Genomic DNA, 57,671 nt, shown 5'->3' on the forward strand with positions numbered 1-57,671 from the left:
AAAGTTAACGATTCCAATTATAGACTATACATTGGTTGTATTAGGATTGTTTTTTATCGCTTATGAATACCAATTGCTTGAAGGAATTAAGATTCCAACAGATCTTCTAAATGTAGGTTTACCGCTATACGCACTCGTTTGGTTTTTGTCTCAACTTTTTGCAGGTGGATATGACAAGCCTGTCAAATTGTGGAAAAATAGTTGGGGAGGCGTTATAGGAACAGGCGTTATTTTGATGCTCTACGCTTTATTATCAAAGGAATATCAATTTTCGAGGTTAATAATTTTAATTGGCGGGTTGTGGGTTATTAGTTATTATTTAATTTCTCGTGTCTTATTGCATTTAGTCTTAGGAGACGCCCATAGAATTGGAGGAACGAAAAATAAGCGATTTGTAATTGTTGGAGATTTGCACGAAACGGAAAGGGTTAGCCAATTATTAAGACAGACCAACAGTAAAATTCAATCAATCGTTTATTTATCGCATAATGATGAAAAGTTAAATGATGATTATGTCGGGACAATAAATCAGTTAGATCAGGTGGTAGAAATCCAAAAAATTGATGAGGTAATATTTTGCGCTAAAAATATTTCTGCAGCCGAAATAATTTCAAAAATGTTGGAGATCGAAGGCGCTAAAACTGATTTTAAAATTGCTCAGCCGGAGACTTCGTTTTTAATTGGCAGTAATTCTATCGACTCACAAGGCGATTTATATGTGATGGATATCAATCGTATCAATAAACCTGCAAACCGAAGGAATAAGCGAATAATTGATTTTTTAGTTGCATTTTTCTCTTTGTTGTTTAGTCCGATAACAATTTGGCTTTTCAAAGATAAAAAGCAGTATTTAAACAATATAATTGGAGTTTTAATTGGTCGACTTTCTCTAGTGGGGTACGCTTCAATTCAGCATGTTTCTAACCTAAAATTACCAAAAATTAAGAAAGGGGTGTTGTCAGCACTTTATATGGTTAATGAAAAAGATCTCGACAACGACGCGATTTCACGGTTGAATTTGATTTATGCTAAAAATCATAGTTTAATGATGGATATTAAAATCATTTTCAAGAATTACTTAAAACTGGATAATTAGTACAGGTAAAAGAGATGTAAACCCATAAAAAATCCCAGTATTACCGAAGTAATACCAGGATTTTTTTCTTTGCACGATTTTTTAAAACCAGTACTGGTTTTATAATAATTCAGTAATAATTGTATCAGTATCTTCTCCTCGTACAATTAATGCTAGGATGCTCTCGACATCAACATCGTCAATATCCTTGAATCCAATTCCTACCGCAACTCGCTCAAGAACTTTCATTTCAGTGTCATCAATATTACCATCAATTTGCATCATTTGTATAAGCTCAATAATTTGCTCATAACGCTCATCCCTGCTTGAAGGAGGAACAATAGATAGTTCGTTTGGTTTTTTTATAATTTCTTCAATTTGAGCATCGCTCAAACTAATGTTATGACCGATTTTGTAAAGCAATTTTTGTTCTTGCTCAGTGATCACACCGTCAGCTTTTGCAATTAAAACCATATTTCTGAAATGGCTTCTATCTTGCTTTCTTTCTCCTGTTTCAAATAATTGTTCGATTGACATTCGCGTATTTTTTTGGCAAAAATAAGATTAAACCTTAAATATTCAACTATTCTAATTTGTTAATTAATCTACTTTTTTGAACCTTAGGATAGGTATTCCAACTTGATTCTTAAAGACTAAGTCGTTTTTATCAAATTCAAATTTATGTACGTCATCTAACGCGGCTAAATAATCACTTTCTAAATCTGAATCTTGGCAAGCCATTTTTGTACTCATTACAGGACCAAATTTGATTTTGTCATCAGAATAACTGATTATCGATCCTCTAAACGAATTGCAGCCTCCATTTCCAATGATGGTTAAAGTGTTGAGATTAACTTCTAAATTTGCCGATACAGTTTCTCGGTTTATTTTCTCACCATTCAATGCTACCAATGACCAAATATCATGCATTCTATGATAATTTGGATCCCTAGTTTTTTCTAAAGTTTCAAGGTATTTGTATTGTGGAATTCCTTCAACGATATGAACGGCCACTTTAATTTTTGATATATAACCTCGTTCAAATTCAAATCCTTCAATTTTATGATGTCGACATTCCCAAGCATATTTGTCAATAGAATCAGTTTCTTGAGTCACCAAATAAACTTCTTTTAATTCCATTTCGCTACAATTTCCTAAAAAACTGTTTATCCAAATTGTTTTTTCAATGGGCTCAATAGTTTTGTTTTTCCTTAAACCACAACTCAATACTACAAAAACTAACATACTGCTTATCACATATTTCATACACCTCTAATTATTGGTTTCACCTTAATTATGAAAAAATCATACCGAAATCTAAAACATATTTCGCTTCGATTCGGTAAACGGATTGTTTTTTATCAACATATATTCTTGTATTATTGCATTTTTAAGGTAATTAGCATACGTGTAATTCAAAACATATCTTCCTTTTTTTCGTAGTAATTTGGGAGCTGAATCATGGAAAAAAAATTTCTATCAAATCTTTTGTTAATAGTGGTTTTAAACCTTCTGGTAAAGCCATTTTATATTTTAGGGATAGATGCTGAAGTTCAGAATAGAGTGGGAGAGGTGGCCTACGGAAACTACTTTTCATTACTCAACTTTTCATTTTTATTAAACATCCTTCTCGATTTTGGGATTACGAATTTTAATGCCCGAAATATTGCTCAACATCCAAAATTAGTTTCAAAACATTTTGGTAAAATTTTAAGTGTACGCTTTTTATTATTTTTCCTTTACGTTATTGTCACGGTTTTACTTGGACTTATTATTGGTTATGATGGGTATGAATTTTACCTTTTAAGTATTTTAATGGTGAATCAATTCCTGGTGGCCATACTCCAATTTGTTCGGTCTAATTTCGCTGGTTTACATTTGTTTAAAAAGGATGCTTTTATTTCGATTTTAGATCGCTCTTTACTCATCTTAATTTGTAGTATATTGTTGTGGACCAATTGGTTTGGTGGAACGATAAGAATTGAGTGGTTTATTTATGCCCAAACTTTTGCTTATGGTTGTTCGGCTTTAATAGCAATTGGTTTGTTGTGGAAAGAAATTGGACGGTTAAAAATTCACTTACACTGGCCATTCTCAAAGATGGTGTTGAAAAATAGTTTACCTTATGCTGTTTTGATTTTGCTCATGATGATGTATACGCGGATTGATGCCGTTATGCTTGAGCGTCTCGTTCCAAACGGGGATCATGCAGCAGGAGTTTACGCACAGGGCTTTCGATTATTGGATGCAGTAAACATGTTCGCGCTATTATTTGCTGGGATGTTATTACCAATATTCGCTCGTCTAATTCGAAATAAAGAAGACATTCATCCCATGACAGGTCTTGCTTTTCGGCTATTGTTTGGCATTAGTTGGATTGTAGGAATAACCTGTTTCGTTTATCAGAATGAACTCATTAATTTACGCTATCCAGGTAGCGATAGTTCAGCAAGCGTTACTTTCGGATGGTTAATCTTAAGTTTCATTCCTATTGCAACAAATTTTGTTTTCAGTACATTATTAACGGCGAATGGTAGTTTGAAAAAATTAAATATTTTGGCTTTTTTAGGATTCATTTTAAATGTGTGCCTAAACTTCTTTTTCATTAAGTACAATGGTGTAGAAGGGGCTGCATTGGCTACATTAATCACGCAAGTTGTAATGGCTCTAGCCCAAATGTTGGTCGCTTTTAAGACTCTTAAAATTAAGTTTCCAGGACGGTTTTATTTAGGCTTGTTTGGTTTGGTTGCTGGACTTATAATTGCAGGGGTAATCGTCACAAACAAAGTCAATCTTAACGCATACCAAATCATTCCGTTTTTTATGTCAGGAATAGCTTTAGGGTTCTTACTCGGTGTATTTAAATGGAATGACTTTAAAGCTATTATTCAACGTTAGTATTAAAGAACAGTTATTGCTACCAAAATAATTCCCAGTACTAGCGTAATTCCTACAAGACCCTTGGTCAATTGCAACATGTTCCATCTAAAGTTACTTAAATAGAAGAAGAACATATTTGGTATTAACGAAAATATCATGATATTTTGACTGTAAGGCCCGTTTTTGGCATGTTTTATAAAAATTTCGAAAGGCATTGATTGTTCACGTGTAAAAACGGGGTACGCCAAAAGAAATCCGAATACGGGTAAAATCAATCCAATAATAATTCCCCATTGCACTTTATCCAATTTTTGTAGTTTATCTCTCATTTTTTTACTTTAAATCCCATTCATTTAAACCTGCAATTAAATGGTGTGCAGTCATATCAAATTGTGTTGGTACTATTGAAACATAATTGTGATCCAAGGCCCACAGATCTGTATCTTCTCCCTTGTCAGTTCTTGTAAATGCACCTGTCAACCAAAAATAATCCTTCCCAAATGGGTCTTGTCTCTTGTCAAAAGAGTCTTCCCAAAATGCTTTACCTTGTCGGCATATTTTTGTTCCATTTAGAGATTTAATATCCCCTTTAGGAATGTTAACATTCAAACAAACTCCAGGTTGTAACCCATTTTTTAATACCTGCTCTGTGATTTCTTTAGCGAAATATCCTGCGGCATTAAAATCTGCATTTGGAGAATGATCCAGTAACGAAAACCCTATTGAGGGAATGCCCTCTATGGCTCCCTCTACCGCGGCTGACATTGTACCCGAATACAACACATTGGTTGCTGCATTCGATCCGTGATTAATTCCTGATACCAATAGGGTTGGACGTGATTTAATGATCTCGTAAATGGCAAGTTTTACACAATCAACGGGTGTACCCGAACAAGTGTAAGCTTGAATTCCAGGAAATACATTTGATGGGGTTAACCTTAAAGGGTGATTAATTGTAATAGCGTGACCCATACCGCTTTGCGGTTTGTCAGGTGCAACTACTAAAATTTCACCTAAATCTTGCATTGAATCTACCAATTGCGCAATCCCTTTTGCGGTTATACCATCGTCATTGGTTACTAAAATCAGCGGTTTTTCTGCCATGCTTTATTAAACTTTAATTTGAATCTAAATATACAGATAGCTAACAAAAAAAAGCCCGAAATTGTCGAGCTTTTAATTTTTTTATTGTACTTGTCTGAGGTACAGGATCAAGCCATTATAGGGTATAATTACAGTGCCATCTGGTAATACTCCAATTCCATAACAATCAAGGTTGTTGGTTTTGTGTACTGCAAATTCCTCGGGCCATTCTTGAGGAACATCTTCCGGGGTTTCACCAAATACGCGGTATAAATAATCCGCTCCTTCTAATATTTCAGAATGACTTATTTTAAAAATAATCGGCTCAATCGCAGTTCCACTTATTAAACTGTCTGTTATTTCTAGATACGTTCCAACAGCTTTAATGGCTTTTTTTGTCTTTGATGAATTATGATGTACATCATATCTTTCAATATAATACCGTCCTTTTATATCTATGTTTAATGTGTTTTCAGTTGCTGCAAGCCTAAAAGGTAGTTTCTCCGCTGTTTTTAATTGCTTCGATTCAACCTTGTTTGTAATGGGTTTATGAGATCCATTTTGACCTTGGCTCCAAGATATTGTTCCAAATACCAAGGTAAGGGGGATGATAAAAAATTTTGTCATATTCAATTATTATGTCACAAATATAAAAGCATAAATTCAATATTCATGCCATTTTTAAAGCGGAATTACCAACTGCTACCAGCACCACCTCCTCTTGAACTTCCTCCTCCAAAGGAACCACCGCCAAAGGATCCACCACCACCTCCAAAAGAACCTCCACCACTGTAATATCCTCCACCAGAAGATGAGCGCTGTTTACGAGGAATGGTGTATCGTTTAATTCGTGTATTACCACAATTTTTACAAGTGTATTTTTTTTCGCCAATGCCCGAACTAGAGTAAGTTGCGGACGCTACAACCTTATCGTAAATTTTTTTATAGGTTTTATAGTGGCATTTCGAGCATTTATTATAACCTGAAAACCAGGCTTTGTAAGGGAGTATTACAATTTCTGATCCAGATTCGTTAATCCATACATCATAATCAATAGATTTAACAATTTCTTCAGCAATTTGCCCTTTACTTAAATATTCATCTTCTTCTTCTTCACTTAACTTGTGCAAAAGATCGCCAGACTCTTTTCCAATTCGTTCCATATTTCTCCATTTGTTGCACGATTTTCGGGTGTAGTAGACTAAAAAAATAAAGGGTAGCGGAGCAATGAAAGCAAAAATAAGTAAAGTCCATGCTTTCATCGTGCGATAGCGCTTATGCAAATCTTTAGTTGATAAAGTAGCAAATAAGAAAAAGAAGTAAATAATGGTTAGTAATCCGCAAAAACCAAAATAACCGATGAACAATGGGTGTTTGTAAAATGGAGGCTCTTCATAAAAATAATTAGCGTCTGACTCATTATAAACATCATCAGGATTAGAGTCATACAAAGCACCTTGATTATTTAATTCAACTTCAATTTCTTCCATTCCAACTAGCATCCCTAATCCATAATTGCCCTGTTTGAAATGAGGTACCATGTACATCTGTTGAATGTCATAACATTCAGCATCAGTTAAAACGGATTCCATACCTCTACCAGTGATAAACTCAATTCTTCGTTGGTCTTTTACGAGTAACACTAACAACCCATTTTCAGTCTCTTTATCGCCAATTCCCCATAAGTTGAATAATTCTGTTCCCCATTCGCGCGGATTTTGTTCGCCAATCGAATTTAAACAAAGAACCATTAGTTCATAATCATGTGCTTCATAAACGCGGTCAATGATGGTTTGAATTTCTTTTTTAGTGTCATTCGTTAAAATTCCATCAGGATTTGCAACGTTAGAATTGTGTTTTACTTTGACATTTTCTATGGATTCAATAGCGATGTTTTCTCCAGTTTCGTTTGTCAGTGTATTTCTAAACGATTCAATATCGAGCCCCTTGAGCTCTCTGTTTTGTCCATTAACATGAAATGCAAATACAATGCATGCAATTAGAATCCAAAAATTTGTTTTATTCGGCATTGAAATAAGGTTGAATTTCATAATTTGGGTATTCTCCTTTACTTTTTTTAACCAGGATGTTATACTCTTTTACCGCATCATTGTACGCTTTTTTCTCAAATGCGATTCTATTTTCCGCTCCCTCAATTTGAACAAGCAAGGTGGCCACGTCTTTACCGTCGCTATACGTTTTTACTAATTGCTTAGCATCGGCCACTTTTTTATCAATTTTACCTTCTAATTCAAACCGTTTTTCTCCAGTTAATTGATTCGCCTTTTTTCGAAGCGATGCTATTTCATTATTGAGTTCTGATAAATCTTGGTGTTGACCTCCAGCAGCAGCAAATAAATCGGGTAGCATATTATTACGCTGATTGATTGCCGTTTGAACTAAGTCAAATTTCGAAAACATATTTTCTTCTGCAACAATCAAGTCATTTTCAAGTTGACTGGATGATTGTCCCGAAGCTTTTGTCGACATTGCAAAATACCCAATCAGCATTAATCCAATAATTGCTGAAGCAATCATTATTATTTTTTTACGACTTGTCGATGCAGCCCCTGCGTTCTTTTTTGACTTATTAATCGCACTTAAAACATTAATCGCGACTTGGTCATTTGGATCGGTTAGTAATTCCTTTCTAGCATAATATTCTGCCTTCTGAAGGGCTTGTGTATCTTTATCTTCCAGAGAAAGCATTTGATACGATTTAGCTAAAATTGAATTGCTGTTTTTTAGATATGGATTGATTGAAGTTGCCAATTCAGCTGCTGCGATTGCATCTTCAAAATTTCTTGCTTTTAAATGTTTCTCTGCAGTTGCTAGATGAACTATTGCTTTCTTTTGTAATTCATCCCATTCCCCTTCTGACATGCCCATGCTTATAGCAAGCTCTTTCAATTCGGAGAGGGTCAATGGTCGTTCATCCATCGAATTTCCTTCGGCTTTTTGAACAACAGTTCGAATGTGTTGTTTGAATTTTTCTTCGCTATAATGTTCTTCCATTTCTGATTATTTTGAAATCTAAATTAACTAAACTATTTTTATTTTAGCTTCCTCATATTCAACCACATCTCCTTTTCTCAATTTTTTTCGTTTTCTAAACTCTTGTTGGTCATTTACTAGTACACAGCCTTCCTCAATGATTAGTTTAGCATGCCCGCCAGTTTGAGCTAATTGCATAATTTTGAGGAGTTTTATTAATTCAATATATTCCTCAGTTTCCCTTAATTTAAATTCGTTCATTTTTGCTTTTTGTAATATTTTATAATCAATTCGGCTGCCTGGTAAGAAGTTAATTTACCAACATTTAAATCATTTGTAATTTCCTTTATTTTGTCTTGTATGCCTTTGGTTTGATAAAATTCTTCCAAAATTTGACTTTGAATGGATTCTTTCATCCAATACTCTTGTTGAGCTTTTCTGTTTGAATCTTTCCAACCATTACTATGTGTCATTTGGTCGTAAGTTTTAATGATTTTCCAGATTTTATCTAAACCTCTGTTTTCCATTGCGCTGACTGTTTCAACTTTTGGAATCCAATTATTTTCTTTTGCAGGGAAAAGGTGCAGTGCATTTTTATATTCAGTGCGAGCTAAATTTGCTGGTTTTACATTTTTGCCATCTGCTTTTGTTATTAAAATAGTGTCAGCCATTTCCATTATTCCACGTTTAATGCCTTGCAATTCATCACCAGCACCGGCGAGCATCAAAAGTAAAAAGAAATCAGTCATCGAGTGGACTTCCGTTTCAGATTGTCCAACACCAACAGTTTCGACTAGGATGGTGTCAAAACCGGCTGCTTCGCACAATAATATGGTTTCTCGTGTTTTATGAGCAACTCCCCCTAATGAACCGCTAGTTGCTGTCGGGCGAATGAAAGCGTTTGGATTTGCTGATAATTCTATCATACGAGTTTTATCTCCTAAAATACTTCCTTTGGAAATTTCGCTGCTCGGATCAATTGCTAATACAGCAACCTTACATCCTTGCTCAGTTAAATGTGTCCCAAACGCTTCTATAAAACTACTTTTACCTACTCCAGGAACACCCGTAATACCTATTCTAATTGATTTGCCAGAATGAGGTAAACAATTGCTGAGAATTGTTTGACCAATTGTTCTTTTAGCTTCTATCTTGTTTTCAATAAGGGTAATTGCATCACTTAATGCTGTTTTATCACCACGTAATATTTTTTCTGTTATTAACTCTGGGTTGAGTTGAGACTCGTGTTGCTTACGGCGTGCTAATAATCGTTCAATTTGGGCTTTGTTCGGCGTTTTTTTATTGGTCATAAGCTAAGGTCCTTGAACAATTGGGTCACTTGCTAAAGCAGAATAGGCATTAACCCAACTTTCATTTCGTATATCCCTTAAAAATTTAAAGAGACTATCGCCGTAAATATAATCAGTTAAAATGTTTTGTACACCGTATTCTTTGGCTAAAAATTCACGTTGAGCGGCAGACGGACGGTATTGTCCATGACTCCAACCAAATTCCTCATAACTGTAGGGGTGTTCTTTATAACGCACTTTCCATGCATCGTCAAAAACAGGACAAAAATAACCCACAACCTTTTCATACTCATCTTGTAACAAAAAGCAACTGTCAAGTTGATGCTTAGCCAACAAATTTTCTCGTTTAAGATTAACTATGCTGGGCCAATGGCCGAGGGCAGAAAACATAAAGCGATCTTTTCGAACAACTTCGGTTCCTATTATTTCACCATTTCTAGTTGAAACAAAGGCATAAGTAATCACATTTGAATGGGCACCAACAAAAAGTCCAATGGCTAAATGGTTTTCTTTACCACTTTGAATTGATGAAGTACTTCCACTGGTCAGTCCAAAAATGAGCGCTATGTAAATTAACTTTTTAATGTTAATCACTTTTTAAATTAAACTTAAACAATTTGCAAAGAGTTCGCAAATTTGCAGGTCTACTGAAAAAAAATTACGACCATGAAATACCTTAAAACTCTCCTACTCGGGTTGTTTACGTTATTGACGCATTTATGTTTTAATCAAGTTAATGCTCCTAAGCCTCAAAATCAAGAGAATATGGGACAATTACGTGTCTATTTGGACTGTAATTATTGCGATCACGGTTTTATCAAGCAAAACATGAAGAATGTAACCTTTGTCCGGGATGCTAAGCAAGCAGATGTACACATACTATTTATTTCACAAAATACCGGAGGCGGAGGAACAGCAGAAAAAATCCAATTTATTGGGTTGGGTATTTACAAAAAACTTTCTGATATTTTACCTTATACGACTAATGCAAATATGGCGGATATTGAAAAGAGAGATTTACGCATGAAGATTCTAGAACTAGGGTTAATGCGTTTCCGTTTAGAAGCTGGACAAATGAATGAAATCAATCTTTCTATCAATGCTAAAGAAACTGAAGGTCCTATTGAAATTATTGACCCTTGGAATTCATGGGTTTTTTCAATGAATGCAAATGGATGGTTTAGCGGGGAAGAAACATCGAAAACCTTCAATTACAGTGGAGGAGCAGCAGCAAGAAGAATTACAGAGGAAAGTAAGTCGATGGTAAGCGGTGGATTTAAAAGGGATCAAACAAATTATGATTATGATGGTGTTAAAACCCAATCAAAAAAGAAAAGTTCTTGGGCAAGTGCACAACAGGTTTTTAGTATGAATGATCATTGGTCATACGGCTTTTTTGGGAGTGCTGGAAATTCTCTCTTTAGTAATTATAACTTATACCTTTCTGGGAAAACAGGAATTGAATTTGATTTTTTCAAATATTCTGAATCATTTAACAAACAGGCAATTATAGCCTATAATATTGGTGCAAGGTATAACGATTATTATGATACAACCGTATTTAATCAGCTTTCAGAAAATCTGGCTTTTCATGAAGTGACAATTGGTGGTAAAGTCAAACAAAACTGGGGTAACTTATCTTCTACAATTACCTACCAAAACTATTTACATGACTTTAATTTGAACAGTGTTTCGCTTTGGATGAATGTAAAAGTTAGACTTTTTAAAGGATTCTCTTGGCGTTTGAATGGGAGCTTTAATATTCGTCAAAATCAAGTGAATATAGCACGTCAAAATGCGAGTATTGAAGATGTTTTATTGCAACAACAAGAGCTAGGGTCAAACTACTCTTATTGGATGAATACAGGGATAAACTATTCGTTTGGCTCAATGTATAATTCGGTTGTTAACCCACGATTTAACATTTAGGCCGTCAAAATTTCTATTTGTTCCTAAGAAAATGCTGATATGACAGTGTGAAAAAGGGAAGCTCGGACAAACTGGCAGAATTGTTCCGTTGGCATGAGTATTGAGTTGGTGTTGTCAAACACTAAAATAAGATTTTAAAAAATGGCAACAAAAGGAACGGTAAATGTACAAACGGAAAATATTTTTCCATTGATCAAAAAGTTCTTATACAGTGATCACGAAATATTTTTACGAGAATTAGTATCGAATGCGATTGATGCTACTAGCAAACTAAAAGTGTTAAGCACCTCAGGTGAAGCTAAAGGGAATTTAGGCGATTTAAAAGTTGAAGTATTACTGGATAAAGAAGCAGGAACTTTAACTGTTAAGGATAGAGGAATAGGAATGACTGAGGAAGAGATTGAGAAATACATCAATCAAATTGCTTTTTCTGGAGCAGAAGAGTTTGTTCAAAAATATGAAGGTAAAGAGGGGGCTGAACAAATTATTGGACACTTTGGATTAGGGTTTTATTCGGCATTTATGGTGGCGAAAAAAGTTCAAATCAAAACTTTATCATTTAAAGAAGGTGCTCAGGCTGTTCAATGGGAAAGTGATGGAACACCTGAATATGAGATTACCGAAATTGAAAAAGAGGATAGAGGTACGGAGATTGTTTTACACATTGCAGATGATTCAACTGAGTTTCTAGAGGATGCACGTGTAAAAGGTATTTTAGATAAGTATTGTAAGTTTTTACCGATTGAAATCAAATTTGGAACGCAAACAATTAAACAAGATGATCCAAGCGGTGAAAAGGATGAAGAAGGGAATGTAAAAAAGGTTGATGTCGTTGTAGACAATATCATCAATAATCCGAATCCTATTTGGACCAAAGCTCCTGCTGATTTAAGTGATGAAGAGTACATGGCTTTTTACCGGGAACTTTACCCAATGTCTATGGAAAGCCCAATGTTTCATATTCATTTAAATGTTGATTATCCATTCAATTTAACGGGGGTATTGTATTTTCCTAAATTGAAGGAGAATATTGAAATTCAAAAGAATAAAATTCAACTTTATTCAAACCAAGTTTTTATTACAGACTCTGTTGAAGAAATTGTACCAGAATTCTTGACTTTATTGCATGGTGTTATCGATTCACCTGATATTCCATTAAATGTTTCGCGTTCTTACTTACAGGCAGATGGAAATGTGAAGAAAATAGCTTCTCATATCACTAAAAAAGTAGCTGATAAATTGAAAGGTATGTTTAATAACGACCGAAAAGATTTTGAGAGCAAATGGGATAATTTGAAGGTGTTTGTAGAATATGGTATGCTCACTGATGAGAAATTTTATGATAAAGCTTCGAAATTTGCATTGGTTAAGAACAGTAAAGACGAGTATTTTACTTTGGAGGAATACCAAGAGAAAATTAAACCAATTCAAACGGATAAGGATGATAAGTTGGTAATTCTTTACGCAAATAGCAAAGATGCACACGATCAATTTATTACTGCTGCCGAAGAAAGAGGTTATGATGTTTTAATTTTGGACAGTCCGTTGACACCTCATTATGTTTCTCAACTTGAGAGTAAACTAGAAAATGTGAGTTTTGCGCGGGTGGATGCTGATACTTTGGATAATTTAATTAAAAAGGATGTTGAAATTCCTTCGAAATTATCAGAGGAAGAAAAAGAGGAGTTGAAGCCAATTTTTGAAGAGGTAGTAAATAAAGAAAAATTTACAGTTCAGTTCGAGAATATGAGCGAGACAGATTCACCAATTGTAATTACTCAGCCTGAGTTTATGCGAAGAATGCAAGAACAACAACGAATGGGTGGAGGCGGAATGAATATGTTTGGTTCATTTCCAGAAATGTTTAATCTAACGGTGAACGCCAATCACCCTACTGTTGAAAGTATTTTGAAAAAGGAAGGTGATGATCGTAAAAAAGTTGCAAAACAGCTGACCGATTTGGCTATGCTTTCTCAAGGGATGCTAAAAGGTTCTGAATTAACCACTTTTATTAAAAGAAGCATAGAGTTGATTTAATTTGTTTCTTATTTTTAGATTTAAAAGATCCCCGTGTCAGTTTGATACGGGGATTTTTGCGTTAAGGATGGTAGCATTTGTTGAAGCCCCCGCAACCTTTTTTGGTGAGGAGGCGACTGCGAACAGCCTGACCCCTTTTTCTTCTAGGAGAAAGGGGGAACGCCCAATTCATTCAACTGGTTCGACAATAACCACACCGTATCCATCTGGATCGAGTAATGTAATTCCATGTTTCTTCCAGTAAGGGTTTTGTGGGCGAACAGGTTTTATATTTGCTGACTGCATTTTTTTTACGATTAATGCATATTCAGCTTGACTTTTAGGATAAAAAACGAGCAAATCGTCAGGATCAGGATAGTGGTGTGGTTGTATCCAAGATACTGTAAATTCGAGCTGCCAATTGTTTTGAGCATTCTGTTGATTGGGTAACCCTAAAAACACGCCATCATAGCCTTGGTGATTTTCAAATTTTCCCGTAATACTCAATCCAATTATTTTAGTATAAAAATCGATAATTGGTTGAAGTTGTTGGGTGTGCCTCGCAATTCGAAGTTTCATTTAAATACGATTAAATAGGTTAGCAGTGTCGCCATACTTTTGTTCAAGTTGTAATAGAAAACGTTTTTTCTCAATTCCTCCAGCATATCCGGTTAATTTTCCATTACTTCCTATGATTCTGTGACAGGGTATTAGAATGACAATTTTATTTTTACCATTGGCATTGGCCACAGCACGAATGGCTTTAGGTTGATTTAATATTTGACTTTGTTGTAGATATGTACGTGTTTCCCCGTATGGAATTTGATTTAGACTTTCCCAAACGTTTTGCTGAAAAGCTGTTCCTTGAGGGTTCAAGGGAATCGAAAATGATTTTAGGTTGCCCTGAAAATAATGCGTTAACTCTATTTTTAGCTGAGTGAATAAAGGGTGATTGTCGTTCGTTAAATCAGTCTTATCCGTAAATTCTAATCCGATTAACTTATCCATTAAAACAGTGCCCAATAAATAGCCTACTGGGCTGGAGAAAAGATGGTATTGTATTTGCATATCCACTGGAACGAAGGTACGATAAAAAAAATCGAAAATGTTACTGAGGCTAAGCAACATTTTCTTAATTTGAGCGTCTAAAAAAGAAAACATTAGCTATGAAGAAAAAATTATTATTCACAATTGGATTGTTAGTTGGAAGTTTATCTGTAAGTGCGCAGACAATGGAAGAACGTTCTGAATTGCCAGAATCATGTGTGTCTGCTCCAGAAGTACTTAATGATGAAACCAGTGAGTTGATTTTAGATTTTGATTGTCAAATTTTCAACTATGAATTCAAAGTAGCAAATGCGGCTGGTGAAGTAGTTTTTGAAACTAAGGATGCTTCGGCTAAGTGGAACGCTGCGGATGTACCTGCAGGGACTTATACTTGGACATTATTAGGAACAATCGGAAATACAATTGATTATACGCATGTTAAACATATTGCTTCAGTCGTTGTAGAATAAGATCGTTAGAACCATGAAATATATCGTTGTATTTTTTATCTTTTTAATTCTTGGAGCTTCAACTTATGCTCAAGAAATTAAAGAAGTAAAACCATTTCCGGAAACTTGCTACTCGGTAGATAAAAAGGTGAGTAAGTCGAAAGAAAACGCGCGGTTTTTACCGTTGATGTTATGTTTTATGCAGGATTATCAGTTTGTAGTTTACAACGAAGATGGTAAAATCATATTTGAAACCACAGATGTAAACGTTGGATGGATGCTAAAAGATGTAGAGCCAGGTCATTATAAATGGATGATAAAAGGAGAGACCGAGGGCGTTAAATTTAGCATGCTCACCCGGAGTTCTGTTGAAATTACTGAGTAATTTAACCTTATTTTCGGTGTATCATATAACTGTTGGCTTGGGCTAGTGAAGTTACCACAAGATCGTTGATGCATAAATGGTTCGGCAGTGTAGTAGAATAGTATATTAATTCTGCAATATCTTCAGCCAACATTGGTTGATATCCTTCATAAGCTTGATCAGCTTTCTTTTTATCACCATGGAATCGAACAGTTGAGAACTCTGTATCTGCAGCGCCAGGAGCAATTTGCGTAACTTTGATTCCTAAGGGTAGTAAATCGATTCGCATACCTTTTGTAATAGCATCTACAGCATGTTTCGTAGCACAATAAACATTTCCATTGGGATAAACTTCTTTACCCGCGGTTGAGCCAATATTGATAATATGTCCTGCGGCATTTTCTTTCATGAGTGGAATAATTGCGTTGGACACATAAAGTAAACCTTTGATATTTGTATCAATCATTTTATTCCAGTCATTTGTATCACCATCCTGAATTGGATCAAGGCCACTTGCCAATCCTGCATTATTTACCAAGACATCAATCTTTTTCCATTTTTCAGGCAGCGCATTAATGTGCGTATTGACTTCACTTTCGTTGCGCACATCAAAATTCAAAGATATAACCTCAGTAGAAAACTCTTTTTTAAGATTAGCAGATAGTTCTAATAAACGATCATTTCGTCGTCCGGTAATTATAAGATTATTCCCTTCTTTTGCGAAACGATAGGCAGCTGCTTTTCCGAACCCTGAAGTGGCTCCCGTAATAAAAATGATTTTCTTCATTTAGCAAAAATACACATTATTCGTTTGAATATTATTTGAAAAGTACGCATATATTCTGGCAGATTTTCAGGGAATAATTAATTTTAAGTCCTCGACATGGTGTTGAGTTATAATCATGAAAAAAGAATTATGAGTTTAATTATTTCAGAAATAAAAGACGGTGTAGCAATACTTCGTTTAAATCGTCCAAAAGTATTTAATAGTTTTAACAAGGAAATGGCTTTAGCATTACAAAACGAGCTAGATGCTGCAGAAGAAAACGATAATATCCGTGCTATTTATATAATAGGGGAGGGCAAAGCTTTTTGTGCCGGCCAAGACCTTCAAGAGGTTACTGATCCAAATGGACCAGAGTTAACTTCAATCGTGAAAGAACATTATAATCCAATCATTGAAAGAATAAGAAATATTGAGAAACCTATTATTGGAGCGGTGAATGGTGTGGCTGCAGGAGCTGGTGCAAATATAGCCTTGGCATGTGATATTTGTGTTGCTACGGAAAGTGCAAGCTTTATTCAAGCTTTTAGTAAAATTGGGTTGATTCCAGATTCAGGCGGAACATTCTTTTTACCCCGTTTAGTTGGATTTCAAAAAGCGAGTGCTTTGATGATGTTAGGGGACAAGGTTACAGCTAAGGAAGCGGAAGAGTTAAATATGATTTATAAAGTTTATTCTGATGAGACTTTTGAAGAGGAATCTCTAAAAATAGCATTGAAACTAGCGAAGATGCCTACTCGAGGTATTGGACTAACAAAGCGTGCATTAAATGTTTCTTTGATAAGTGATTTAACAACACAATTACAAACGGAAGAAGAACTACAAACTATTGCAGGAAAAACACATGACTATAATGAAGGAGTGGCGGCATTTCTAGATAAACGTAAACCAGAATTTAAAGGGAATTAAATTATGATTAAAATAGGAGTTTTGGGTGCCGGATCTATGGGGTCTGGCATCGCACAAGTAGCCGCACAAGCTGGGCACCAAGTTGTATTAGTTGATAAGAATGAGGAGCAATTAGCAAATGCGAAAAGTAAATTAGCCAAAGTAATGGCCCGTTTGGTGGAGAAGGCAAAGTTAACAGCCGACGAAGCTGAGGCAATTCAGGCCCGCATTATGTATGGTTCGAATATGGCCAATTTTAAAGGATGTGGAATGGTTATTGAGGCTATTGTTGAAAATTTAGCGATTAAGCAGCAGGTTTTTGCGGAGTTGGAAGGGTTATTGGATCAAGATGCGATTCTTGCTTCAAATACTTCCTCTTTATCAATTGCTTCGATTGCGGCGTCATGTAAAAACGCCGAACGCGTAATAGGTGTTCATTTCTTTAATCCTGCGCCATTAATGCCTTTAGTTGAAATAATTCCGGCGGTACAAACCTCTGCTAAAATTTTGGCTGAGACTAAAGCGATGGTTGATTCATGGAAAAAAGTGACTGTTGTTGCTAAAGATACCCCAGGATTTATTGTCAATAGGGTAGCACGTCCTTTTTATGGTGAAGCTTTGAAGATTTATGAGGAAGGCGTAGCAGATTTTGCAACGATAGATTGGGCCATGACAGCATTGGGAGGATTTAGAATGGGGCCATTTACATTAATGGATTATATCGGAAATGACATTAATTACACGGTTACAGAAACAGTTTTTACAGCTTTTTATTTTGATCCTCGCTATCGACCGTCCTTTACTCAAAAACGACATGCTGAGGCAGGATGGTTTGGTAGGAAATCGGGAAGAGGGTATTATGATTATGCTGAAGACGCAGTAAAAGCAGAGCCGAATAAAAATGAAGTGCTGGGGAATCAGATTCTAAAGAGGATTCTTGTTTTATTAATTAATGAAGCGATTGATGCTGTATTTTTGAATATAGCTTCTGCAAAAGATGTTGATCTAGCGATGACAAAGGGTGTGAATTATCCGAAAGGATTATTAGCTTGGGCAAATGAGATAGGACTAGCAAATGTTTTATCCGCGTTGGATGAATTATATGATGAATATCGTGATGACAAGTATAGAGCAAGTGTTCTTTTAAGAAGAATGGTTAAGGCGGGTGAAAGTTTTGAATTATAGTTTATAACAATACAGAAATAAAAAAGGCGCTTTCAAACGAAAGCGCCTTTTTTGATTAGCAATTTCTGCTTATTTCTTAATGAATTTAACAGTTTCGGTCATTGACTTAGAACTTAGTCTTAAAATATAAGTTCCAGTTGGTAATGCGTTTACGTCAAAGTCAATTTTATTTGCTCCTGCAATTCTATCATTGGCTTTAATTTCATTAACAACCTGTCCATTTAAGTTGAAAATCTGTAATAATACATCTTCATTATTCGCTAAGTTGAATTCAACTGAACCAGTTTCAGAAACAGGGTTCGGATATAATTTAACATTTGCTACGAACTTTTCAGCTGTTAAATTATCGTTTTGTTCTGGAGTAGATAAAAATGCATCTGTACTCCAAATACCTCGTCCATGAGTTCCGATATAAATTTCTCCTGGTCTAAAGTTTCCTTCATTCCAAGTTCTCCAGTTTTGTTGCATGTCATACACCGGTGAATTTCCGAAATCACCACTTACATTATTCCAAGTACTTCCACCATCTTCTGTTGCGTATACACCAAACTCAGTTCCTACTACAATAACGTCAGAGTCATCACGATCTACAATTACTGCATAACATGGGATTCCTGATGCAGAAGCACCCTCACCAACACTAGGGAAGGCAGATAAAGTTGTAAATGTTGGTGAAACTCCAGTAGCATTTGTAGATCTTCTAACTTTACCAGATCCTCCAAAGTTACCTAAAGTAATTACTAGTAAATCTGGATCATCAATTGGTCCACTTGCGATTCCTGTAACAGGTCCAGGGAATGACCCCATTAATTCTAATTCAGTTACATGAGCGTTACCATCGTAATCAAAAATAGTGTCAACACGCACATCGCCAACCATTGTAGGAGTTTCTGATACGCCTGTTGGTGAGTATACATCACCAAATCCAGTGAAACGGTATAAATCACCACCCCATGTTCCAATGAATAAATACTGACCATCTTTCGAGAACTCCATCGTAGCTACATCTCCTATAGGTTCACCATCTGAATTTTCAGTTTCCGCGTTTAATACTTTTATCCAACCTTGCGAATCAGCAGAAAAACGTAACGCATTTCTAGACATCCAAATTCCATTTAATACTCCATCATTTCTTCCGATATCAAGTGCAAACCAAGATTGGTACTTGTCTTGTACGTAGATTGTATCCCACGCAACATTGAACACTCTTGTGTCTTCGCCCATATCAATAATAACACCTGGTTTATTAGGGTTAGAACCGTAATAATGCTCTGTTAATTCATACGATTCAACAACAATAGTGTCGTCAAGAACTGCACCTTCACCAATTAGTAAGAGTGAATCTCCAGCAGAGATAGATGGACCTCCAAAAATGTATTCCCATTCTCTATACCCTAAGTTAAAATCAGTACCAGTAATTGCATCTATTACCACGGTATCTTCACCAGTTAATGAAGGGTCATAGTATAATGTATCGTCAAAATATAAATCAGTATCTGTGATATAATCAATTGTCATTTGTGATGTAGCAGAAGGCACCACTACAGTGTCATCTGCTTCGTAGTTATCAGTTACAATAAAAGCAAGTGTATCACGAGACGCCTCGTCATTAGGATTCTCCCATAATTCGAAATTTGTAAAGAATTGTCCACAACCTGATCCGTCAGTTCTACCAACACCACAACCCGATGGATTGTCACCAGGGTTTTCAAAATCGATTGGGTAAAACTCAGTAGAGTTAACCCCTCTATCAGACGATCTGAAGACGTTAGAGTAGTAAACAGAACCGAACATTAGATTTCGGTTAATGAAAGAGATTTCAGCTGAAAAACCATCACCACCGCCAACTTCTTTGTGCTCTCTCCAAGTTGTTCCTGTATGGTAATTTGCTAAAGTTCCGTTGTCTTGTGTACCACCAATTACATCACCGTGTGCAGAAACACCAGTTGCGAAGAATTGAGTGACATTGTAACCCCTATTTGCAGGGTGGAAGGTAGGTGTTGCAGTTGTTGCATCATCTGAAAACGCTATACCACCATCATTACCAATGTATAATTTATTTTCACTGTTCCAAACAAATTCGTGATTATCGGCATGAACATAGCTTGGATTAGTAGGATCTAAGAACCATTGCGAGATTTGATTCCAGTTATCTGTAGTTGACCAAGAATAACAATCAATTCCTCCTAAAATAATTCGTTCAGGAGCTCCTGGAACAACTGTAATTATATTATCGTATAACCCTTGTCCTGATCCACCTGAAGTAAATGGTGAAAATCCGCCTGGTGTTCCAGTGTATGCAGGGGCAATTCTGTTCCATGTTAAACCGTTGTCCGGAGATCTCCAAATACCTCTTAGTTGAGAAGCAGCAGCAGAAGCATAAACTCTATAATTTCCATCAACTTTTTCGTGTGAAATCGCAAACTCTATTCGACCAACACTGCTCATATTAATTTTCCCAGCTTCGTCAGATGCACCTGTTGCTGATACTTCGGTAAATGAAGCTCCTCCATTCGTAGATACACGAACAGAAATTGGTCCATCACCAACTGAGTGTCCAATGATTACATTCCCATCCTTTGAAATTGACAATGCATTACATGAACCTGAACCTGCAAATGCGTCAACATCCTCTAGTGATCCACCAGCAGTATACGTTTTAAGTCCTTGATTACATGCTATCCAAACCGTGTTTGACTCATCAGCACAAACGATTTCATTAATCCAATTGTAATTTTGAGAACCTTCAACCAGTGTCCATGAACCATCGCTTTCAGAATGATAAATACCATATCCTCTTGCTCCAGTGTCATAAGCATTTTGTGAACCACCAGTAATTTCTTGTTGATGACCAGTTGCTACATAAAATTTACCATCTGCAGTTTGGCACATTGATGAAATAGCAAGGTTATCTACAAAATTTTCAACCTTTTGCCATGTATTCCCACCATTGAATGATTCGAATAAACCTCCTGATACAGATCCTGCATACATGTGGTTGTCATCAGCCTTATCAATAACAATGGCTCTTGTTCGACCTCCAATATTATCTGGCCCATGATCGCCCCAGTTAAAAGTTGCACGGTCTTTGTTTACCGAAGAGGCAAGAGCATAAGAACGAGTGTATTGTTCTTGTGTAAATTCGCCTTTCATTCGTTTGTAAACTTCATAAGTTCCATCAATTAATGCTTGAGGGGCATCAAGATGAGAAGAAAGCCTTTGTTCATACTTCCCTTCAGAAGTGTCTGTTTTATAGGTAAATATACCTGCAGCTAACGCAATCGCAGGAATTGAACCAAGTAAGAGTGCTTTTTTATTCATATTATTTTTTTTCATCTAAGCGCATTTTCATCCGCACAATATACGACATAAATACTTAATAAGATAGATATCAATTGCCTTTTTTAATACACATCTATTCGTTTAAAATAATTAGTAGTAAAACAACAGAAAGCGAAAATTGTTTCAAATCATTTGTCCCTTTAATGGTTTAAACCGGTTAATTGATACAATCTTTGCGAATTTCTAGAAATAGATTGAATTTTCAAAAGAGGATTTAAGAAATTTCGAATGATTTTATACAGATCTAACAGTCTGAATAAGTGTTCTTAAAAGATGTGTTTTTCGGCATGGTATGATGACCGTACAAGTGGACCACTTTCAACGAATTTAAAACCTTTTTTTAAGGCATATTCCCCAAATTCGTCGAATTTCTGAGGTGTTACAAATTCTGCAATTGGTAAATGGTTTGGTGTCGGTTGCAAGTATTGCCCCATCGTAATGATGTCACATCCAACGCTGCTTAAATCATCAATCGTTTCGTAAACTTCTTCATCGGTTTCACCTAGTCCGAGCATGATTCCAGATTTTGTTTTCATTCCCGCACGTTTTAAACGCATTAAAACTTCAAGACTTCGATCGTATTTGGCTTGAATTCGAACCTGTTTGGTTAGACGTCTTACAGTTTCTAAATTGTGCGAAACAACTTCCGGAGCAACATCTATGATGTTTTGTAAGTTTTGCCATTTACCACCAAAATCAGGGATGAGGGTTTCCATTGTAGTTCCGGGACTTTTGCGTCTGATTGATTTTACAGTTGCAGCCCAGATTTCTGAACCTCCATCAGGTAAGTCATCGCGATCTACAGAAGTGATAACGGCATGTTTTACTTCCATTAATTTAACAGATTGTGCAACTTTAGCTGGCTCAAAAATATCCGCCTCTAAAGGTTTACCAGTAGAAACTGCACAAAATCCACATGATCGTGTACAAATATTTCCAAGAATCATAAAGGTCGCTGTACCTTCACCCCAACATTCTCCCATGTTTGGGCAATTACCGCTTTCACAAATAGTGTGTAATTTATGTTCATCAACCAATGAACGAACTTTTTTATAATTTTCACCAGTTGGTAATTTTACACGTAACCAATTTGGTTTTTTAATTCTGATTTTTTCTTGAACAGTTGTTTCCATGTCTACTTAATAGAGCTTTTGCCCAATATTGAATTGTAAATAAATTGAGGTAAAGAGATTCACTCCTGGGTTATTGTACAATAAATCCAACTCCTTGAGTGGATAATAATCAACCATAAGTCCTAATTCCCCTCCACTAATTTTGTCACTATCCTTTGCGAAATTAAATTCTACACCTGTTTTAAAAAAGGCACCAAGATTAATTTTTGCTTCACCTAAACCTGTGGTCCATGGCGAACGGGATACGATATTTTCTGTATTGTGTATAGCCGGATTATAACGTTCGTCTGAGGTTGTTGTTCCGCCTTTAAAAATTTTAAAATACACAGGTTTAACTAATCCTATTGATGGCCCAAGTTTCCACTTAAAAAGGATTTCAATTCCATTTTCTCTTTTCGATTCAAACAATATTCTTTTCCCTCCATACGTTGGTCTAAAAGCGACCAATGAATTAAGTTTTCCAAAATAATAGCCTCTTGAGCTACTTCCGTCGTTATAAATTTTAAATTCTTTAGGATGTCGAATATTGGTTGCGGTAAAGCCAAATGTATGACGGTATTTGTAATTTTTTTGAATGCCAAATTCAAAGGCAAGTCCCCAACCTGTTGAGCCTGAATTTGCATTAAAGTTAACTCCAACAGAATAATCCTTTCTAAGCACTGTTCCACCCTCATCTTTATCATGCTCTTGACCAAAGGCGGAAAAAGATAGCAGGCAGACCAAAATATATGTATACTTTTGAATCATCTAGTACAAATTTAGTGAAAACTAAGCTAGAAACATACAAAAGAGAAAACATTCATTGATATAGCTTTTAAAATTATGAAGATTACGTATAAAGGAGGTTTACGTGTTGAAGCATTGCACACAAAATCAAAAACAATAATCCATACAGATGCACCGGTTGATAATAACGGTAAAGGCGCTTCTTTTTCCCCTACAGATTTATTGGCATCTTCAGTAGTTTCATGTATTTTAACGATTGCAGGGATACATTACGAAAAGAAAGGAATAGCACTGAAAGAGATTAAATGTGATTTAAAGAAAATTATGACGGCTAATCCCCGTAGGGTGGGGGAGTTAAAAATGACATTTGACTTTGGAGAGAATAAGTTTAGGAAAAAGGATTTACAAATCTTTAAACAGATTGTGGAGACTTGCCCTGTGAGTCTAAGTTTGAGTAGTGATGTTCTGATTACAACAAATATTCCTTTACTCCTGAACCAAGTCGACGAATAGATCACTGTACCTCAATGCAGGAATAGCAGTTAAAGAAGTGTTTTTAATTGGGTGATAAAGAATCGAATCGGTCTTAAATTCTACGGGGATAAACTGACCTTTCTCGTCGTAAGACTCTAAAATGACTAGTGCAGCACTAAGAATGAAGATCATCTTCGTTACCCCAAATACCAATCCTGTAAATTTATTAAGAGTACCAAGCGCCACCAGTTTCAGCGCTTTTTCAATCATTTTTCCTGAAAAATAAACCATTGCTCCAACCATAAGAAACGTCACGGTGAAAGCAATTGCCGGTAGATATTCGGAATCAATGCCGATATGTTCTTTTAGAATTTCGGCCATAAAATCAGAGAAGTGAATTCCAGCATAAATTCCAACAAGCAGAGCAAGTAAGGTGAACACTTCAATTACAAACCCTTTCTTAAAGCCTCTCCATGCACCTATAATGATAGGAATTATCAATAAAATGTCTAAATAATTCATGACAAGACAAAAATAATTCAGAATTTTGCTTGATTAAATTTTACGAATTAATGTTTCGAACAAAAAACTGTTTATAGCGATGGATTACGATGTGGAATTACGGTTTCAAAAGCTAGTAAAAAAATTAGAAGATAAATTTGGAGACGGATTAGAACTTGATTCTATTGTACTTTTAATCGGAGTTCAAGAGTTAGGGAAGGGATATCAGAATTTTTCCAAAGATGAGAAAATGAATTTGATGCATATTGCGATATGCACCATATTGGAGCCTTATGGTTTTTATAAGTTCATAGAAAATGATGAGGAAGGATGGCCACACTTCGAAAAATTAAAAAATATTCCCCCTATTTCAAATCGAGAACAAGAGCATTTGATGAAAGAGGCTGTGATCAGTTATTTTGAGACAAATGAATATGTGTAGTCACACTATTTTAATTTTCGTTAAAAGTTTTTAAATCGCTAAAGTAAAATGTATCTTTGGTGGCTTAAATAAAACCTCAATGGAAATTTTAATCAAAGCAGGACAATTAATTTTAAGTCTTTCTATTCTTATTGTTTTACACGAATTTGGGCATTATTTACCCGCGAAATGGTTTAAAACCCGTGTAGAAAAATTTTATTTATTTTTTGATTATAAATTTTCGCTATTTAAGAAAAAAATCGGTGAAACAACTTGGGGTATTGGTTGGATCCCTTTAGGGGGGTATGTGAAAATTTCAGGGATGATTGATGAGTCCATGGATAAAGAGCAAATGAAGCAGCCACCGCAACCATGGGAATTTAGGTCAAAACCAGCATGGCAACGTCTAATAATAATGATAGGAGGGGTAGTTGTCAATATGATAGTAGGAATTGTCATCTATATCATGGTACTTTTTACTTGGGGAGAAGATTATTTATCGCCTGAACATGTGTACAATGGTTATTCTTTTGATGAAACTTATGAAGCAGTTGGATTTGTTGATGGAGATAATATTTTAGCGATTGATGGGAAGCCTTTAACTGATGCACTAGGTGTAAATAAAGAGATTCTACTTCGTGATGCGCGAGAGATTACTGTTGAAAGAAACGGGGCAGAAGAAATTATTCTATTGCCTGAAGATATCGATATGAAGGCATTCAAATCAGGTGCGATGCAGGGAATTTTTCCAAGATTTACTGCAATATTGGATACGGTTATTGAGGGATATGCAGCCCGTGAAGCCGGGTTTGAAGATGGCGATAGTGTTGTAGCAATTAATGGGCAACCAATTCGGTTTTGGGATGAGTTTGTTGCCGCTGTTAAACCACAAGCGGATAAAGAAATAGTGATTGATTTTTACAGGGCTGGTAAGCTAAAAAGTTTAGCTGTCACAGCTGATTCGTCAGGTACCATAGGTGTTCAGGCTAATCGTCCGATCGCTAAAATGTTTGAAATTACCCATAAATCGTATTCATTCGCCGAATCAATTCCTGGAGGGTTAGATTTAGGAGTCAGTAAATTGAGCGATTATGTTTCGCAGATGAAATTTGTATTCACTGAAAAAGGGGCAAGTAGTCTTGGTGGTTTTGGAACTTTTGGAAGTCTTTTTTCACCAACATGGGATTGGCACGTGTTCTGGAGTATGACTGCATTTATTTCAATCATGTTAGCGTTTATGAATTTTTTACCAATTCCTGCTTTAGACGGAGGTCACATTATGTTTTTATTGTATGAAATGATTACAGGGCGTAAACCAAATGAGAAAGTTATGGAATATGCACAAATGTTTGGAATTATTTTATTGTTAGGATTGTTACTTTACGCAAATGGTAATGATGTCTATAAATACATCTTTGGAGGCGGGAATTAAAAATGCGGACCGCTTCAATAATTACAGTATTGAACGCTAAACTAGTTCGATGATCTATATTCGCTTTTGCTAATTAAGTTCTCAATACTCGTTTTGTTTTAAACAAGTTCATAGTTACGGAAGTGAATTCAGGATTGAGAAAAACAACGAATGTAATTGAGGTGTCTACGAGTTACAGCTATTTCATTAGCATATTCTTGAATTCTTTGAGAACGAATTAGACTGTTATAAGTATTAAACTAATACTAATATGCAGGCCCAAAGTAGATTAATCAATTTTAAATAATAAATTTACTTTTTGAATAGCTATTCATCAACTGTAAAGGAATAGATATCCATTCCTCCAAATCCACCAGCTCTATTTGAAGAAAAGAATCCAGAGGTACCGTTTTCATTGAGGTGAAAATAGATGTCATCTCCAGCCGAGTTCATCGGGTAACCCAAGTTTACAGGCTTGCTCCAATTGCCGTCGATAAGTTCTGATTTATAAAAATCGTAGCCTCCAGAGCTTTGATGTCCTTTTGAGGAGAAGTATAACGTTTTTCCATCATTGGATAAAAAAGGAGCATCTTCGTCTTCAGAAGAGTTTATATTTGGGCTTATTTTTGAAGGCTCAGACCATGTACTGTCGTTACTTAAATGACTAATGTAAATATCTAAATCACCTCCTTCAATTTGCGGCTTTGTCATCGCACTAAAAATAAATGTTTTACCATCGCCTGAAAAAATTCCGTGAGGTTGAAAATAATACTTGTCGAATACTGCAGGAAGGGCAGTTACCTTGTTCAAACGCTCTTCTGAAAGTGAGCCTAACCAAATTTTATTTTTGAAAAAAACAAGAATTGAATTGTCATCATTTTTTCTACTTACCACAGCGTGATGATGGTCTTGTTTAATTCCTGGATTATAACTCGATGCAACAGATTCTTCTAGATCAAAATAGTAAATGTTTTCATAGTATTTATTGTCAGATGTGACTTCTTCAGATTCAAAATCTTTATATCGCGCATTATATAATAAAAGTCCCTCTTCTTCAATATATACCGGGGTGTATTCCGAGTCAACAGAATTAATGAAAAAATCCATATTTTCAACGCGATAGGCGCTATATTCACTGAATATTTTTTTGTTTTTTATCGCATTGTTCGCATAACGGATTGAAGTTTCAATTTCTTCTTCCAGGTAAGCGAATTTATTCTTTGGTAAATAGCGTTTTTTAAAAAATTCATATTGTTCTATTGCTGCTTCGTGTTTTTCTTGGAATCGCAGACAGTTAGCCAAATCAAAGAAAATTAATTCAGTTGTATCTTCACCCATATGCTGGATTCGTAGGTCAATGTATTTTGCTGCCGAATCAAAAATCTCATATTGATAAAGGTAAATATCGATCAGTCCTTGCAGCGCCTTTTCATTTTTAGGCTCAAGCTTTAAAGCTTCTTTGTAATTTTTTATCGCTTGTGAATACTCAAATTGAGACCATTTCTTTTTTGCAAGGCTATTATATTGGTTTGCTGATTTTTGAGCAAAAACTTCTCCCTGATTACTATACAAACAAGTTAATAGTAATGCAATTGATAGTTTTGAGATCTGATTTAAAGCTTTCAAGTGTGCAGTTTTTTAATCGATTATAAGCTTTCTTTAAATGAAAATCTTCTTATTTTTCGATAAGTTTTTAGACTACCAAAATTAGAATAATTTAATTAAGATGCAAATAATTTGAGGTAATGAAATTGTAAATCATTTCAATTGAATTTGAATGATTTAAAGATTGTCTAAATACTAGGTTTTTCTTTTTTTCTTTTTTGCGGCAGGAAATAAGATATTGTTGAGAATTAGACGATATCCAGGCGAGTTCGGATGCAAGCTTAGATCAGTTGGAGGGTCATTTACAAGGTGTCGATAATCTTCTGGATCGTGTCCGCCGTAAAAGGACCAAGTTCCATCACCAAATTCTCCATGAATATAGCGTGCTGTACCTAGTGCTTTATTCTCTCCCAAAACAAGAACATCAGGTTTAATAAATTCTTTTCTAAAATCCGTGGTTTGTCCCATAAATCCATCAATTTCATTGGTATGATTTTGACACAACATAGTTGGTACAATATCCCACTTAGCAGAAAATTCAAATAGATAAAATTTATCTTGATTCTGAGGTAGAGATCGGTGATCCTCAGTACCATCAATGTTAGAGTATTCATATTTCATCGGATCTTTTTCGACGGTATAATCCTGAAAAGCTAGCGTTTGAGAATAATCTATTTCGTTTTGAAAATTCGGACTTGCAGGGTCATGATCGTACATGTGCTCACAGATGTCCGTATTAAATGCACTTAGAGCAATATCATAACTATCTGTTCCAGAGCACATAGTAAACAGGAATCCGCCCCCAGCCACAAAATTTCTAATGTTTTGTGCCACACTGAGTTTGAGTTGCGAAACTTTACTGAAACCAAGTTTTTTTGCCATTGCTTCATTTGTCCTTACTTGTTCTTGGTACCAGGCATGATTATGAAAAGTTCTGTAAAACTTACCGTATTGTCCCGTAAAGTCCTCATGATGAAGATGTAACCAGTCATACTCAGGAAGACCTCCTTTAACTACGAGCGAATCATACACTTCATCGTAAGGAATTTCGGCATAAGTCAAAACCAATGTCACTGCGTCATCCCAAGGCTGTTTTCCTTGTGGGGTATAAACAGCAATTTTCGGAGCAGTTTCTAATTGAACAACTTCCATATTTACCTCAGGATTCGCAATATCCGATTTAATTTTGAGTACTTGGGCATCAGCGAGAACTTGATATGAGACCCCTTTAATCACCAATTCACTTTCGATAAATTTATTTTGAGGAAAAAGGAAACTACCACCGCGATAATTTAATAACCATTCGATAACCATATTATTTTCTAAAGACCAATATGCAACGCCATAAGCTTTTAAATGGTCTTTTTGGGTTTCATCCATAGGAACAAGTATTGCCGCCGCATCAGCTTGTTTCGGAATGAGAACTAAACAAAATATAAGGATGTTAAAAAGGAACTTCATCATTTGAATTACTTAAAAAGTCATCATCATCATTCATTTTACTTCCAACGGTAATGGTATCCGAGTTATTCTCAAAGTCTTTATTCGGCGAAAAGCCCGTGCTATAATCCATTTCGTCAAAGGCATCGAGATTGTCGAATTTGGTAAGTTGTTTTATAAAACGGAGCCGAACGGTGTCTAAAGATCCATTTCTATGTTTAGCAACAATAATCTCGCCAATTCCGTCAGTTGGCATGCCGTTTTCATCTTCCACCAAGCCATAATACTCAGGTCGATAGATAAAAACTACCATATCTGCGTCTTGCTCAATCGCACCTGATTCACGTAAATCTGAAAGCATAGGTCTTTTATCACCACCTCTTGTTTCAACCGAACGGCTTAGCTGAGATAAAGCGATAATCGGAACATTAATTTCTTTCGCGATTTCTTTAATGGAACGCGAGATCGTACTGATTTCCTGTTCACGATTGCCACCTTTTGTTCCAGCGGTCATTAGTTGAAGGTAGTCAATTATAACCAATTGAATATCGTGCTGCATTTTTAATCTACGGCACTTAGCGCGGAGTTCAAAAATTGAAAGGGCAGGGGTGTCATCAATAAAAATTGGCGCTTCAGCTAAAGCGTTGATTCTACCGTGTAATTGATCCCAATCTTCTTGACTAGTAAAACCTTTCCTCAGCTTTTCTGAGGATATACCAGTTTCCATTGCCATTAAACGTTTCGTGAGCTGTACACTAGACATCTCAAGCGAGAATATAGCAACTGCTTTATCAAACTGAACGGCAGAATTTTTTGCCATTGATAAAACGAAAGCCGTTTTACCCATTCCAGGACGAGCTGCAAGCACAATCATGTCTGATTTCTGCCAACCACTAGTTAACCTGTCCAAGTCCGTAAAACCTGTTGGTACACCACTTACGCCATCCTGGTTTTTACTTGCTTTTTCTATTTCTTGAATTGCTTCTTCAACTAAATCACCTACTTTTCCGTAACTCTTTTTGAGGTTACCTTCGGCAATTTTAAACAAACCTTCTTCGGCTTCGTTAAGAACATTAAAAACGTCTTTTGTTTCATCGTAAGAGTTTTTAATAACATCAGAAGATACTTCAATAAGCGAACGAAGAATAAATTTTTCCGAAATTATTCTAGCGTGATATTCAATATGGGCGGCAGAAGCGATTCGATTTGTCAATTGTGCGATGTAGCCTGGTCCACCTACAAGCTGAAGTTCGCCTTTTTTACGAAGTCGTTCAGTTACACTCAGTATATCGATACTTTCGGAGCCAGCAAAAAGTTCTAAAATCGCACCAAATATTTTTTGATGGGCGGGTTTATAAAAACTTTCAGGTTGTAAAATATCAATCGCATCATTGATCGCATTTTTTTCCAGCAGCATAGCTCCCAAAACAGCTTCCTCAATGTCAATAGCCTGTGGAGGTAATTTTCCCGCTTCACTCACTGCATCTGCAGTCGCCGTAACAAGGCTACGCTTGTTTTGCTGTTTAAATTGCTTATTCTCTTCCATTACTATACAAAGATAAGAAATGGAATTTCAGACTAAAGGATTCCAAGCATTAATTTATGAACATTTCAGGATTGAATAGAGGTCTTTTGAAGGATTCTTATGCTGTATTGGTATTCCGGGGGAATTATAATAGACGTATGCTAATAACTTGCTATTTTTTGTTGGTAATTTAAGTTTGGGACTTCAAGAATGAAAAAGCCTTGATACGGCCAAACTATCTCACCAGTGCCTTTTACAGGGTATTTGCAAATGAATTGTCCATTTGGAGAATAAACGTGTAATTCAAAATATTCATTTAGATCGGGCAAGTTGTAATACAAATATCCATTGGCATAATTCAGTACGCAATTTTTTTTGTTTTTTATGGACTTAATTGTTGAGAATGTGAAATTGCCTTCAAAATCAGTCGTTTTTAACCGGTAATAGCTAATTGGTCCTGTAAAACTACGCTGGTCAGTATAACTGTAATGAATTGGCGTTGTCGAATTACCTGCAGCATTAATTTTTGTTAAGTTAATGAAGTTGACTCCATCAGAGGAGTGTTGAAGTTCGAAATAGTCAAGATTTCTTTCCACTTCAGAAATCCATTCTATTTTATTCTGATGATTGTTGTCTTTGAAAATTTGAAAGCTTGATATTTCAATCGGTAAAAGGCAGCTCGAACATTCGACCATAATATTATCGAAGTACCAGTATTCATCACCCAATGAACTCACTACTGTGAAACGTAGTTCTAATGTCGACCCTATATCAAGGCATGGTGTAGTAACAGAACTGTCCGATAACAACTCCCCAATTTTAATCATTTCACCGGGAGCAACTGTATATCCTGCTGCACAACTTTCGCCCATTACCTCTGTCCAACCTAATCCATCAATATTGTATTCTAATTTTACCCAATCTACGCAATCAGTTCCTGGAATTGGGCAATCTGCACAAGTTTCTAAATCTCCAACTGTACTTAAATCAAACGATACCAGTAAGCCAAGTGTACAAGAAGTTATGTCTATGGGGTCGGTAGTGAAGATAGCGGCAGGAACATTTGTATCTAATGCGACAAGTTCATTTCCTAAAACTTTAAAATAATCACCTGGTCCTACGCATCCCGGACAGAAAGTAGTCCAATTGACAGCCCCGGCCGTATTGTCTGTGCCAGTTACTGAATTATCGCCTTCATCAAAGGTTTCTAGAAAAACAGTTTGCGCACAGCAAAACTGCGACAAAAAAAATGTCAATATCCAAAAAGGCGTTTTCATGTTGGTCACAAAAAACAAAATTACGCCTTTTTCCCCATAACATAAAGGGGTAAAAGGCGTAATTTAAATTAGATATCAACAAAAGGTTATGAATTAAAGCGCTTTTAGTGCTTTTTCGGCAACTTTAAAATTACCTGAAAAGGCTTTAGCTTTCGCTTTTTTATTCGTTTTAACACTTTGTGTTACAAAATTGAAAACTTGTCCCTGTGCATTCATTTCCATGTTTTTAGGAACGTATAATCCTCCTATCTCCTGATAATCGCTGAAAACAAATTGCATAGTTTGCTCATTTCCTTCCTCGTCCACGACTATTCTTTCCGTTCTTACCAATACCTTGTCTTCTACAGAATAGTATTCAAAACTTACATCTTCCTTGTTTTCTACCGTCACTTTTACCTTGTAATAGTCAACGCCATCGATTGTTTTTATACCTTGAAGAACGGCATTAGTCGAATTTTCTTCGAGGTACTTTAATTGTCCAATAGGAAACTTAGAAGCTTTTTTCTTTTCTAGTTCCTCTCCTTCATAGATAGTTTTATTCCCAGCTTGAACGGCTTCTCCTTCCTCACCATTGAACCATTCAGATCCTACAGGACTATACCCTTGAACACTTTTTATTAGTGTATAATTGGCAGTTTTATTCGGGAACCCTTCAGCTTCATAAACATAAATGTCTGCCATTGCTGCTTCAATTCTTGCTTTGGAAAAAGTTTCTATTTGTTGAATTGATTTTATTTTACTTGCCAATTCATCTTTTGTTGAAACCATCATTTTCTTCATTGCATAATCATTGATGATTGTTTCCAATGTTATTCCTTCAGGTACTGTTTTTAAGCGATCAACCTTATTTCCGTAATAATCTTTAAAATCAACATTACCATCGTTATCAAATACATTCAAATTTTCAGCGATTTCTTCATTTCCAACAACTATAATATTGATATTATTTGATGAGATGTACTTGTCAGCCACCATTAGAATGTCACTAGCCGTAATTTTCTCTAGTTTTTGAAGGTAGTCAGCGTAATAAGTTTTAGGCAGATTATAACGAATTGTGTTTAAAGCAAATCGCGCAATAGTTTGTGGATTTTCTAATGATCGGGCGAACGCACCAGTCATTGATTTTTTCACTAAATCTAATTCGGTTTCAGAAACTGGTTCTTTCGTCATTCGGTCAATTTCAGCTAAAATTTGAACAATTGCACTATCAGTCACTTCGTTTCTGAAGCTACCACCGGCTGAAAATGAACCAACTAATTGATCACTAGATAAGTTCGAATAGCACCCATATGTATAGGCTTTATCCTCACGAAGGTTAGACATCAAACGAGCAGAAAAGCTTCCTCCTCCGAGTATTTGATTCATCATTTTTAATTTGATTTCATCTTCATGACCAGGTGTCAAATCCACAGTATGACCAACACTTATTACACTCTGTACTGCTCCAGGTTTATCAACAAAATAGACTTGTTTTCCAGTTGTTGTGGGAACCTCAAAATCGCTCTTTTCGATATTTTCTCCTGGTTGCCATGAACCAAAATATTTTTCAACATAGTTTTTTACGTCATCAGCAGAAACATCACCTACTACGACTAGATAAGCCTTGTTCGGTGTGAAGTACTTTTTATAATAATTCTTAACATCTTCAAGCTTGATATTTTTTAATGTGGCTTCCGTAATAATTTCACCATAAGGGTGGCTTTCACCATAACTAACAACATCTTTTACATTACTTAACATTGAATTCGCATCAGAAGGCAAGGCTGCAAGATTAGATAAATTTTGTTCGATAATTCGATCAAATTCTTCTTGAGTAAAAGCAGGTTGCGTGATAACTTCATTGAGCAAATTGAGCAATTTAGGTGTATGTTTTTTAAGCGATGAAGCATAAAACCCTCTACTATTTGGATAGAACGATGCACCCATATAGTCAATGGCTTCGTCAAATTTATCCTTCGGTGTATTCGTTGTTCCCGACCCTAAAAGTTCACCAAAAATGGAACTAACGCCAGCTTTATCGTTTTCTAATGCATTTGGATAATCGATGAATAATTGGAATGAAACAACTGGTAATTTGTGGTTTTCAACCATTATTACCTCTAATCCGTTTTCAAATTTCATCGGATCAGGAATGTTAATTTCAATTTTTGGATTTGGCTGCGGATTTGGTGCTTTGGATCTGTCTATTTGCGCGAACGAACCAAATGTTAATCCAATAACAGCTATAATTAAAATAAATTTTTTCATTGTAATACTTTTTGTTTTTCCTTTAATTAATTGGAAATCTGATTATTCTGCTTTTGGTAAGTAATAAAGAACAACTCTATTTTCTTCGGTAAAGTACTTACGAGCCACTCGTTGGATGTCTTCTTTCGTCACGGCTAAATAACGCTTAATTTCAGTGTTAATAAGCTCGGTATCGTTTTGATACACATAATAATCAGCTAACGTTTCTGCAATTCCCGCCATGGTTGAGTTAGACGAAATAAAATCACTTTCAATCATGTTTTTGAGTTTTTCCATTTCTTGATCAGAGATTAGGTTTTTTTGAATGTCAGCTACCTCTTCATTAATTGCTTTTTCAACTTCAGCTGGATCTACTCCCATGTTCGCTATGGCTAAATTAATTGCGATTCCTGGATCCTCTAAAGGAAAAGGGAAAGAGATGGCCATTAATGCTTTTTGTTGTTTTTCCACAATGTTCTTTGTTAAGCGAGAACTGTTTCCTTGTGAAAGCAACATGGTTAACATATCTACAGCGTAGTGATCTTCATGATTTAATTCCGGCGTTCGATAAGCCATAGCTACTGCTGGTAATTGTATGTTATCATAAATTGTGTCTCTGATTTCTTTTTCTAATAATCCCTCTTTAATAGAAGGTCTAGGAATAGCATGAGGTTTTGTGCTAAGAGAAGGGAAGTATTTTTTCAAAAATGCTTCAGTTGACATTTCGCTATTAAAATCTTGAGCGAATTTACTAGAAGAAGCTTGTTCTCCTACTTGGTCTTCATACTTTTTGGCAAATTTCTCATAAGACAAAAATTCTTTATCACGGTAAACATCCAGCTTATCTCCATTAGGAATAGAGCCAAAATAAGCTTGTATCCATTTCTTAGCTTGTTTGATGTCGATATCACCAGCAATAGATAAGGTAACATTATGCGGAACATAAAAAGTTCTGTAGAAATTAACGTAATCTTCTTCCTGTGCGGCATCAAGATCTTCCATACTGCCTATAGGTACCCATCTGTATGGGTGCTCTTTAAAAGCACGGCGAAAAATTTCATACATAAATGAACCATATGGCTGGTTGTCCATTCTTTGCCTTTTTTCTTCCTTTACAACCTCACGTTGTGTCTCAATACCAATGTTTTCTACTTTAGCATGAAGCAATCTTTCAGACTCAAGCCAAAGTCCTAATTCTAGTTGATTAGAAGGTAAAAGTTCATAATAAAAGGTCCGGTCTTGTGAAGTGTTAGCGTTTAATGTACCACCAGCACGTTCAACATATTTATCATATTCGTGCCGTTCAATATTTTCAGTACCTTCAAACATTAAATGTTCAAAGAAGTGAGCGAAACCAGTTCGTCCAACTTTTTCGTTTTTAGAACCAACTTTATACATCATAGTTACAGCAACTATTGGTGTTGAATGATCTTCATGTAGGATAACATGAATCCCATTATCTAAGTCGTATTCTTCGTACTCAATTTTTTGGCGGTCTTGTGCATAAACTGAAGCCGTTGTAAGCACGACACCACTTAATAACCATGATTTTAATTTCATATTTTTTGATTTAATCAATTACAAAAATAACGATGTTTTGTAATTGTGGTAGATTTGTTTGATAATTGGTATTAATTAAATATAAATGGTATGAAACGAATAATTCTGTGGATTTTATTTATTCCTGTAAGTAATTTGTATTCGCAACTGGATATAGTTGAAAAAACTATCGAATTCTATGCCGCTTTAAATAAAGGAGATTCCATAGACGTAAGACCATTTCTGCACGACCACGCTACGGTGAATCACACCAGTATCAATGGTATGTTATCTTTTTCATCTTCCAATTTTTTGTTGATTTGCGAAAAATTTAAAAGCGGAATATATGCAGAAGAGATCGTTCGAATTGAAGCGAAAGAAGGTGCGAAGGGTTTTTATGCCGTAGATGTTTATTTTCAGTTTTACTTGGACGGGAGTTATTACAAAAGCGGAGTAGATCATATTTGTTGGACGTATAAAAATAAAGTATTAAAAATAGATGCAGTTTATAGCTCTTATTATGATGACGATATCAGTATAGCTCCATCGTCGGTGGCGTTAGATAGGCTTATGGATCAATGGCATCATGATGTTGGCATTTTTGATTTTGATGCATATTTTGACTTTATGAGCGAGGGTTTTATCTTTTTGGGAACAGATCCAAGCGAAAGGTGGACAAAAAAAGAGTTTATGGCATTCGCAAAACCTTATTTTGATGAAAAATCAACTTGGCTTTTCACTAAAAATTGGCGCAATTGGTATTTTTCCGATGATCATTCAATAGCATGGTTTGAGGAGTCGTTGGATACCTGGATGGAAGAATGTAGAGGAAGCGGAGTCTTAAAAAAAATAAACGGAGAATGGAAAATAGTTCATTATAACTTGTCGGTTGTTATAGAAAATGAAAAAATGAAGAAGTTTATTAAGTTGAGACGGAAGTAAAATTTTATATTTGGAGAATACTTAAACTTTCACGAAAACGACTTATGCTAAAAATAGACATGCACTCCCATATTTTACCACCTGAAATGCCGAATTGGACAGAGAAATTTGGTTATGGTGATTTTATCTGGTTAAAACAGCAAAAACCTGGTTTGGCCGATATGATGAAAGGCAATGACTATTTTAGAACAATTGAGGAGAATTGTTGGGATGCCGATGTAAGAATTAAAGAGTATGAGAAGTATAATACTCAAGTACAGGTCGTATGCACAGTTCCAGTTATGTTTTCATATTGGGCTAAAGGTAAGGATACATTGGAATTAAGTGAATTTCTAAATGATCATATAGCAAATTTACAAGCAAAATATCCTAAGAATTATATTGGTTTAGGTACGATTCCTATGCAAGATCCGGATTTAGCCATTCAAGAGCTCCATCGATTGAAAAATGAACTAAAAATTGATGGCATTCAAATCGGGTCAAACATTAACGATAAGAATTTAAGTGATCCGATGTTTTTTCCAATTTTTGAGGCTTGTCAAAATTTGGGTATTTCAATTATGATCCATCCTTGGGAAATGATGGGCTTTCATAGTATGGAAAAGTATTGGCTGCCTTGGTTAGTTGGAATGCCGGCAGAAACATCTCGAGCAATGGCCTCTTTGATTTTTGGAGGTGTATTGGAACGATTGCCTAATTTGAGAGTGCTTCTATCACATGCTGGAGGTTCATTTATACCAACAATTGGAAGAATAGAGCATGGTTTTAATTGTAGACCGGATTTAGTGGCAATTGATAATAAAAGAAATCCACGAGAGTATTTAGGTAAATTTTGGACTGATTGTATTACTCATGATATCGATTTATTAAAGTATATTTTAAAAGTTCAAGGGTCCGAAAAAGTATGTTTAGGCACTGATTACCCATTTCCTTTAGGGGATTTAGAAATAGGTAAATTCATTGAAGAATCAGATTTATCTCAAGGTGAAGTGGAGAACATTTTTTGCAATTCTATTCTTTCTTGGTTAGATATTGACAAGGAACGCTTTTTGTAGATTTTAATTTTTTTGAATTCGTAAAAAACCTTGCTATTCCAGTGAGGTTTTTTTTGTTAGTCATACTTGATTTTATAGCGTGGATTCATTTTTCCAAAAAAAAACTCGGAACCACAAATGATTCCGAGTTTTCTATTTCATTTTTACACGTATTACTTAACTCCGTGCATTAATTTTTTGATTATTGGTGTTAATATCCAGATTATAATTCCAGCTACCGCAGGTACTATAGTAAAGATTAAAAAGAATACCGATAAGGAATATTCTTTTGTGATTACTTCAATCTGACCTCCAAGTACTGCTGCGAGTTTGTTTCCTATGGCAATTGCGAGATACCACATTCCAAACATGAAAGCAATCATTCTTGCTGGCACAAGTTTACTTACATATGAAAGTCCAACAGGTGATAAACAAAGCTCTCCGAGAGTGTGGAATAGGTAGGCAAGGACAAGCCAAACAAGACTTACTTTTACACCTTCTTCAATACCATAAGATCCAAATGCAAGTAAACCAAATCCAATAGCCATTATAATTAAGCCCAGAGCATATTTACCTGTTGCTGAAGGATTGTATTTAGATTCCCACCATTTAGAAAAGAAGGAGGCAAATGCGATGATAAAGAAAGAATTCAAAATACTGAACCAACTCACTGGAATCTCAACTTGATTGTCAAGTTTTTCGATTACCGTTGCAGCAACTACACCATTGTCTCGATTCGCCTCATCACCTCTTGTTCTTGCTAATGCTAGACGTTCATCATTTAAGAAAGCAAATTCAGTTTTCTCGTTATTTTTATGGATAATATTGATGTTTTGCCCTTCTGTTAATTCTAATGGTTCTCCAATTTTAACCGTATCATTTACAATAACAGCATTTGCAGGAACTTCAGTTTGTTCTGATATAGCGATATGGTTGAATACTAAGTTTCCTTGTTTGTCAACAGTTTGTTCACCAGTTTCTTCATCGATATTTGGGCTTAAATAACTCTGATAAGTTACATTGTAAGCAACCGTTGTTAGGTCTCTATTTAGCATCCATCCAACTACCGCCCAAACACCAGCAAAACAAACGACTAAAACGATGTTTGACCCGGGGATTTTTTTGATTGTACGTCTCCATAATAAGAAAAGTACCCAAGTTATAATTGCTAAAGGTACGACGGTTAACAATGCATTAATGATGTTATAAATAATCGCTCCGTCACCCATTAAGTTACGTTGAACAGAATCACGTGCGAATAAAACAAGAGAAGATGCTCCCTGCTCAAATGATAACCAAAAGAATACAGTAAAGAAAGCAAATATGACAAAAGCAATCATTCTGTCTCGGGTAACCATGTCATAGCGCGAAATTCTTGAAATAACGAGCCATAAGAATAATCCTAATCCAGTCAAAACAACAACATAGGTTCCACCAAGTCCAAATAATTCAAAAGGAAATAAATCGATTCCTGCGATTTTAGAAAGAGGATCATTGATTAAATATAATAATCCAATTACTGAAGTGATAGCAATAAGAATTTTGTCAAGTTGTGTGAAAGGATTTCTTTTGCTAACGGCATCTCCTTTTTCAATAGCTCTTTTTTCTTCCTCAGCCTCAGCTGCTGCAATTTCTTCTGCATTAGGAACTCCGCCGATGTTTCCGAAAAGTGGTTTTGCTAACCAGAATTGCAAAGTACCTAAAAGCATGAATATTCCTGCGAGACCAAATCCCCAGCTCCAACCAACACGTTCTGCGAGATATCCACAAAGCATCATTCCAAAGAAAGCCCCTGCATTAACCCCCATGTAAAAAATTGTGTAGGCACCATCTTTTTTCTCTGGAAGGTCTTTGTACATTTCAGAAATAATAGAAGTCATATTAGGTTTGAAAAACCCTGTTCCTATGACCAAAAGAGCCAAACCTATATAGAGAGATGCTTCAGTTTCGAGAGCCATTGATGCATGACCCAGCGTCATAATGAGCGCTCCGATTACAACTGCCCATCTATAGCCAATTTTTTTATCCGCTATGATTCCTCCAAGAATTGGAGTTAAATACAATAGTCCTGCGTAAGTTCCAAAAAGAGCTGTTGCATTTTCTGTCGACCATTCCCAACCAGGATTATAGCCGATAACAGCCATAGTTAAAAAGTTAACTAACAAAACTCTCATTCCATAAAACGAGAATCTTTCCCACATTTCAGTAAAGAATAAAACAAACAATCCTGCCGGATGTCCTAATACTTTTGAATCAAAAAAGCTCTTTGTTTGATCTTCTGTTCCTTGCATATTTTGGTTTTTCTGTTTATTGATTTTTTATTGTTGTGCATCAGCTAGTTCAAATCCCTCAGCAGGTTCGTCTGCTAAATCACTACTTTTTTCTTCTGCACCATGGGTTAATTTTTTTAATTTTTTCAAGAATAGTATTAGCAATAAGCCAAACACAACTGTATAAATCACGATCCACATGAATATATTATATTCCTGTTTATTCTGTGTTTCTTCCATTACAAAATTCAGGCTATAATTTTTACCATCGCCCTTATTTGCTTCAATTTTTACAGCCTCTTCGTCTTTTTCAAACAATAATTTCGTGTGCATTGGGTTTTTAGATGTTGCATCAAACTCTTTCAGTTCATCTCGTAAATTTTTCTTTGAATCTTCTGATAGATTTATTATATGAGATATATCAGTTTGGTTATCATATTTTTCAAATTTTATTTGACCAGTTTCTGCTATGAAAACACGCGATTTTATTTGTATATTTTTATCTTCATTTATTGGGTAATCGATTATCTTCTTTTTATTACCATCTATCACATACTCATAGGTGTTTTTCTCTGTTAAAGTATTCATCTCTTCAACTGTTCCGACAAGCTCACCTTTATGACTTTCAAGTTGGGATGCCTCACCGATTGAACCAGCAAGTTTATTTCCGAATCCCGTTGCCGCAAAATAGACCCCCATCATAATTGAGGCGTATTTTAAAGGTGCTAGTTTTGTTATAAATGATAACGATACTGGTGAAGCACATAGTTCACCAATAGTATGAAATAAGTAGGCAAGAATTATCCAAATCATCGCAGCCTTACCGAAAGTTTCAGAAGACGCTTCTTTGGAAGCGAACATCATAAAAACGAACCCTAGTCCCATTATTATTGTTCCGATTGCCATTTTAAATAGGGAAGAAGACTCTTTTCCTTTTAATTTCCACCAAGACCAAAATCCTGCTACAATCATTCCGAAAATGATAATATAACCAGCATTTAGGCTTTGAAAAACAGCTGCAGGAATCTCCCATGAACCTATTGTTCTATCCACTTTAACATCTGTGTACAAATTCATCAATCCACCAGCTTGTTCAAAAGCAGACCAGAAAACAATGATAATTAGAAATGAAAGTACCAAAACAACAATTCGGTCTTTCTCTATCTTTGATAACGGTTTTTTAGCAGCCTCGATTACCTTTGGATCTTCTGATTTTCCAATGAAGTTCCCGACATGTTTCAGGTGTTTCTGCCCCGCCATATAAACAATTTGTCCAATTAACATGCCTATACCTGCTAATCCAAAACCAGCATGCCAACCGTAATAATATGCAACCAATCCAACTGAAATAGAAGCTAGAAATGCACCTATATTTATACCAATATAAAAAATTGTAAATCCTTTGTCTCTTCTAGGGTCACCTTGTTTATATAACCCACCAACCATTGTTGAAATGTTTGGCTTTAAACAACCAACACCTAGGATAATTAATAATAGACCAGAGAAAAATGCTGATTCAGAAGGAATAGCTAAAGTTCCATGTCCTAGACAAAGCAGAAGTCCTCCTAACATTACAGTCTTTTTTTGACCGAGCCATTTATCTGCGATTATTCCACCGGGGATCGCCATTACATAAACTAGCATTGTGTACCAGCCGTAGATCCATAAAGCATCGCCGCCAGTCCAACCTAATCCTGGTCCTTCATTAACAACGGAGGTTGCTGATCTAGCAATATAAATTGTTAATAATCCTCTCATTCCGTAATAACTAAATCGTTCCCACATTTCAGTAAAAAACAATATAAATAACCCGATAGGATGTCCTAAATAGGTTTTCTGCTGTTCTAGTGTTTGACTCATAAAATTACGATTCTGTTAAGCCCGTGAAATTAATTAAATTAACTTAAAAATAACTACCGTTCATCATTTTAATTGTTTGTTTTTAACTAATGTGCTAAAAATTAAACTTTAACACAATTTTTAGACAGATAGTCTCTATTTCGCGCCATTTGCTTTTAAATCTATTATCTTTGCCGCAAGTAATTTCAAGTTGACCTATGAAGCATTTTTTACCCGTTGTCATTTTATTCTTGTTTGCAAGTTGCAAGGATGATAGACATGAAGAAGAACGAACGATAACGAATCACGAGCAAACTGAAGAAGTAGAAGTTGTTGATGCGCATTCTTACGCGAATCCAACTGAAGTTCGAACCCAACATTTACACTTAAATATTGCGATTGATTTTGAAAAACAAATAATCAAAGGGAAAGTTGAACATTCGATAGAACATTTAAATGAGAGTCGGAATTTTATCGTTGATATTCATGATTTAAAAATTGATAGTGTTTTTCTAGATGATTCTATCAAAGTAGATTGGGAATTGGGAAATTTCGATTCAATTATGGGACAAGCGATGCATATACCTGTACTTCCCGAGACTAAAATTGTGACTATTCATTATGAAACATCTCCAAATTCAAAAGCTTTACAATGGTTAACCCCTCAACAAACAGCAGGAAAAAAATTCCCTTATTTATTTACGCAAGGTCAAGCGATATTAACGCGAACTTGGATTCCTTGTCAGGATACCCCTGGAAATAGAATATCGTATAGTGCAGATTTAAAAGTACCACCTCACTTGATGGCTGTCATGAGTGCAACAAACGTGACTTCAAAACATAAGGCGGGAAATTATCATTTCGAAATGGATAAAAGAATACCGACATACTTGATTGCCCTTGCTGTTGGAGATATTCATTTTCAAGGATTAAGCGATCGTACTGGTGTTTATGCCGAACGTGAAATGTTGAGTGCAAGTGCGTATGAATTTGAACAAGTTGAAGAAATGATTCTTGCAGCAGAAGAATTGTATGGTGCATACCGTTGGGGAAGATATGATATGATTGTCCTTCCACCTTCCTTTCCTTATGGTGGGATGGAGAATCCGAAACTTACTTTTGCAACCCCAACAATTATTGCAGGCGACCGATCCCTAGTTTCACTAATTGCTCATGAATTAGCTCATTCCTGGTCGGGGAATTTAGTGACGAATGCAACGTGGGATGACTTTTGGTTGAATGAAGGTTTCACGGTGTACTTTGAAAATAGAATTATGGAAAAAATATATGGCATTGATTATGCAAATATGCTTTTCTCAATTGAGTACGATGATTTAATCAAGGAAAATGAAGAAATATTAAATGGTGAACATCCTGAGGATTCAAAATTAAAATTAGATCTGGCAGGCAGAGATCCAGACGATGGTATGACTGCTATTGCTTATGTCAAAGGAGCGCTTTTTCTAAAAACAATTGAAGCAGCTGTTGGCAGAGAAAAATTTGATGTCTTTGTTGATCAGTATTTTAATGAACATGCTTTTCAAACAATAACTACGGAAGATTTTATAATTTACTTGGAAGAAGAACTGCTTGTTCCTAATGAGGTTAATTTTAATGTAGACGAATGGGTATATGAAAAAGGAATTCCGAACAATGCCATAAAAATAGAATCCTCGCGTTTTGATGAAGTTGAACTTAAATCTTCGAAAATAAAAGGAATGAAAAGTGTTGAAGAATTAGGAATAGATCCGGAAAAATTTACAACGCACGAGTGGATTCATTTTATACGAAATATTCCCGAAACTGCAACGCCAGAAGAATTTGCAATGTTAGACAGTGTTTATAATTTTACGAATTGCGGCAACGCCGAAGTAATGGCTGTTTGGTATGTTAAATCGATAGAACATAATTATACTTATATTAATGAGTCCATGCGTCTTTTTTTAACAGAAGTTGGAAGAAGAAAATTTTTAGAGCCAATTTATGAGGAACTTGTGAAATCTGAAGAAGGATTAGTTGTGGCCCGAGATATTTATGCATCAGCACGAGCGAATTATCACTCAATTTCTGTGGGAACAATTGATGAAATTTTGAATTGGCAAAAAAATTCATTAAATTAATACCGTATTTATTTGGTAAACCGTAAATTAACGGTTGGAAAACTGCAACAAGATACACCTGGTCCTTGTTGCAGTTTTTTATTTGTTCCAATTTGACCTGCAATGGTAGTAGCTTGTCTTAATAAATTATTATTTTTCTGTAACTTTTAACGAAGTAATGCGTCCTGTTAGCGGACAATAACCTTATGAAAAATTTATTACCACTTTTATTTTGTTTTTTCACCTTTTCTGGAATTTGCCAAAACGTACTTAAAGGTACCGTTTCAGACATATATGGAGAGCCGATTCCGGGTGTGCGAATAGCTGTGATGAATTCTACTTACGGTGTTCCTAGTAATTCTATTGGTAAATATTATTTGGAGTTAGATAAAAGTATCGATACAGTAATAATAAGGTATTCAATGTTAGGTTTTGCGCCTAAGGTGGATACAATTTCGATGAACAAGCCTTTAATCCTTCACAATATAGAATTAGAAGAAAAGTCGACAGACTTGGGGACTGTAGAAATTTTTGCCGATAACCGTGATTTTGGAAAGGAAGTCATTCAAAAAGTCATGGAGAATAAATCAAAAATGAAAAAGCAATTTGAGAGCTATCAGTGCGAAACATATATTAAAACCAGCCTCGAAAAGGAAAAAAAGGTAAAATTAAAGGACTTATTGAATATTGATCCGAATAACCCTAGTGAACCGGAGGAAGTTCCACTTTTAAAGGAACGGATGAATTTCATAGAATCAAATTCCGTAACACGCTTCAAACAGCCAAATGCTTACAAAGAAACTATAATTGCCCATCAAGATTATGCTGAAAAAACAGCTCGATCAGGTGGAGTAACAGCCACTTTTAGTAATCAAAACAGTCCTGTCCCAAAGCAATACATACCGCACAACCCTTATATCTTTTATGAAAAAGTAGAAGACGGAGATTTTAATTTATATCAAAACTTGATCGATTTACCAAAAGTTTGTAACAATCCTATTGTTTCCCCATTAGCGATAAATAATTTTATTAATTACAAATTCACGTTAAATAATGTGTTTTTTGAAGGTGATCAAAAGATTTATGACATAAGAATAGAACCTCGTTTTAATGAAATTCCATTGTTTATTGGAAACCTTTATGTCATGGATAGTTTATGGCTAATTAAGTCGATTGACCTAGCCGTAAACCCTAATGGAATGGAATTTTTTAAGTTTTTTAGAATTAATGAAGATTATACCGAAATTGAAGGTAAATGGGTTGCTGAGAGGCGTGAATTTACTTATACGATTAACGATGGTTCACACTTGGTTTTAGGTAATACAAGAGTGCAACATAGTAATTATCAATTTGATGTTGAGTTCGATCGAAAATCATTCAATAACATTGTGATGGAATATACGGATGAGGCCTTTAATCGAGATTCGACTTATTGGGATGAGATTCGACCGTATAAACTGAAAGAACAAGAAGTACAGTTCATTCATGAACAGGATAGTATAGAACAAGTTTTAACAAGCGATACTTACATTGATAGCGTGAATGAGGAGTTCAACAAAGTTACTTTTTGGGATGTTACATTGAACGGCGTTGGATTTAGAGATCGAGTTAAAAAGCATGAGATTTTTATTAATCCACTAATTTCGCAAATTCAACCGCTCGCGGTAGGAGGGTATAGGCATCGAATTGGAGGTCATTATAGTAAAGAATTTGAAAATGCACAGGCGTACAAGGTTGATGGAGAGCTCGATTATGGATTTCGAAATAAAGATGTAAAGGGTCATTTAGGAGTAGAATACACTTATTTACCAAAGCATTTTGGGAGTATTCGAGTGAGAGGAGGGGATAAGTACGATTTTGTGACGATGGATCAGTCAATAGCGAATTTTTTTAGTTTACGAAATCGGGTTAGAAAGACATTTATCAATATTAGCAAACGGTATGAGATTGTTAATGGATTGTATGGACGATTAACTTTTGATTACTCTAAAAGAGTAGATATTACAGGTTTAGATAATCCTCCTTGGATAGATACACTCGAACAATCTGGTTTTTGGCAACCTGCTCAGCCCTTTGAAACATATACCGTTTCCATTTTTGAGCTTCAACTTGTATACCGTTTTAAACAACAGTATATCTTAAAAGGGAATAAAAAATTGATTATTGGTACCGAGTTTCCCGAACTTAGGTTTACTTATAAAAAGGGCGTTCCTGATTTATTTAACAGTGATGTGAATTTTGACTTTGTGGAAATAGGTTTATCTGATAAAGTGGATTTTGGAACATTTGGTGATCTAAAATGGGATATTGAGGGAGGAACTTTTTTCGGTAAAACGGCAAGTGAAGTTCAATTTATTGAACGACGTTTTTTTAGAGGGTCAGATTTACTTTTATTTACAAACCCTTTAAATACTTTACAACTCTTAGATTCAACGTTTAATACGACACGGCCTTATTTGCAATTTTTTGCAATTCATCATTTTAATGGGGCAATTCTAGGTAAAGTACCGCTAATTAATAAAACAAAAATTCAAATGGTTGCAGGTTTGGGTGGGCTATTTATTGAAGAAGCAAACTATCGTCATGTTGAGTTTTACGCGGGTCTCGAGCGTGCAATAAAAATTAGAAAACAATTGTTCAAGTTGTCTGTATTTTATGTTGTGCGTGAAAATAATGCAACAACAATTAACCTTAATTTTAAAGTTGGATTGGATTTTTTCAACACATTTACCAATTCCTGGTCTTATTAAAACTTTCGTATTCTTCATATAAAAAGGGAGATTACAATAACCTCCCTTTTCAATGTGTTGTGCAAAAAAATGGGTTTATGATTTACAAATGTGAGCAGATTCAACCCTTAAAACCATCTGTCGTTATATTAAAGACGTTAAAAAATTAAAAAGGTTGATAAAAATCTCAAATAGAATGTAAGTCACTCAAAATGATTTGGTTATTTTATATCGCGCAGAAACTTCTTTAAACGCTGCCAATATTCGTCACTGCCATTTGTTGATGGATTTAAAGCACTAGAGCCATGTTGTCCATTTTTAGTCGGATTGTAAAAATACTGCATATCACTTAATGTTTTATTCGTGAGCAATTTACTCATTGCCTCTGACTCGTTTTTCGCACATGTTATAAAGAAAGGGAGGGTTAAGTTTTTTAGGGTATTACTTAATTTTGGATAATCTTTTTCAAAATAGTCACCAGGACTAAAAGCGACAACGGCATGAATTTCATCTTGTTCTTGCGCAATTGATAGTACATGGCTGGCGCTGTAGGAGCTTCCCCAAATTATTGGTGCATTGTTGGACTTTTTTTTGGCAAATCGTATTGCAGCTTCAATATCTTTTTTTGCTTCAATCATTCCCATATTAACACGCTGATCTAAAGCGCGATCAACCGTCAAATTTGAGAAACCATTCTCAACGCCTCCGGCTCGTTGGTCAATTGCTAAACACGAATATCCTAATGTTATTAACTCAGGAATTATGGAGTCATATTCATGAAGATTTAAACCGGATTGATGGCACAATATAATCATCGTTTTTTCAGGGTTGAATTCGTGTAGTTGTCCTGAAACAATCAGTCCATCCTCAGCAGAAAACTCAACATATTCAACATTTCCTTCTGGTTTATTTCCAGGGGTTTCAAAATCGTTTTTTTCCGTTTTATCATTAACCTGATCAGATGAACAAGCGCATAATAGCAGACTAATAGTGGTGAAAAGGAATATGTACTTTTTCATAATTCTTCTTTTTTTAACTGAATCCAATAGCGGCAATTGCAGCAATAGAAAGTAAGACTCCAATCCAATTTCTAAGACTGATTTTTTCGCCAAAAAGGATGAAGCCTGCTACGGCCGAAATTATGATAACACCCATATTTAAAATTGGGTATGCTTGAGAACTTTGCACAACTTCACTTTCCAACGCCTTAAAAAAATAAAAGACGCTTAAAAAGTTAGGAACGCCAATAGCTATTCCCCAAAGAACATTTTTTATTCGTAATTGTAATATTCCACGAGCAGCTTGAATTATTAAAACCACAATACCTATTGCAAAAGCTGACAAAAAGATATAGGCAATAAATAGCGCCCCACTTTTGGAGTCCACGAAGTTTTGCTGAGCATAGTTAAAGATAATATCAGCAATTCCTTGCCCAAAAAATATGATGAGTATTAGCCAAATGTATTTAAAATCGAAATTGAGTTTTCCAGCTTGAGTGGTGGTAAGAATAACACCGATTACTGCGCATAAAATACCGACTATTTTTAGGGTAGAAACATGGTCATCGTACAGAAAAAAGCTCGCTACGACAGGAAGAATTAATGACATTTTATTTGCCACTGTAGAAATGGCTAAACCAACTTTTTGCGTACCAGCTGCCAGTAAATTAAAAACCAATATAAAAAAGAACCCCACACAAATAGCGAATGGTATCCAATCATATTCAAAAGGTGATGCTTTGTATACAGTGGAGGTTGAAAAATAAATACCACAAGATCCTGCTACAAGATAATTGGTTACAATGGCTTGTAAGGTGTTAACATTATAACGATCAAACAGTTTAAATATAACGAGGATAACGTTAAAGAATAATATGGCGAGTATTAAATCAATCATTCCGAATGATAGTCAATTTATCTTTATCCAAATCTATATTTTTAATTATCGTTCCTTTAATAGTTGGAGCTTTAACACCGTCTTTTAAATCCCTGATGCCTGTCAAAATTCGCGCTTCATCCCAAATATTTTCATCCAAGAATTTTTGTATGGTAAAAGCACCTCCTTCAACAATAAGTGATTGTATTTCTAATGTATAAATTTTTTTCAAAATAGCTTTAATGGAAAAGTTTTCAGGGCTTAAAAACTGAAGTTTTCCATTTGAAATCACCTGTTTTTCAGTTAAAATATAGGTTTGATTTTTTCTGTCACCAACTTTAAAGGCTGGGTAATCCAATCTTAATTTTTGATCAATAACAAATCGGGTAGGGGAGGTGCCGTCATAGTCTCGACATGTTAATTCGGGATTATCAATGCGTATCGTATTGCTCCCCACTAATATTCCAGCCTCTTCATGACGCCATTGATGGACTAATTTTTTTGTTTCAGGTTGCGTTATCCAAAATATTCCTTTTTCATTTTTTGCTCGTTTTATATCGATATAACCATCTTTACTTTGAGCCCATTTCAGTATGATATACGGTCGTTGTTTATTATGATAAGTAAAGAATCGACGGTTCAACTCTAAGCTTTCACTTTCCATAACGCCAACTCGAACATCAATACCCGCAGATAACATTTTTGCGATGCCTTTTCCGGAAACTTCAGAATAACTATCTACACATCCAATAACCACTCTAGGTATCTTAGACGAAATTATCAAATCACTGCAAGGAGGAGTTTTTCCGAAATGAGCGCAAGGCTCTAAATTAACATAGATTGTAGATTTTTCGAGTAAAGACTTATCTTTAACTGCATTGATAGCATTTACTTCAGCGTGTGCTTGTCCGTATTTTTCATGATACCCTTCACCAATCACGGTGTCATTATGAACAATCACTGATCCAACCATAGGGTTTGGTGCAACGTTACCTATGCCTTTTAAAGCTAGGTTGATGCATTGTTCCATGTAATATTCATCAGTTTTCATAATGTACTTAATTTTCAATGTTTCTAGGGTGAAATGCCGTGATAGCATCTTTAAGCATTTCATTACTAAGATGGGTATATATTTCTGTGGTACTTATTGATTCATGTCCCAACATTTCTTGAATAGCTCTTAAGTTAGCACCATTCTCTACCATGTGTGTGGCAAAAGAGTGTCTAAATGTATGTGGACTAATGTTTTTTGTTAATCCAATAGCTTCAGCGAGTTGTTTGACAATGGTGAAAATCATAACTCGAGTTAGTTTTTTTCCTCGTCTATTCAAAAAAACGAAATCTTCATGACCTTCTTTAATATCCATGTGTTTACGAATATGTTCTAGGTATAAATTGATTTCTTTTTTTACGGGCGAGCTTACCGGAACTAATCGTTCTTTATTGCCTTTTCCGATAACCCGAATGAACCCTTCATCAAAATAAAGATTGGTGATTTTTAGTCCTATTAATTCGCTTACTCTTAAACCACAACTGTATAATGTTTCTATGATAGCTCTGTTTCGATGTCCTAATTGCGACGATAAATCAATGGCTTGAATAAGCGCATCTATTTCTTCTTTGTCTAAAACTTCCGGTAGCTTCTTTCCTATTTTAGGAAGGTCTAATAATTCGGTCGGGTCTGCTTCAATCTCATCTTCAAGGACAAGGTAAAAAAAGAAATTTCGGATTCCTGAAATCAATCGTGCCTGCGATCTTGCGGAGATTCCTAACTCACTGACCCAACGTACAAGTCCTTGTAAATCTGTTAGTTGAATTTCATGTGGGGTTTTATCCAAATTAAAAACATTCAAGTATTCTGTCAATCGATCAAAATCTCTTAAATAAGCAGTAACACTATTCTCTGATAAAGATTTTTCAATTTTCAAATAACTTTGATAATCCTTTCTATATTTGATCCATGAAGGCTGCAAAACGTATATTAATTTTAAATGGTCCAAATTTAAATTTACTCGGAAAAAGAGAACCTGATACCTATGGTTTTAAAAGTTTTGAAGATTATTTTGTGGAACTAAAAACGGCATATCCAGAGTTTAATTTGGTTTATTTTCAATCCAATCATGAGGGCGAATTAATTGATGCTATTCAACGTAATGACATTGATGGGATTATTATTAATGCAGGAGGTTATACCCATAATTCGGTATCAATTCGTGATGCGATTTCTGCTGTTGACGTAGAGGCTGTGGAGGTTCACATTTCCAACATATCCGCGCGTGAAACTTTTCGACATGATTCGATTATTGGGCCAGTTTGCGTAGGTTGCATTTCCGGTTTTGGATTGAGCTCCTACCAATTGGCTTTGCAGTATTTTTCTAATATTAGCTAGATTAAGCAGTAGGACGAAACAAACGTTTGTCTGCTACAAATGTACCAAAAGGCACTAAGGATGCTAGTAGAGCCCAGAAGCATTTGTTCAAACTCCATTTTAATTGATAGCTTACGAGTAATACAAAAAACACATAAAGGACAAATAGTAATCCGTGTGCCATTCCCGTCGAATAAATGAATTCGGGTTTATCCCAAATATACTTAAGTGGCATTGCAATTCCCATTAAAACTAAATATGAAACTCCTTCAAGCAAGCCTATAATTCTCAGTAAACCGAGGTTTGTTTTGAACATGTAAAAAATTGTTTGCTTAAATTTAATATTAATTATTTGTTAAGCACCGATTAAAATAATTTTTAACAAATGAACTATTCCGCCTCAGGTTTTGTTCTGATTTTATCCAACAAATCATTCATTAATTTGACTTCTTCAAGACTTATATGATCGAATGCTTTAACAAAATCGTAATCCGTTTCATCGATTAAAGCGAGTAATTCGAGTCCATCTTCATTTATTATTACATCTCGTTGACGACGGTCAAGCTTATTTTCTTTACGCTCTATTAAGTTTTTTTTCAATAATCGATCAATCACTCTACTCACGTCAGAATTACGCTCTATCATACGTTCCTTGATTAAGCCAATACTTGCTGGAACTTGTTTCTGACCTCTAAGAATACGGAGCACATTATATTGTGTGGACGTAATATTATGCTGCTTCAAAAGCTGTTGCAACGGTTCTGTTATTCTTGAGTAAGTAAAATGAAGATTAACAATTAACTTGTGGTAGTCGGATTTAAACTTCGACTGAATTTCATCTTCAATTTTCATGGCAACTGTAGTTTCGTACAAATTTAATCAAAAAAGTACTTTTAGGTGAAAAGCTTTGGAATAAAGAGAGTTAATTCTTTGCTTCCATTTCTTCTGCCGTTTTCAAAACTTTATCTTTTAACGATGCTTTATAAGCTATAATTTTTTCAAGAATTGATGGATTGCTCGCTCCTATTATGTTTGCCGCCAAAATGCCTGCATTTTTTGCCCCATTTAAAGCAACAGTCGCAACAGGAATTCCTCCTGGCATTTGTAGTATAGATAGGATGGAATCCCAGCCGTCTATTGAATTGCTTGATTTGATTGGTACGCCTATTACTGGTAAAGGAGTGATAGAAGCCATCATTCCAGGTAAATGAGCTGCTCCACCAGCGCCTGCGATTATAACTTTAATGCCTCTTTTGTGCGCTTCATTACCATAGTCAAACATTCTTTCTGGTGTTCGATGAGCAGAAACGACTGTCATTTCATAGCCTATTCCAAATTCTTTTAAAATAGCCGCGGCTTCTTTCATAACGGGTAAATCTGATTGACTTCCCATAATAATTCCTACTTCAATCATATATTTATCTTTTTGTCGAATATCGTATTCGTTTTGAAATTTTCATGCTCGGTTTTTCTATGCAAAAATAAATTAAAAATGACGCGAGCCAAGAAATTACTAAAGCAAATAAAACTAATAAATAGGGTGAGTTTTGAGCTAGACTGGTGTCTCGCATGAAATAAATCAACTGACCGCCAGATAATCCATGAATTAAATAATATGAATATGATATTTTGCCTGTAAAATTTAGAAATTTAAAATTACTTGGAAGCCACAAGATCAATACAAAAGCTAAGATTCCTGCAATCAAATCTTGTCGAACATAAAAAATTAACAAGCTCACAATTGAGCACAATATTAATATTGCAGGCAATGGTTTCCAGCCATCTTTAAAAATATAAAAAGCTCCAATACCAAGTAAAAAATAGGGTGAATTTACAAGTAAAGTATTCATATGGGCAGTGTAAATCCCAGCTAATAATAGGAATATTCCAATTGGTAAAAGAAAGAATCGGTTTCGATTAATTAAAGGAAATACAAGACCTATGAATACGTAAAATTGAACCTCGACCTTAAGTGTCTCAAAAACGGGATTAATCCATCGGTTATCCGGGAAGTAATTATGTAAAAAATCCATTGAATGAATAAAATCTACTGCGAAAATAGAATTCGCGAAAACATTTCTCCATTCAATATTAATCGGTAATCCCCATAAAAACTTCGCAGTAAAAATGTCAAATAATAGTATTGCAGCAATGGTCAGTAGATATGGGGGCATCAAACGAACTAGTCGTTTGCCCAAGTATTTGAAGTAATTTTGGGTTGAATAGGTGCTGTGGTACAGTGCGTAAGGAATTATAAATCCTGAAATAACATAAAAAATCTCTACTCCTTGAGCTCCATAGGTGAAAAAGAACCGTTGATCGGCATTGGGAATTAAAAAGTTTCCTTCGTTCCAAGCATTGGTGAAATGAAAGATAGCAACCGATAGAGCAGCAAACGCCCGAATCGATTCAATGTGTTTTAATTGTGTTCTATTCTGAGACAACTTTTAAAGTTTCTTTTACTTTAAACGCAATTTCTTTGGCTTTATTTAAAGTCGCGTTTGTAATAGTAATATGTCCCATTTTTCTGAAGGGCTTTGTATTTGTTTTGCCGTAGAGATGGGGAAACACTCCTTCCATAGCTAAAACAGTTTCAATTCCTTCATATTTTGCCTTGCCAGTATGATTCGGCTCACCTAAAAGATTGACCATGACAGAAGGTTGGATAGCATTTGTTGATCCTAAAGGTAGATTGATAATGGACCGTAAATGCTGCTCATATTGAGAGGTATAATTAGCTTCGATGGTTTGATGTCCGCTGTTGTGCGGTCGTGGAGCGATTTCGTTAACGAGCACTTCACCCGATTTTGTAAGGAAGAGTTCAACCGCTAATAATCCAACCATATCGAGCTTCGTGATTATGTCTATTGCTATTTTTTGAGCGGTTTCAGCAATTTCGTTAGTGACATCAGCTGGGGCAAATAAAAATTCCACCAAATTAGCGGTTGGATTAAATTCCAACTCCACGATAGGGTAGGTGGTTGTTGCTCCATCTTTGTTACGCGCAACAATTACTGAAAGTTCTTTTTCAAAATCAATGAATGATTCGAGTACACTGGCTGTTGTAAAAGCTTTACTAAAATCATCAGTTGATTTAATTGCTTGAACGCCTTTACCATCATATCCCCCTTTTCGTGCTTTTTGCATATAAGGGAGGTAATCCAAATGATCTTGCAGGTCGGCATTTTCAGCAACAAGTCTAAAAGGTGCCGTTGGAATATTTTCTTTTTCGTAGAATTCTTTTTGGCTACCTTTATCTTGAATTAATCGAATAACCCGAGGTTGCGGATAAACTTGTACGCCATCTTTTTCTAATTGCTCCAATGCATCTACATTGACATGTTCTATTTCAATTGTTACAACGTCTTTATCTTTTCCGAAGTTGTAAACTGTATCAAAGTCCTTAATGTCACCTTGTACAAAATGATGGGCGATTGGTGCGCAAGGGGCATCCTGCTCAGGATCTAAAATATGAACGTGGATATCGAGGTTCAGCGCTTCCTGGATAAACATTCTTCCCAGTTGGCCCCCACCTAATATTCCTATTTTCATTCCTGATTGATAGTCACTTTTCATAATAACAAAAATAATATTCTTTTTTTGAGTAGATCAAAACCTCAAAAAAACGCTTGTGCAATTTAGACAAACAAAAAAAGCCCCTCGACAAACGCCGAGAAGCTCTATAAAATATCTTGTTGCGGATTAACGCTTAGCTAATCGCTCTGAAGATACAGAAAGTTTTTTTCTTCCTTTCTTTCTTCGTGCATTGATTACAGCTCTTCCACTTTTAGTTGCCATTCTGCTTCTAAATCCGTGTTTGTTTCTTCTTTTTCTTAATGAAGGTTGAAATGTTCTTTTGCTCATCTCTGCAAGTATTATAGTGTCTTAAAAATTCAATTCTGTCCCATTCGGGTGCGCAAAGATACAACAAATAAATTGAGTACAAAGTTTTCAAGGAATTTTTTCTAAAATATGTTCCTTTTATGACATTCTTTCCTCAGAATCAGTTTAATTTTGTCAACTAAATTAAGCGATTTAATGTTTGGAGGTAGAAAAAAAAGAGAAAAAATAGAGCTGTCAAAAGACGCATACAAAAAAGCAAAAAGGTTTTTACTATTTTTAAAACCTTATCGTTGGGTTTATCTTGTCGGATGGATCTTTCTAGTCTTTTCAAGTATTACAGCTCTTCTATTCCCTGCGTTAACAGGGCAGCTACTTGGTACAAATGAAGGGGATCAACCCATGATTGATTTGCCAAATTTGGATATGACAAATATTAACAACATAATTATTGTTATGATGGTGGTTTTTGGTGCACAAGCTTTTTTTTCCTACTTCAGGATAGTACTTTTTAACCATGTTACCGAAAGGGCTTTACGTGATTTAAAAAGAAATGCTTTTAATAAGCTTATTCATTTACCGTTGGACTTCTATAATCGTAATAAAGTAGGAGAGTTGACTTCTCGAATAGCAACGGATATAAATTTATTACAAGAGACTTTAAACACTACAATAGCAGAATTTTTTAGACAATTCATCACAATTATTATAGCATTGACTTTTATTTTATATGCGTCTTGGGAACTTGCCCTGTGGATGTTAGCGGTAGTTCCAGTTTTGGCGATAATTGCAATTGTGTTTGGACGGTATATCCGAGGTTTGTCAAAAGCTGCTCAAAATGAATCAGCTTCGTCAAACTCAATTTTAGAGGAAGTACTTACAGGAATTGTGAATGTAAAATCGTTTACCAATGAAAAATATGAAGCTAATCGTTATGAAGAAAGGGTAAATAATATAATGCGATTAAACATTAAAGGAGGACTCATGAGAGGTGGGTTTGTTTCTTTTATCTTGTTTGGTCTTTTTGGGGGAGTGGCATTTGTAATCTGGAAAGCCAAATCGATGGAGATAGCGGGATTTATTACGGAACAAGAATTTTTCACTTTTATATTATTTACAATATTTCTTGGTGCTTCTTTTGGCTCAATTCCAGATTTATGGGCAAAAATTCAAAAGGCAATTGGCGCAACAGAACATTTAATGGATGTTTTGGAAGAACCGGTTGAAAAAGAAGCAGGAACGAAAATTCAAAATTTTGAAGGGAAAGTAGAATTTAAATCTGTTTATTTTTCTTATCCTCAAAGAAAAGAGGTTCAGGTCTTAAATGGTATTAACTTTACTTGTCAGCCAGGGCAAACAACAGCCTTAGTCGGAAGTTCAGGTGCGGGAAAATCAACTATTTCTTCATTATTACTTCGCCTATATAATATTGATAAAGGAGATATTCTCTTTGATAATCAGACAATTGATTCTTTTCAACTTTCAAGTTTAAGGAGTCAAATTGCATTAGTACCGCAAGATGTTATATTGTTTGGAGGTACGATTAAAGAGAATATTTTATATGGTAACATTAACGCTACGGATGCCGAGGTTATCGCTGCAGCTAAACAAGCAAATGCTTATGATTTTATCATGAGCTTTCCAAATCAAATGGAAACGTTAGTGGGGGATAGAGGTATTCAACTTTCTGGAGGTCAAAAACAAAGGATTGCTATTGCACGTGCAGTATTAAAAGACCCTAAAATTTTAATTTTAGATGAGGCAACATCAGCATTGGATACGGAATCTGAAAAACTTGTTCAGGATGCACTTGACCAATTGATGCAAGGTAGAACATCGTTTGTAATTGCACATCGTTTATCTACAATTAAAAATGCGGATAATATCCTCGTTTTAGAGAATGGGAAAGTGGTGGAAGAAGGCAGGCATCAAGATTTAATAACCAATCAAAATGGTATTTACTATAAATTAAACAATACTCAACAAGTTTAACCAAGATAGGCTCTTAGCATTTTGCTTCGAGAAGTATTCTTTAATTTACGTATTCCTTTTTCTTTTATTTGTCTTACTCGTTCTCGTGTTAAATCAAAACGTATTCCAATTTCTGCTAGAGTCATAGGAGGTTGGTTGTCCAGTCCGAAGTACAGGCGAATAACATCTGCCTCTCGATGTTTTAGTGTGTTTAAAGACCGTTCTATCTCTCCTCTTAACGATTCTAATATTAAATCATGCTCCGGGTTATTATTTTCCCAATTTTGGAGTACGTCATACATGCTAGAACTTGATTCATCACCTTCCTTTAAAGGAGCGTCCATCGATACATGTCGACCATTGTTTTCGAGTGAGTTTCGAATGTCAGTTCGCGAAAACTCTAATGCATCCGCCAATTCGTCAATGGTTGGTGCACGGCCTAAATCCTGTTCTAACTCTGAAAAAGCTTTATTTACTTTGTTGATGATTCCAATCTTGTTTAAAGGCAATCGAACAATACGAGCTTGCTCTGCAAGTGCTTGAAGTATGGATTGACGAATCCACCAAACGGCATAGGAAATGAATTTGAAACCTCTGGTCTCATCAAATCGCTGAGCTGCTTTTATAAGACCTAAATTACCCTCATTAATTAAGTCTGGTAATGATAAACCTTGATTTTGGTATTGTTTAGAAACCGATACGACAAAGCGTAGGTTGGCTGTTGTTAGTCGCTCTAAGGCTACTTTATCGCCTTCTCGAATTTTACGAGCAAGTTCAGCTTCCTCCTCTGCTGTTATTAAATCAACTCGGCCTATTTCTTGAAGGTATTTATCTAGAGAAGCTGTTTCTCTATTGGTGACTTGTTTGGTTATTTTTAGTTGTCTCATGTTGCGGTTTTCTCTCTTTGTCTGTTAATATTAAACGTCCATTGTAGGAAGTAGGTTGGTTTTATTTGAGCGATTTTTAGGTCGTTTCAATCCTAAAAGATAATGATTTTTAATTATATATCAAATAATTTGAATGAAAAATGGTTTTGTTCGCTAAGGTTACTAATCTAATCAAATTGCAAAACAGTGTAGG

53 protein-coding genes (1 of these 53 cut by a window edge) are annotated in these 57,671 nt (G+C 35.3%); 17 read left to right on the top strand and 36 right to left on the bottom strand.

What is annotated here, in order from left to right; translation table 11 throughout:
* On the top strand, positions 1-1,096 hold the 3' portion of the coding sequence (locus A8143_RS07620; RefSeq protein ID WP_066757967.1) for a glycosyltransferase. It extends 854 nt beyond the left edge of the window; the window shows 1,096 of its 1,950 coding nt (coding positions 855-1,950); its start codon lies off the left edge, out of view; its stop codon occupies positions 1,094-1,096.
* A 99-nt stretch (positions 1,097-1,195) separates the two neighbouring features.
* Here A8143_RS07620 and A8143_RS07625 read toward each other — a convergent pair whose 3' ends face one another.
* Both A8143_RS07625 and A8143_RS07630 read right to left on the bottom strand, forming a co-directional pair.
* Complete coding sequence (locus tag A8143_RS07625) at positions 1,196-1,612, bottom strand: tellurite resistance TerB family protein (RefSeq protein ID WP_066757973.1); 417 nt, start codon at positions 1,610-1,612, stop codon at positions 1,196-1,198.
* 63 nt (positions 1,613-1,675) lie between these two features.
* Positions 1,676-2,341, bottom strand: a complete 666-nt coding sequence (locus tag A8143_RS07630) for an META domain-containing protein (protein ID WP_066757975.1) — start codon at positions 2,339-2,341, stop codon at positions 1,676-1,678.
* A gap of 195 nt (positions 2,342-2,536) precedes the next feature.
* On the opposite strand from A8143_RS07630, the gene A8143_RS07635 reads away from it, so the two are divergent.
* Positions 2,537-3,973 carry an MATE family efflux transporter gene (locus A8143_RS07635; protein ID WP_066757976.1) on the top strand — a complete coding sequence of 479 codons (1,437 nt, stop codon included), beginning with the start codon at positions 2,537-2,539 and terminating at the stop codon, positions 3,971-3,973.
* A gap of 2 nt (positions 3,974-3,975) precedes the next feature.
* Here the strand turns inward: A8143_RS07635 and A8143_RS07640 are convergent, their stop codons facing one another.
* The 8 genes from A8143_RS07640 to A8143_RS16585 all read right to left on the bottom strand — a co-directional run bounded on the left by A8143_RS07640 (position 3,976) and on the right by A8143_RS16585 (position 9,936).
* The gene (locus tag A8143_RS07640; protein ID WP_066757978.1) at positions 3,976-4,284 is read right to left on the bottom strand and encodes a hypothetical protein; all 309 of its coding nucleotides are present in this window, start codon (positions 4,282-4,284) and stop codon (positions 3,976-3,978) included.
* Positions 4,285-4,288: 4 nt separating this feature from the next.
* On the bottom strand, positions 4,289-5,059 hold the full coding sequence (gene surE / locus A8143_RS07645; protein ID WP_066757981.1) for a 5'/3'-nucleotidase SurE: 771 nt from the start codon (positions 5,057-5,059) through the stop codon (positions 4,289-4,291).
* Positions 5,060-5,140: 81 nt separating this feature from the next.
* Positions 5,141-5,665, bottom strand: coding sequence for a hypothetical protein (locus A8143_RS07650; protein WP_066757984.1), 525 nt, complete (start codon positions 5,663-5,665; stop codon positions 5,141-5,143).
* 65 nt (positions 5,666-5,730) lie between these two features.
* Positions 5,731-7,089: a TPM domain-containing protein gene (locus A8143_RS07655; RefSeq protein ID WP_066757987.1), complete on the bottom strand. Its 1,359-nt coding sequence runs from the start codon at positions 7,087-7,089 to the stop codon at positions 5,731-5,733.
* Positions 7,058-8,053 carry a LemA family protein gene (locus A8143_RS07660; protein WP_066757989.1) on the bottom strand — a complete coding sequence of 332 codons (996 nt, stop codon included), beginning with the start codon at positions 8,051-8,053 and terminating at the stop codon, positions 7,058-7,060. Before A8143_RS07660 ends, A8143_RS07655 begins: the two co-directional genes overlap by 32 nt.
* 27 nt (positions 8,054-8,080) lie before the next feature.
* Positions 8,081-8,293 (bottom strand): RNA-binding S4 domain-containing protein, encoded by a 213-nt coding sequence (locus A8143_RS07665; protein ID WP_066757991.1) that lies wholly within the window; start codon positions 8,291-8,293, stop codon positions 8,081-8,083.
* On the bottom strand, positions 8,290-9,342 hold the full coding sequence (meaB, locus tag A8143_RS07670; RefSeq protein WP_083261274.1) for a methylmalonyl Co-A mutase-associated GTPase MeaB: 1,053 nt from the start codon (positions 9,340-9,342) through the stop codon (positions 8,290-8,292). The genes A8143_RS07665 and meaB overlap by 4 nt, the downstream gene beginning before the upstream one ends.
* Positions 9,343-9,345: 3 nt before the next feature.
* Positions 9,346-9,936, bottom strand: coding sequence for a hypothetical protein (locus A8143_RS16585; protein ID WP_083261275.1), 591 nt, complete (start codon positions 9,934-9,936; stop codon positions 9,346-9,348).
* Positions 9,937-10,008: 72 nt separating this feature from the next.
* On the opposite strand from A8143_RS16585, the gene A8143_RS07675 reads away from it, so the two are divergent.
* Together A8143_RS07675 and htpG are read left to right on the top strand one after the other, a co-directional pair.
* Positions 10,009-11,271 (top strand): hypothetical protein, encoded by a 1,263-nt coding sequence (locus A8143_RS07675; RefSeq protein ID WP_066757993.1) that lies wholly within the window; start codon positions 10,009-10,011, stop codon positions 11,269-11,271.
* 141 nt (positions 11,272-11,412) lie between these two features.
* Positions 11,413-13,308 carry a molecular chaperone HtpG gene (htpG, locus tag A8143_RS07680; RefSeq protein ID WP_066757996.1) on the top strand — a complete coding sequence of 632 codons (1,896 nt, stop codon included), beginning with the start codon at positions 11,413-11,415 and terminating at the stop codon, positions 13,306-13,308.
* A gap of 168 nt (positions 13,309-13,476) precedes the next feature.
* Here htpG and A8143_RS07685 read toward each other — a convergent pair whose 3' ends face one another.
* Together A8143_RS07685 and A8143_RS07690 are read right to left on the bottom strand one after the other, a co-directional pair.
* Positions 13,477-13,866 carry a VOC family protein gene (locus A8143_RS07685; RefSeq protein WP_066757998.1) on the bottom strand — a complete coding sequence of 130 codons (390 nt, stop codon included), beginning with the start codon at positions 13,864-13,866 and terminating at the stop codon, positions 13,477-13,479.
* Positions 13,867-14,415, bottom strand: a complete 549-nt coding sequence (locus A8143_RS07690; RefSeq protein WP_245676486.1) for a methylated-DNA--[protein]-cysteine S-methyltransferase — start codon at positions 14,413-14,415, stop codon at positions 13,867-13,869.
* Between the two features lie 38 nt (positions 14,416-14,453).
* On the opposite strand from A8143_RS07690, the gene A8143_RS07695 reads away from it, so the two are divergent.
* Positions 14,454-14,804, top strand: a complete 351-nt coding sequence (locus tag A8143_RS07695; protein WP_066757999.1) for a hypothetical protein — start codon at positions 14,454-14,456, stop codon at positions 14,802-14,804.
* Between the two features lie 13 nt (positions 14,805-14,817).
* Positions 14,818-15,168 (top strand): hypothetical protein, encoded by a 351-nt coding sequence (locus A8143_RS07700; protein ID WP_066758002.1) that lies wholly within the window; start codon positions 14,818-14,820, stop codon positions 15,166-15,168.
* 7 nt (positions 15,169-15,175) lie between these two features.
* Here A8143_RS07700 and A8143_RS07705 read toward each other — a convergent pair whose 3' ends face one another.
* Positions 15,176-15,934, bottom strand: a complete 759-nt coding sequence (locus A8143_RS07705) for an SDR family NAD(P)-dependent oxidoreductase (RefSeq protein ID WP_066758005.1) — start codon at positions 15,932-15,934, stop codon at positions 15,176-15,178.
* A 129-nt stretch (positions 15,935-16,063) separates the two neighbouring features.
* Between A8143_RS07705 and A8143_RS07710 the strand changes: the two genes are divergently transcribed.
* Together A8143_RS07710 and A8143_RS07715 are read left to right on the top strand one after the other, a co-directional pair.
* Positions 16,064-16,840, top strand: coding sequence for an enoyl-CoA hydratase-related protein (locus A8143_RS07710; protein WP_175437510.1), 777 nt, complete (start codon positions 16,064-16,066; stop codon positions 16,838-16,840).
* Between the two features lie 6 nt (positions 16,841-16,846).
* A complete protein-coding gene (locus A8143_RS07715) occupies positions 16,847-18,004 on the top strand; it encodes a 3-hydroxyacyl-CoA dehydrogenase NAD-binding domain-containing protein (RefSeq protein WP_066758182.1) in 1,158 nt (385 codons plus the stop codon).
* A gap of 69 nt (positions 18,005-18,073) precedes the next feature.
* Here A8143_RS07715 and A8143_RS07720 read toward each other — a convergent pair whose 3' ends face one another.
* The 3 genes from A8143_RS07720 to A8143_RS07730 form a co-directional block, all read right to left on the bottom strand.
* Entirely contained in the window at positions 18,074-21,340 is a 3,267-nt protein-coding gene (locus A8143_RS07720) for a T9SS type A sorting domain-containing protein (protein WP_066758008.1), read from the bottom strand.
* A gap of 272 nt (positions 21,341-21,612) precedes the next feature.
* Complete coding sequence (lipA, locus tag A8143_RS07725) at positions 21,613-22,479, bottom strand: lipoyl synthase (RefSeq protein WP_066758012.1); 867 nt, start codon at positions 22,477-22,479, stop codon at positions 21,613-21,615.
* 6 nt (positions 22,480-22,485) lie between these two features.
* A complete protein-coding gene (locus A8143_RS07730; RefSeq protein ID WP_066758014.1) occupies positions 22,486-23,226 on the bottom strand; it encodes a hypothetical protein in 741 nt (246 codons plus the stop codon).
* A 75-nt stretch (positions 23,227-23,301) separates the two neighbouring features.
* Between A8143_RS07730 and A8143_RS07735 the strand changes: the two genes are divergently transcribed.
* A complete protein-coding gene (locus A8143_RS07735) occupies positions 23,302-23,718 on the top strand; it encodes an OsmC family protein (protein WP_066758017.1) in 417 nt (138 codons plus the stop codon).
* Here the strand turns inward: A8143_RS07735 and A8143_RS07740 are convergent.
* On the bottom strand, positions 23,692-24,201 hold the full coding sequence (locus A8143_RS07740) for a CvpA family protein (RefSeq protein ID WP_066758019.1): 510 nt from the start codon (positions 24,199-24,201) through the stop codon (positions 23,692-23,694). The genes A8143_RS07735 and A8143_RS07740 overlap by 27 nt on opposite strands.
* 79 nt (positions 24,202-24,280) lie before the next feature.
* Here A8143_RS07740 and A8143_RS07745 point away from each other — a divergent pair, with 79 nt between their 5' ends.
* Positions 24,281-24,622 carry a PHD finger domain-containing protein gene (locus A8143_RS07745; RefSeq protein ID WP_066758022.1) on the top strand — a complete coding sequence of 114 codons (342 nt, stop codon included), beginning with the start codon at positions 24,281-24,283 and terminating at the stop codon, positions 24,620-24,622.
* A 79-nt stretch (positions 24,623-24,701) separates the two neighbouring features.
* Positions 24,702-26,033 (top strand): RIP metalloprotease RseP, encoded by a 1,332-nt coding sequence (rseP, locus tag A8143_RS07750; RefSeq protein WP_066758025.1) that lies wholly within the window; start codon positions 24,702-24,704, stop codon positions 26,031-26,033.
* 306 nt (positions 26,034-26,339) lie between these two features.
* Here rseP and A8143_RS07755 read toward each other — a convergent pair whose 3' ends face one another.
* From A8143_RS07755 to A8143_RS07785, 6 genes are all read right to left on the bottom strand, one after another.
* The gene (locus A8143_RS07755; RefSeq protein ID WP_066758028.1) at positions 26,340-27,638 is read right to left on the bottom strand and encodes a PD40 domain-containing protein; all 1,299 of its coding nucleotides are present in this window, start codon (positions 27,636-27,638) and stop codon (positions 26,340-26,342) included.
* Between the two features lie 174 nt (positions 27,639-27,812).
* Positions 27,813-29,078 (bottom strand): asparagine synthetase B, encoded by a 1,266-nt coding sequence (locus tag A8143_RS07760; RefSeq protein ID WP_083261276.1) that lies wholly within the window; start codon positions 29,076-29,078, stop codon positions 27,813-27,815.
* The gene (gene dnaB, locus A8143_RS07765; RefSeq protein WP_066758033.1) at positions 29,062-30,603 is read right to left on the bottom strand and encodes a replicative DNA helicase; all 1,542 of its coding nucleotides are present in this window, start codon (positions 30,601-30,603) and stop codon (positions 29,062-29,064) included. Before dnaB ends, A8143_RS07760 begins: the two co-directional genes overlap by 17 nt.
* A 140-nt stretch (positions 30,604-30,743) precedes the next feature.
* Positions 30,744-31,859 carry a hypothetical protein gene (locus tag A8143_RS07770; protein WP_066758035.1) on the bottom strand — a complete coding sequence of 372 codons (1,116 nt, stop codon included), beginning with the start codon at positions 31,857-31,859 and terminating at the stop codon, positions 30,744-30,746.
* A 93-nt stretch (positions 31,860-31,952) separates the two neighbouring features.
* Complete coding sequence (locus A8143_RS07775) at positions 31,953-34,106, bottom strand: insulinase family protein (protein WP_083261277.1); 2,154 nt, start codon at positions 34,104-34,106, stop codon at positions 31,953-31,955.
* Between the two features lie 42 nt (positions 34,107-34,148).
* Positions 34,149-35,645, bottom strand: a complete 1,497-nt coding sequence (locus A8143_RS07785; RefSeq protein WP_066758044.1) for a M16 family metallopeptidase — start codon at positions 35,643-35,645, stop codon at positions 34,149-34,151.
* Positions 35,646-35,735: 90 nt separating this feature from the next.
* Between A8143_RS07785 and A8143_RS16590 the strand changes: the two genes are divergently transcribed.
* The gene (locus A8143_RS16590; RefSeq protein WP_083261278.1) at positions 35,736-36,566 is read left to right on the top strand and encodes a nuclear transport factor 2 family protein; all 831 of its coding nucleotides are present in this window, start codon (positions 35,736-35,738) and stop codon (positions 36,564-36,566) included.
* A gap of 44 nt (positions 36,567-36,610) precedes the next feature.
* Positions 36,611-37,621 carry an amidohydrolase family protein gene (locus A8143_RS07795; protein WP_066758046.1) on the top strand — a complete coding sequence of 337 codons (1,011 nt, stop codon included), beginning with the start codon at positions 36,611-36,613 and terminating at the stop codon, positions 37,619-37,621.
* Positions 37,622-37,773: 152 nt separating this feature from the next.
* Here A8143_RS07795 and A8143_RS07800 read toward each other — a convergent pair whose 3' ends face one another.
* Together A8143_RS07800 and A8143_RS07805 are read right to left on the bottom strand one after the other, a co-directional pair.
* Positions 37,774-39,891, bottom strand: a complete 2,118-nt coding sequence (locus A8143_RS07800) for a peptide MFS transporter (protein WP_066758048.1) — start codon at positions 39,889-39,891, stop codon at positions 37,774-37,776.
* Between the two features lie 27 nt (positions 39,892-39,918).
* The gene (locus A8143_RS07805; protein WP_066758051.1) at positions 39,919-41,730 is read right to left on the bottom strand and encodes a peptide MFS transporter; all 1,812 of its coding nucleotides are present in this window, start codon (positions 41,728-41,730) and stop codon (positions 39,919-39,921) included.
* A gap of 197 nt (positions 41,731-41,927) precedes the next feature.
* Here A8143_RS07805 and A8143_RS07810 point away from each other — a divergent pair, with 197 nt between their 5' ends.
* Entirely contained in the window at positions 41,928-43,829 is a 1,902-nt protein-coding gene (locus A8143_RS07810; RefSeq protein ID WP_066758054.1) for a M1 family metallopeptidase, read from the top strand.
* A gap of 185 nt (positions 43,830-44,014) precedes the next feature.
* Positions 44,015-46,558: a DUF5686 family protein gene (locus tag A8143_RS07815; protein ID WP_066758056.1), complete on the top strand. Its 2,544-nt coding sequence runs from the start codon at positions 44,015-44,017 to the stop codon at positions 46,556-46,558.
* Positions 46,559-46,758: 200 nt separating this feature from the next.
* On the opposite strand, the gene A8143_RS07820 is transcribed toward A8143_RS07815, so the two are convergent.
* The 4 genes from A8143_RS07820 to xerD are packed head-to-tail and all read right to left on the bottom strand — an operon-like array spanning position 46,759 to position 50,412.
* Positions 46,759-47,556: an alpha/beta hydrolase gene (locus tag A8143_RS07820; protein ID WP_139134300.1), complete on the bottom strand. Its 798-nt coding sequence runs from the start codon at positions 47,554-47,556 to the stop codon at positions 46,759-46,761.
* A gap of 13 nt (positions 47,557-47,569) precedes the next feature.
* Positions 47,570-48,433 (bottom strand): DMT family transporter, encoded by an 864-nt coding sequence (locus A8143_RS07825; RefSeq protein ID WP_066758060.1) that lies wholly within the window; start codon positions 48,431-48,433, stop codon positions 47,570-47,572.
* Positions 48,426-49,463 carry a bifunctional diaminohydroxyphosphoribosylaminopyrimidine deaminase/5-amino-6-(5-phosphoribosylamino)uracil reductase RibD gene (gene ribD, locus A8143_RS07830; protein WP_066758066.1) on the bottom strand — a complete coding sequence of 346 codons (1,038 nt, stop codon included), beginning with the start codon at positions 49,461-49,463 and terminating at the stop codon, positions 48,426-48,428. The genes A8143_RS07825 and ribD overlap by 8 nt, the downstream gene beginning before the upstream one ends.
* Positions 49,464-49,470: 7 nt before the next feature.
* On the bottom strand, positions 49,471-50,412 hold the full coding sequence (xerD, locus tag A8143_RS07835; protein WP_317040033.1) for a site-specific tyrosine recombinase XerD: 942 nt from the start codon (positions 50,410-50,412) through the stop codon (positions 49,471-49,473).
* Between xerD and A8143_RS07840 the strand changes: the two genes are divergently transcribed.
* On the top strand, positions 50,373-50,801 hold the full coding sequence (locus A8143_RS07840; protein ID WP_066758072.1) for a type II 3-dehydroquinate dehydratase: 429 nt from the start codon (positions 50,373-50,375) through the stop codon (positions 50,799-50,801). The two genes, xerD and A8143_RS07840, sit on opposite strands and share 40 nt — an antisense overlap.
* 1 nt (position 50,802) lies before the next feature.
* On the opposite strand, the gene A8143_RS07845 is transcribed toward A8143_RS07840, so the two are convergent.
* The 6 genes from A8143_RS07845 to rpmH form a co-directional block, all read right to left on the bottom strand.
* On the bottom strand, positions 50,803-51,096 hold the full coding sequence (locus A8143_RS07845) for a DUF3817 domain-containing protein (RefSeq protein WP_066758074.1): 294 nt from the start codon (positions 51,094-51,096) through the stop codon (positions 50,803-50,805).
* Positions 51,097-51,170: 74 nt separating this feature from the next.
* The gene (locus A8143_RS07850) at positions 51,171-51,632 is read right to left on the bottom strand and encodes a MarR family winged helix-turn-helix transcriptional regulator (protein WP_066758077.1); all 462 of its coding nucleotides are present in this window, start codon (positions 51,630-51,632) and stop codon (positions 51,171-51,173) included.
* Between the two features lie 70 nt (positions 51,633-51,702).
* Positions 51,703-52,194 (bottom strand): 5-(carboxyamino)imidazole ribonucleotide mutase, encoded by a 492-nt coding sequence (gene purE / locus A8143_RS07855; protein WP_066758084.1) that lies wholly within the window; start codon positions 52,192-52,194, stop codon positions 51,703-51,705.
* Between the two features lie 4 nt (positions 52,195-52,198).
* On the bottom strand, positions 52,199-53,224 hold the full coding sequence (locus A8143_RS07860; RefSeq protein WP_066758085.1) for an acyltransferase family protein: 1,026 nt from the start codon (positions 53,222-53,224) through the stop codon (positions 52,199-52,201).
* Positions 53,211-54,356 (bottom strand): 5-(carboxyamino)imidazole ribonucleotide synthase, encoded by a 1,146-nt coding sequence (locus A8143_RS07865; protein ID WP_066758087.1) that lies wholly within the window; start codon positions 54,354-54,356, stop codon positions 53,211-53,213. The genes A8143_RS07860 and A8143_RS07865 overlap by 14 nt, the downstream gene beginning before the upstream one ends.
* Positions 54,357-54,482: 126 nt before the next feature.
* Positions 54,483-54,644 (bottom strand): 50S ribosomal protein L34, encoded by a 162-nt coding sequence (gene rpmH / locus A8143_RS07870; protein WP_066758089.1) that lies wholly within the window; start codon positions 54,642-54,644, stop codon positions 54,483-54,485.
* 150 nt (positions 54,645-54,794) lie between these two features.
* On the opposite strand from rpmH, the gene A8143_RS07875 reads away from it, so the two are divergent.
* Positions 54,795-56,612, top strand: coding sequence for an ABC transporter ATP-binding protein (locus tag A8143_RS07875; RefSeq protein ID WP_245676488.1), 1,818 nt, complete (start codon positions 54,795-54,797; stop codon positions 56,610-56,612).
* Here A8143_RS07875 and A8143_RS07880 read toward each other — a convergent pair.
* Positions 56,609-57,478 carry a sigma-70 family RNA polymerase sigma factor gene (locus A8143_RS07880; protein ID WP_066758093.1) on the bottom strand — a complete coding sequence of 290 codons (870 nt, stop codon included), beginning with the start codon at positions 57,476-57,478 and terminating at the stop codon, positions 56,609-56,611. The two genes, A8143_RS07875 and A8143_RS07880, sit on opposite strands and share 4 nt — an antisense overlap.
* Positions 57,479-57,671: the final 193 nt, after the last annotated feature.

The organism is Crocinitomix algicola, from assembly GCF_001661595.2.
GTDB lineage: Bacteria > Bacteroidota > Bacteroidia > Flavobacteriales_D > Crocinitomicaceae > Crocinitomix > Crocinitomix algicola.

Bases quoted from the DNA above. Each gene is read 5' to 3' on its own strand.
- A8143_RS07625 (WP_066757973.1), bottom strand. From the start codon at position 1,612: ATGTCAATCGAACAATTATTTGAAACAGGAGAAAGAAAGCAAGATAGA.
- A8143_RS07630 (WP_066757975.1), bottom strand. From the start codon at position 2,341: ATGAAATATGTGATAAGCAGTATGTTAGTTTTTGTAGTATTGAGTTGT.
- A8143_RS07635 (WP_066757976.1), top strand. From the start codon at position 2,537: ATGGAAAAAAAATTTCTATCAAATCTTTTGTTAATAGTGGTTTTAAAC.
- A8143_RS07640 (WP_066757978.1), bottom strand. From the start codon at position 4,284: ATGAGAGATAAACTACAAAAATTGGATAAAGTGCAATGGGGAATTATT.
- surE (WP_066757981.1), bottom strand. From the start codon at position 5,059: ATGGCAGAAAAACCGCTGATTTTAGTAACCAATGACGATGGTATAACC.
- A8143_RS07650 (WP_066757984.1), bottom strand. From the start codon at position 5,665: ATGACAAAATTTTTTATCATCCCCCTTACCTTGGTATTTGGAACAATA.
- A8143_RS07655 (WP_066757987.1), bottom strand. From the start codon at position 7,089: ATGAAATTCAACCTTATTTCAATGCCGAATAAAACAAATTTTTGGATT.
- A8143_RS07660 (WP_066757989.1), bottom strand. From the start codon at position 8,053: ATGGAAGAACATTATAGCGAAGAAAAATTCAAACAACACATTCGAACT.
- A8143_RS07665 (WP_066757991.1), bottom strand. From the start codon at position 8,293: ATGAACGAATTTAAATTAAGGGAAACTGAGGAATATATTGAATTAATA.
- meaB (WP_083261274.1), bottom strand. From the start codon at position 9,342: ATGACCAATAAAAAAACGCCGAACAAAGCCCAAATTGAACGATTATTA.
- A8143_RS07675 (WP_066757993.1), top strand. From the start codon at position 10,009: ATGAAATACCTTAAAACTCTCCTACTCGGGTTGTTTACGTTATTGACG.
- htpG (WP_066757996.1), top strand. From the start codon at position 11,413: ATGGCAACAAAAGGAACGGTAAATGTACAAACGGAAAATATTTTTCCA.
- A8143_RS07685 (WP_066757998.1), bottom strand. From the start codon at position 13,866: ATGAAACTTCGAATTGCGAGGCACACCCAACAACTTCAACCAATTATC.
- A8143_RS07690 (WP_245676486.1), bottom strand. From the start codon at position 14,415: ATGTTGCTTAGCCTCAGTAACATTTTCGATTTTTTTTATCGTACCTTC.
- A8143_RS07695 (WP_066757999.1), top strand. From the start codon at position 14,454: ATGAAGAAAAAATTATTATTCACAATTGGATTGTTAGTTGGAAGTTTA.
- A8143_RS07700 (WP_066758002.1), top strand. From the start codon at position 14,818: ATGAAATATATCGTTGTATTTTTTATCTTTTTAATTCTTGGAGCTTCA.
- A8143_RS07705 (WP_066758005.1), bottom strand. From the start codon at position 15,934: ATGAAGAAAATCATTTTTATTACGGGAGCCACTTCAGGGTTCGGAAAA.
- A8143_RS07710 (WP_175437510.1), top strand. From the start codon at position 16,064: ATGAGTTTAATTATTTCAGAAATAAAAGACGGTGTAGCAATACTTCGT.
- A8143_RS07720 (WP_066758008.1), bottom strand. From the start codon at position 21,340: ATGAAAAAAAATAATATGAATAAAAAAGCACTCTTACTTGGTTCAATT.
- lipA (WP_066758012.1), bottom strand. From the start codon at position 22,479: ATGGAAACAACTGTTCAAGAAAAAATCAGAATTAAAAAACCAAATTGG.
- A8143_RS07730 (WP_066758014.1), bottom strand. From the start codon at position 23,226: ATGATTCAAAAGTATACATATATTTTGGTCTGCCTGCTATCTTTTTCC.
- A8143_RS07735 (WP_066758017.1), top strand. From the start codon at position 23,302: ATGAAGATTACGTATAAAGGAGGTTTACGTGTTGAAGCATTGCACACA.
- A8143_RS07740 (WP_066758019.1), bottom strand. From the start codon at position 24,201: ATGAATTATTTAGACATTTTATTGATAATTCCTATCATTATAGGTGCA.
- A8143_RS07745 (WP_066758022.1), top strand. From the start codon at position 24,281: ATGGATTACGATGTGGAATTACGGTTTCAAAAGCTAGTAAAAAAATTA.
- rseP (WP_066758025.1), top strand. From the start codon at position 24,702: ATGGAAATTTTAATCAAAGCAGGACAATTAATTTTAAGTCTTTCTATT.
- A8143_RS07760 (WP_083261276.1), bottom strand. From the start codon at position 29,078: ATGAAGTTCCTTTTTAACATCCTTATATTTTGTTTAGTTCTCATTCCG.
- dnaB (WP_066758033.1), bottom strand. From the start codon at position 30,603: ATGGAAGAGAATAAGCAATTTAAACAGCAAAACAAGCGTAGCCTTGTT.
- A8143_RS07770 (WP_066758035.1), bottom strand. From the start codon at position 31,859: ATGAAAACGCCTTTTTGGATATTGACATTTTTTTTGTCGCAGTTTTGC.
- A8143_RS07775 (WP_083261277.1), bottom strand. From the start codon at position 34,106: ATGAAAAAATTTATTTTAATTATAGCTGTTATTGGATTAACATTTGGT.
- A8143_RS07785 (WP_066758044.1), bottom strand. From the start codon at position 35,645: ATGAAATTAAAATCATGGTTATTAAGTGGTGTCGTGCTTACAACGGCT.
- A8143_RS16590 (WP_083261278.1), top strand. From the start codon at position 35,736: ATGAAACGAATAATTCTGTGGATTTTATTTATTCCTGTAAGTAATTTG.
- A8143_RS07795 (WP_066758046.1), top strand. From the start codon at position 36,611: ATGCTAAAAATAGACATGCACTCCCATATTTTACCACCTGAAATGCCG.
- A8143_RS07800 (WP_066758048.1), bottom strand. From the start codon at position 39,891: ATGCAAGGAACAGAAGATCAAACAAAGAGCTTTTTTGATTCAAAAGTA.
- A8143_RS07805 (WP_066758051.1), bottom strand. From the start codon at position 41,730: ATGAGTCAAACACTAGAACAGCAGAAAACCTATTTAGGACATCCTATC.
- A8143_RS07810 (WP_066758054.1), top strand. From the start codon at position 41,928: ATGAAGCATTTTTTACCCGTTGTCATTTTATTCTTGTTTGCAAGTTGC.
- A8143_RS07815 (WP_066758056.1), top strand. From the start codon at position 44,015: ATGAAAAATTTATTACCACTTTTATTTTGTTTTTTCACCTTTTCTGGA.
- A8143_RS07820 (WP_139134300.1), bottom strand. From the start codon at position 47,556: ATGAAAAAGTACATATTCCTTTTCACCACTATTAGTCTGCTATTATGC.
- A8143_RS07825 (WP_066758060.1), bottom strand. From the start codon at position 48,433: ATGATTGATTTAATACTCGCCATATTATTCTTTAACGTTATCCTCGTT.
- ribD (WP_066758066.1), bottom strand. From the start codon at position 49,463: ATGAAAACTGATGAATATTACATGGAACAATGCATCAACCTAGCTTTA.
- A8143_RS07840 (WP_066758072.1), top strand. From the start codon at position 50,373: ATGAAGGCTGCAAAACGTATATTAATTTTAAATGGTCCAAATTTAAAT.
- A8143_RS07845 (WP_066758074.1), bottom strand. From the start codon at position 51,096: ATGTTCAAAACAAACCTCGGTTTACTGAGAATTATAGGCTTGCTTGAA.
- A8143_RS07850 (WP_066758077.1), bottom strand. From the start codon at position 51,632: ATGAAAATTGAAGATGAAATTCAGTCGAAGTTTAAATCCGACTACCAC.
- purE (WP_066758084.1), bottom strand. From the start codon at position 52,194: ATGATTGAAGTAGGAATTATTATGGGAAGTCAATCAGATTTACCCGTT.
- A8143_RS07865 (WP_066758087.1), bottom strand. From the start codon at position 54,356: ATGAAAAGTGACTATCAATCAGGAATGAAAATAGGAATATTAGGTGGG.
- rpmH (WP_066758089.1), bottom strand. From the start codon at position 54,644: ATGAGCAAAAGAACATTTCAACCTTCATTAAGAAAAAGAAGAAACAAA.
- A8143_RS07880 (WP_066758093.1), bottom strand. From the start codon at position 57,478: ATGAGACAACTAAAAATAACCAAACAAGTCACCAATAGAGAAACAGCT.